Source organism: Mesorhizobium sp. GW821-FHT07A06 (genome assembly GCF_059419085.1).
The window spans coordinates 173,015-228,834 of record NZ_JBWKRC010000009.1 but is presented as its reverse complement, the minus strand read 5'-3'; the positions used below and the strand labels follow the sequence as shown (position 1 = coordinate 228,834).

General features: G+C 63.9%; 54 protein-coding genes (2 of these 54 running past the window's edge). 31 read left to right on the top strand and 23 right to left on the bottom strand.

Features of this window, described 5'->3' with window-relative positions; translation table 11 throughout:
• From AC07SZ_RS25785 to AC07SZ_RS25775, 3 genes are all read left to right on the top strand, one after another.
• A protein-coding gene (locus AC07SZ_RS25785; RefSeq protein WP_494916413.1) for an isopenicillin N synthase family dioxygenase crosses the window boundary here: on the top strand, positions 1-139 show its end. 881 nt of this gene lie to the left of the window's left edge; 139 of the gene's 1,020 nt are visible here — the last part of the coding sequence; its start codon lies off the left edge, out of view; its stop codon occupies positions 137-139.
• Positions 140-448: 309 nt separating this feature from the next.
• On the top strand, positions 449-1,138 hold the full coding sequence (locus AC07SZ_RS25780) for an SDR family NAD(P)-dependent oxidoreductase (protein ID WP_494916412.1): 690 nt from the start codon (positions 449-451) through the stop codon (positions 1,136-1,138).
• Positions 1,139-1,534: 396 nt separating this feature from the next.
• Positions 1,535-1,786, top strand: coding sequence for a DUF768 domain-containing protein (locus AC07SZ_RS25775; RefSeq protein ID WP_056565310.1), 252 nt, complete (start codon positions 1,535-1,537; stop codon positions 1,784-1,786).
• A 54-nt stretch (positions 1,787-1,840) separates the two neighbouring features.
• Here the strand turns inward: AC07SZ_RS25775 and AC07SZ_RS25770 are convergent, their stop codons facing one another.
• From AC07SZ_RS25770 to AC07SZ_RS25760, 3 genes are all read right to left on the bottom strand, one after another.
• Complete coding sequence (locus AC07SZ_RS25770) at positions 1,841-2,959, bottom strand: DmpA family aminopeptidase (RefSeq protein WP_494916443.1); 1,119 nt, start codon at positions 2,957-2,959, stop codon at positions 1,841-1,843.
• A gap of 2 nt (positions 2,960-2,961) precedes the next feature.
• Entirely contained in the window at positions 2,962-4,527 is a 1,566-nt protein-coding gene (gene xseA / locus AC07SZ_RS25765; protein ID WP_494916410.1) for an exodeoxyribonuclease VII large subunit, read from the bottom strand.
• Positions 4,528-4,618: 91 nt separating this feature from the next.
• On the bottom strand, positions 4,619-5,575 hold the full coding sequence (locus AC07SZ_RS25760; protein WP_494916409.1) for a LysR substrate-binding domain-containing protein: 957 nt from the start codon (positions 5,573-5,575) through the stop codon (positions 4,619-4,621).
• A 233-nt stretch (positions 5,576-5,808) separates the two neighbouring features.
• On the opposite strand from AC07SZ_RS25760, the gene AC07SZ_RS25755 reads away from it, so the two are divergent.
• A complete protein-coding gene (locus AC07SZ_RS25755; RefSeq protein WP_056565295.1) occupies positions 5,809-6,099 on the top strand; it encodes a DUF1127 domain-containing protein in 291 nt (96 codons plus the stop codon).
• Positions 6,100-6,272: 173 nt separating this feature from the next.
• Here the strand turns inward: AC07SZ_RS25755 and AC07SZ_RS25750 are convergent, their stop codons facing one another.
• The 4 genes from AC07SZ_RS25750 to AC07SZ_RS25735 all read right to left on the bottom strand — a co-directional run bounded on the left by AC07SZ_RS25750 (position 6,273) and on the right by AC07SZ_RS25735 (position 10,410).
• The gene (locus tag AC07SZ_RS25750; protein ID WP_494916408.1) at positions 6,273-7,286 is read right to left on the bottom strand and encodes a DUF937 domain-containing protein; all 1,014 of its coding nucleotides are present in this window, start codon (positions 7,284-7,286) and stop codon (positions 6,273-6,275) included.
• 89 nt (positions 7,287-7,375) lie between these two features.
• Positions 7,376-8,749: a glutamate--cysteine ligase gene (locus AC07SZ_RS25745; RefSeq protein WP_494916407.1), complete on the bottom strand. Its 1,374-nt coding sequence runs from the start codon at positions 8,747-8,749 to the stop codon at positions 7,376-7,378.
• A 247-nt stretch (positions 8,750-8,996) separates the two neighbouring features.
• Entirely contained in the window at positions 8,997-9,731 is a 735-nt protein-coding gene (locus AC07SZ_RS25740; RefSeq protein ID WP_494916441.1) for a 16S rRNA (uracil(1498)-N(3))-methyltransferase, read from the bottom strand.
• A gap of 31 nt (positions 9,732-9,762) precedes the next feature.
• Positions 9,763-10,410 carry a hypothetical protein gene (locus AC07SZ_RS25735; RefSeq protein ID WP_494916406.1) on the bottom strand — a complete coding sequence of 216 codons (648 nt, stop codon included), beginning with the start codon at positions 10,408-10,410 and terminating at the stop codon, positions 9,763-9,765.
• Between the two features lie 88 nt (positions 10,411-10,498).
• Between AC07SZ_RS25735 and AC07SZ_RS25730 the strand changes: the two genes are divergently transcribed.
• Positions 10,499-11,197 (top strand): type 1 glutamine amidotransferase, encoded by a 699-nt coding sequence (locus AC07SZ_RS25730; RefSeq protein WP_494916404.1) that lies wholly within the window; start codon positions 10,499-10,501, stop codon positions 11,195-11,197.
• A 325-nt stretch (positions 11,198-11,522) separates the two neighbouring features.
• Positions 11,523-11,654 carry a hypothetical protein gene (locus AC07SZ_RS25725; protein WP_013893872.1) on the top strand — a complete coding sequence of 44 codons (132 nt, stop codon included), beginning with the start codon at positions 11,523-11,525 and terminating at the stop codon, positions 11,652-11,654.
• Positions 11,655-11,689: 35 nt separating this feature from the next.
• Here AC07SZ_RS25725 and AC07SZ_RS25720 read toward each other — a convergent pair whose 3' ends face one another.
• From AC07SZ_RS25720 to AC07SZ_RS25710, 3 genes are read right to left on the bottom strand one after another with little or no spacing between them, the layout of a single operon-like run.
• Entirely contained in the window at positions 11,690-12,457 is a 768-nt protein-coding gene (locus AC07SZ_RS25720; protein WP_494916402.1) for a metallophosphoesterase family protein, read from the bottom strand.
• Between the two features lie 37 nt (positions 12,458-12,494).
• The gene (locus AC07SZ_RS25715; RefSeq protein ID WP_494916401.1) at positions 12,495-13,631 is read right to left on the bottom strand and encodes an alpha-hydroxy acid oxidase; all 1,137 of its coding nucleotides are present in this window, start codon (positions 13,629-13,631) and stop codon (positions 12,495-12,497) included.
• 25 nt (positions 13,632-13,656) lie between these two features.
• Entirely contained in the window at positions 13,657-14,460 is an 804-nt protein-coding gene (locus tag AC07SZ_RS25710; RefSeq protein ID WP_494916400.1) for a FadR/GntR family transcriptional regulator, read from the bottom strand.
• 208 nt (positions 14,461-14,668) lie between these two features.
• Here AC07SZ_RS25710 and AC07SZ_RS25705 point away from each other — a divergent pair, with 208 nt between their 5' ends.
• The 4 genes from AC07SZ_RS25705 to glcF all read left to right on the top strand — a co-directional run bounded on the left by AC07SZ_RS25705 (position 14,669) and on the right by glcF (position 20,367).
• The gene (locus AC07SZ_RS25705; RefSeq protein WP_494916399.1) at positions 14,669-15,991 is read left to right on the top strand and encodes a DUF3422 family protein; all 1,323 of its coding nucleotides are present in this window, start codon (positions 14,669-14,671) and stop codon (positions 15,989-15,991) included.
• 273 nt (positions 15,992-16,264) lie between these two features.
• Positions 16,265-17,761: an FAD-linked oxidase C-terminal domain-containing protein gene (locus AC07SZ_RS25700; RefSeq protein ID WP_494916398.1), complete on the top strand. Its 1,497-nt coding sequence runs from the start codon at positions 16,265-16,267 to the stop codon at positions 17,759-17,761.
• A 64-nt stretch (positions 17,762-17,825) separates the two neighbouring features.
• A complete protein-coding gene (locus AC07SZ_RS25695; RefSeq protein ID WP_494916397.1) occupies positions 17,826-19,031 on the top strand; it encodes an FAD-binding protein in 1,206 nt (401 codons plus the stop codon).
• 10 nt (positions 19,032-19,041) lie between these two features.
• Positions 19,042-20,367: a glycolate oxidase subunit GlcF gene (gene glcF / locus AC07SZ_RS25690; RefSeq protein ID WP_494916396.1), complete on the top strand. Its 1,326-nt coding sequence runs from the start codon at positions 19,042-19,044 to the stop codon at positions 20,365-20,367.
• A 10-nt stretch (positions 20,368-20,377) separates the two neighbouring features.
• Here glcF and AC07SZ_RS25685 read toward each other — a convergent pair whose 3' ends face one another.
• Together AC07SZ_RS25685 and AC07SZ_RS25680 are read right to left on the bottom strand one after the other, a co-directional pair.
• Positions 20,378-21,298 (bottom strand): bifunctional 5,10-methylenetetrahydrofolate dehydrogenase/5,10-methenyltetrahydrofolate cyclohydrolase, encoded by a 921-nt coding sequence (locus tag AC07SZ_RS25685; RefSeq protein ID WP_494916395.1) that lies wholly within the window; start codon positions 21,296-21,298, stop codon positions 20,378-20,380.
• Between the two features lie 264 nt (positions 21,299-21,562).
• Positions 21,563-22,303, bottom strand: a complete 741-nt coding sequence (locus AC07SZ_RS25680) for a L,D-transpeptidase (protein ID WP_494916394.1) — start codon at positions 22,301-22,303, stop codon at positions 21,563-21,565.
• A gap of 213 nt (positions 22,304-22,516) precedes the next feature.
• Between AC07SZ_RS25680 and AC07SZ_RS25675 the strand changes: the two genes are divergently transcribed.
• Complete coding sequence (locus AC07SZ_RS25675; protein ID WP_056565261.1) at positions 22,517-23,155, top strand: DNA-3-methyladenine glycosylase I; 639 nt, start codon at positions 22,517-22,519, stop codon at positions 23,153-23,155.
• Positions 23,156-23,158: 3 nt separating this feature from the next.
• On the opposite strand, the gene AC07SZ_RS25670 is transcribed toward AC07SZ_RS25675, so the two are convergent.
• Positions 23,159-23,494, bottom strand: a complete 336-nt coding sequence (locus AC07SZ_RS25670) for a hypothetical protein (protein ID WP_320411993.1) — start codon at positions 23,492-23,494, stop codon at positions 23,159-23,161.
• Between the two features lie 169 nt (positions 23,495-23,663).
• Between AC07SZ_RS25670 and hisS the strand changes: the two genes are divergently transcribed.
• The 4 genes from hisS (at position 23,664) to AC07SZ_RS25650 (ending at position 28,858) form a co-directional block, all read left to right on the top strand.
• Positions 23,664-25,157: a histidine--tRNA ligase gene (gene hisS, locus AC07SZ_RS25665; protein WP_494916393.1), complete on the top strand. Its 1,494-nt coding sequence runs from the start codon at positions 23,664-23,666 to the stop codon at positions 25,155-25,157.
• Positions 25,158-25,168: 11 nt separating this feature from the next.
• A complete protein-coding gene (locus tag AC07SZ_RS25660) occupies positions 25,169-26,290 on the top strand; it encodes an ATP phosphoribosyltransferase regulatory subunit (protein WP_494916392.1) in 1,122 nt (373 codons plus the stop codon).
• Positions 26,287-26,985, top strand: coding sequence for an ATP phosphoribosyltransferase (gene hisG, locus AC07SZ_RS25655; RefSeq protein WP_056565255.1), 699 nt, complete (start codon positions 26,287-26,289; stop codon positions 26,983-26,985). The genes AC07SZ_RS25660 and hisG overlap by 4 nt, the downstream gene beginning before the upstream one ends.
• 100 nt (positions 26,986-27,085) lie before the next feature.
• Entirely contained in the window at positions 27,086-28,858 is a 1,773-nt protein-coding gene (locus AC07SZ_RS25650) for an AMP-binding protein (protein ID WP_494916391.1), read from the top strand.
• 41 nt (positions 28,859-28,899) lie between these two features.
• Here AC07SZ_RS25650 and AC07SZ_RS25645 read toward each other — a convergent pair whose 3' ends face one another.
• Positions 28,900-29,808 (bottom strand): LysR family transcriptional regulator, encoded by a 909-nt coding sequence (locus tag AC07SZ_RS25645; protein ID WP_494916390.1) that lies wholly within the window; start codon positions 29,806-29,808, stop codon positions 28,900-28,902.
• A 79-nt stretch (positions 29,809-29,887) separates the two neighbouring features.
• On the opposite strand from AC07SZ_RS25645, the gene AC07SZ_RS25640 reads away from it, so the two are divergent.
• On the top strand, positions 29,888-30,718 hold the full coding sequence (locus AC07SZ_RS25640; protein WP_056565247.1) for a class I SAM-dependent methyltransferase: 831 nt from the start codon (positions 29,888-29,890) through the stop codon (positions 30,716-30,718).
• Positions 30,719-30,730: 12 nt separating this feature from the next.
• A complete protein-coding gene (locus AC07SZ_RS25635) occupies positions 30,731-31,255 on the top strand; it encodes a DUF8737 domain-containing protein (protein WP_494916389.1) in 525 nt (174 codons plus the stop codon).
• Positions 31,256-31,296: 41 nt separating this feature from the next.
• On the opposite strand, the gene AC07SZ_RS25630 is transcribed toward AC07SZ_RS25635, so the two are convergent.
• Together AC07SZ_RS25630 and AC07SZ_RS25625 are read right to left on the bottom strand one after the other, a co-directional pair.
• Positions 31,297-31,983, bottom strand: a complete 687-nt coding sequence (locus tag AC07SZ_RS25630) for a TetR/AcrR family transcriptional regulator (protein WP_494916388.1) — start codon at positions 31,981-31,983, stop codon at positions 31,297-31,299.
• A gap of 103 nt (positions 31,984-32,086) precedes the next feature.
• Positions 32,087-33,031: a nucleoside hydrolase gene (locus AC07SZ_RS25625; protein WP_172374378.1), complete on the bottom strand. Its 945-nt coding sequence runs from the start codon at positions 33,029-33,031 to the stop codon at positions 32,087-32,089.
• Positions 33,032-33,134: 103 nt separating this feature from the next.
• Here AC07SZ_RS25625 and AC07SZ_RS25620 point away from each other — a divergent pair, with 103 nt between their 5' ends.
• The 4 genes from AC07SZ_RS25620 to AC07SZ_RS25605 all read left to right on the top strand — a co-directional run bounded on the left by AC07SZ_RS25620 (position 33,135) and on the right by AC07SZ_RS25605 (position 36,898).
• Positions 33,135-34,148 carry an isopenicillin N synthase family dioxygenase gene (locus AC07SZ_RS25620; protein ID WP_494916387.1) on the top strand — a complete coding sequence of 338 codons (1,014 nt, stop codon included), beginning with the start codon at positions 33,135-33,137 and terminating at the stop codon, positions 34,146-34,148.
• Between the two features lie 90 nt (positions 34,149-34,238).
• The gene (locus AC07SZ_RS25615) at positions 34,239-35,096 is read left to right on the top strand and encodes an ABC transporter substrate-binding protein (RefSeq protein WP_056565238.1); all 858 of its coding nucleotides are present in this window, start codon (positions 34,239-34,241) and stop codon (positions 35,094-35,096) included.
• A 57-nt stretch (positions 35,097-35,153) separates the two neighbouring features.
• Complete coding sequence (locus AC07SZ_RS25610) at positions 35,154-36,095, top strand: amino acid ABC transporter permease (RefSeq protein WP_056565235.1); 942 nt, start codon at positions 35,154-35,156, stop codon at positions 36,093-36,095.
• The gene (locus AC07SZ_RS25605; protein WP_056565232.1) at positions 36,092-36,898 is read left to right on the top strand and encodes an amino acid ABC transporter ATP-binding protein; all 807 of its coding nucleotides are present in this window, start codon (positions 36,092-36,094) and stop codon (positions 36,896-36,898) included. Before AC07SZ_RS25610 ends, AC07SZ_RS25605 begins: the two co-directional genes overlap by 4 nt.
• 126 nt (positions 36,899-37,024) lie before the next feature.
• Here the strand turns inward: AC07SZ_RS25605 and AC07SZ_RS25600 are convergent, their stop codons facing one another.
• The gene (locus tag AC07SZ_RS25600) at positions 37,025-37,933 is read right to left on the bottom strand and encodes a hydrogen peroxide-inducible genes activator (protein ID WP_494916386.1); all 909 of its coding nucleotides are present in this window, start codon (positions 37,931-37,933) and stop codon (positions 37,025-37,027) included.
• A gap of 161 nt (positions 37,934-38,094) precedes the next feature.
• Here AC07SZ_RS25600 and katG point away from each other — a divergent pair, with 161 nt between their 5' ends.
• Complete coding sequence (gene katG, locus AC07SZ_RS25595) at positions 38,095-40,293, top strand: catalase/peroxidase HPI (protein ID WP_494916384.1); 2,199 nt, start codon at positions 38,095-38,097, stop codon at positions 40,291-40,293.
• Between the two features lie 72 nt (positions 40,294-40,365).
• Here the strand turns inward: katG and AC07SZ_RS25590 are convergent, their stop codons facing one another.
• On the bottom strand, positions 40,366-41,043 hold the full coding sequence (locus AC07SZ_RS25590; protein WP_056565223.1) for an MIP family channel protein: 678 nt from the start codon (positions 41,041-41,043) through the stop codon (positions 40,366-40,368).
• Between the two features lie 302 nt (positions 41,044-41,345).
• Here AC07SZ_RS25590 and AC07SZ_RS25585 point away from each other — a divergent pair, with 302 nt between their 5' ends.
• From AC07SZ_RS25585 to AC07SZ_RS25560, 6 genes are all read left to right on the top strand, one after another.
• Complete coding sequence (locus tag AC07SZ_RS25585) at positions 41,346-42,635, top strand: RsmB/NOP family class I SAM-dependent RNA methyltransferase (protein WP_172374374.1); 1,290 nt, start codon at positions 41,346-41,348, stop codon at positions 42,633-42,635.
• 75 nt (positions 42,636-42,710) lie between these two features.
• A complete protein-coding gene (locus AC07SZ_RS25580; RefSeq protein WP_056565217.1) occupies positions 42,711-43,163 on the top strand; it encodes a TspO/MBR family protein in 453 nt (150 codons plus the stop codon).
• A gap of 98 nt (positions 43,164-43,261) precedes the next feature.
• Entirely contained in the window at positions 43,262-43,720 is a 459-nt protein-coding gene (locus AC07SZ_RS25575) for a PaaI family thioesterase (RefSeq protein WP_013893903.1), read from the top strand.
• Entirely contained in the window at positions 43,720-44,385 is a 666-nt protein-coding gene (locus AC07SZ_RS25570) for a 5'-methylthioadenosine/S-adenosylhomocysteine nucleosidase (RefSeq protein ID WP_056565213.1), read from the top strand. The genes AC07SZ_RS25575 and AC07SZ_RS25570 overlap by 1 nt, the downstream gene beginning before the upstream one ends.
• Before the next feature lie 55 nt (positions 44,386-44,440).
• Positions 44,441-46,003 carry a glutamine-hydrolyzing GMP synthase gene (guaA, locus tag AC07SZ_RS25565; RefSeq protein WP_056565210.1) on the top strand — a complete coding sequence of 521 codons (1,563 nt, stop codon included), beginning with the start codon at positions 44,441-44,443 and terminating at the stop codon, positions 46,001-46,003.
• 105 nt (positions 46,004-46,108) lie between these two features.
• Positions 46,109-46,402 (top strand): enoyl-CoA hydratase-related protein, encoded by a 294-nt coding sequence (locus AC07SZ_RS25560; protein ID WP_494916383.1) that lies wholly within the window; start codon positions 46,109-46,111, stop codon positions 46,400-46,402.
• Positions 46,403-46,888: 486 nt separating this feature from the next.
• On the opposite strand, the gene AC07SZ_RS25555 is transcribed toward AC07SZ_RS25560, so the two are convergent.
• From AC07SZ_RS25555 to AC07SZ_RS25535, 5 genes are all read right to left on the bottom strand, one after another.
• Positions 46,889-47,683 (bottom strand): N-acyl homoserine lactonase family protein, encoded by a 795-nt coding sequence (locus tag AC07SZ_RS25555; protein WP_494916382.1) that lies wholly within the window; start codon positions 47,681-47,683, stop codon positions 46,889-46,891.
• A gap of 2 nt (positions 47,684-47,685) precedes the next feature.
• Positions 47,686-48,609: an NAD(P)-dependent oxidoreductase gene (locus AC07SZ_RS25550; RefSeq protein WP_056565200.1), complete on the bottom strand. Its 924-nt coding sequence runs from the start codon at positions 48,607-48,609 to the stop codon at positions 47,686-47,688.
• A gap of 69 nt (positions 48,610-48,678) precedes the next feature.
• A complete protein-coding gene (locus AC07SZ_RS25545; protein WP_494916381.1) occupies positions 48,679-50,634 on the bottom strand; it encodes a (Fe-S)-binding protein in 1,956 nt (651 codons plus the stop codon).
• Between the two features lies 1 nt (position 50,635).
• On the bottom strand, positions 50,636-51,604 hold the full coding sequence (locus AC07SZ_RS25540) for an electron transfer flavoprotein subunit alpha/FixB family protein (RefSeq protein ID WP_494916380.1): 969 nt from the start codon (positions 51,602-51,604) through the stop codon (positions 50,636-50,638).
• Between the two features lie 3 nt (positions 51,605-51,607).
• Complete coding sequence (locus AC07SZ_RS25535) at positions 51,608-52,372, bottom strand: electron transfer flavoprotein subunit beta/FixA family protein (RefSeq protein ID WP_056565190.1); 765 nt, start codon at positions 52,370-52,372, stop codon at positions 51,608-51,610.
• A gap of 315 nt (positions 52,373-52,687) precedes the next feature.
• Here AC07SZ_RS25535 and AC07SZ_RS25530 point away from each other — a divergent pair, with 315 nt between their 5' ends.
• From AC07SZ_RS25530 to AC07SZ_RS25520, 3 genes are all read left to right on the top strand, one after another.
• Positions 52,688-53,902 carry a substrate-binding domain-containing protein gene (locus AC07SZ_RS25530; RefSeq protein WP_494916379.1) on the top strand — a complete coding sequence of 405 codons (1,215 nt, stop codon included), beginning with the start codon at positions 52,688-52,690 and terminating at the stop codon, positions 53,900-53,902.
• Positions 53,903-53,975: 73 nt separating this feature from the next.
• Positions 53,976-55,517, top strand: a complete 1,542-nt coding sequence (locus AC07SZ_RS25525) for a sugar ABC transporter ATP-binding protein (RefSeq protein ID WP_494916378.1) — start codon at positions 53,976-53,978, stop codon at positions 55,515-55,517.
• Positions 55,514-55,820 carry the beginning of an ABC transporter permease gene (locus AC07SZ_RS25520; protein WP_081294650.1) on the top strand. Its footprint extends 644 nt past the window's final position, so 307 of the gene's 951 nt are visible here — the first part of the coding sequence; its start codon is at positions 55,514-55,516; its stop codon lies beyond the right edge, outside the window. Before AC07SZ_RS25525 ends, AC07SZ_RS25520 begins: the two co-directional genes overlap by 4 nt.

Sequence of the window (55,820 nt, the reverse complement as noted above, 5' to 3'; positions counted from 1 at the left end):
TGGACCGGCCAGCGATCCGGACAATCCGCTGTTTCGCGATGTCGGGACCAATGTGCTGAAAAGCCGGCTGCGCTCGCATCCCGACGTCGCGCGGCGCCATTATGCGGATCTGCTTGAAGGGGAAAGCCGGGTTGGTTGAGCGCCCTGCCGAAGAAGGAATAGAATTTTCGCAATTCTGGCCAATCTTTAGAAAATCGTCCGTCGTATCTGTCCGAGAATCGGTACAAAAGAGAAAAATCCGTTCGGTGTTTTCCTCCCATTTCGCCGAGCGGTGTTCCCCTCTGAAGGTTATGACCTTCTTTTTGGCCGGGCCGTTTTCGCGCCCGGCCATTTTTCTGGAGCAATTCCAGGTGCCTCGGCGTTGCCGCCGCCGCGCTGATCCGGCAAGCTTCACCCCCGTTCATTCGCCAGTCACCGACCGCGATCCGTGCAAGGAAGGAGAGGTCTCATGACATCCAATGTCGCCGTCATCGCCGGTGCGGGTTCCGGCTTGAGCGCCTCGCTGGCGCGCCTCCTCGCCAAGGAAGGGTTCAGCGTCGTTCTGGCCGCCCGCAACATCGAGAAACTCGGCGCATTGCAGGCTGAGACAGGCGCGCAGGCCATGGCAACGGATGTCTCCGACCCCGCTTCGGTGGAGCGTCTGTTCGATGTCGCCGACAAGGCCGGTCCGCTCTCGCTGGTGGTTTTCAACGCCAGCGGACGCGCTCGCGGGCCGATAGCCGAGCTTGATCCCGAGGCGGTCCGGCAGGCTTTGCTGGTTGGGGCCTATGGCGGGTTCCTGGTCGGCCAGCAGGCGGCGCACCGGCTCATCGCCCAAGGGGCTGGCTCGATCTTCTTCACCGGTGCGACGGCAAGCGTGAAGGGGTTCGCCGGGTCCGCCGGTTTTGCGATGCCCAAATTCGGCTTGCGCGGGCTGGCCCAGTCCATGGCTCGTGAGCTGGCGCCGAAGAACATCCACGTCGCGCATTTCATCATCGACGGCGCCATCGCCTCGGTTTCGTCCGGGCAGGAGCCCGGTCCGCCGGATCGCCGACTGTCTCCGGACGCCATCGCCGAAGCCTATCTCTCCATCCATCGCCAGCACCGCAGCGCCTGGACCTGGGAAATGGAGCTGAGGCCCTGGGTTGAGACCTTCTGATGGGGCGCGGGAGTGCGACTTTGGTGCAACCTGTGGGCACGGTTGGCAGGAGTCGACATTGCGGGAGGATATCACTATATAGCGGCGGCCTCGCTGGCTCGCGCCTTGAGGGCGAACGTCAAAAAGCGGCTGTAGCGACAGCCATTGAGATTAAGAAACGGACTGAAAGCCGTAAAAGGTAGAAGCAATTGCTCGGCGCGGGCCAGATCCCGCCAACGGTACAGTCCTTCAGAATCAGAAAATGTTCTTCACCCCTCGATTTCCTTCGGCTCTGTGGACCCTGGACGGCATTGACTTGCCGGCTGGCCGCGACTCGGCTGGAATGGGAAGATGCATCCTTTGCGGGATGCCGACGTTTATGATTACCAACCGGCTTTGCCGCCAGGGAACAGCAGTATGAGTGAACACGCCATCGAGTTCTTGCGGGGATGGATCGGCGAAAAGGTCCATTGCCAGTCCCAGGCCAGGATCGACAAGCAGGCCGAGACATTGGCCAGGGAATGCGCCGCCAAGGCGGCCGAGGTCGGCATCCCGCTGGAGGACATCCAGGAAGAAGTCGGCGATATCCAGGAGCTCATTGCTTCCCGGCTCGAGGAAGCGGCCGAGGCCGACGAGCACCAGCAGGCCTCCAGCAAGGCCGCGGAATAGATTTTAACGGCCATTCTGTCTGAATGCGCGGGCCCGTCGGCCCGCGTTGTCGTCTCAGCCGAACTTTTCTTTCAACCAGGTCTTCGGCAGTGCCGGCACGAAATTGCCGTCGCGCCCGCTCATGTCGTCATTGGCGACGAGGGCGTTGAGGATCGATTCCTCGACCGCCTGGATCACGGCATCGAAGAACGGGTCGATGTCCGTATCGGGAATGAAATCGGCATTGGCGATCCGGCCGGACGGCGCCAGTGCCGCGGCAGGATTGGCCGTCGTGAAGGCGAGAAAAATATCGCCCGAGCTGTGATAGCCGAAGCCGCCGGTCATGGCGACGCCGAGCGGCACACGGCGGGCCAGTCGCTTCATCTGGTGCGGCAGGAATGGCGCATCGGTGGCGACAACGGCGATGATCGAACCCTTTTCGGCGCGGGGCGTGCCTTCGCGGATCGCCGGTTCCGTGAGTTCCGGCCCGGCACGCAGGCCGCGAAGGGTAAAATTGCGCCGCTTGCCGAAATTCGACTGCACGAAGGCGCCGACCGTATAGGAATGTCCCTGCCATCCAACGACGCGCGACGCCGTGCCCGCCCCGGCCTTGAAGCCGAAGGTGATCATGCCTGTGCCGCCGCCGACGCTGCCTTCCTCGACCGGCCCGCTGGTTGCGCCGTCAAGGGCTTCGGTCACGTGCTCAAAGCTCAGATGGTGACCGTTTATGTCGTTGAGAAACCCGTCATAGGTTTCCGCCGCCACCGGTAGGCCCCAGCCGCTGTCGAGCGCGGCCGGCAGCACTTGGTGCATCCAGCGCAGCGTGCCGTCGCGCGAAACGCCGCAGGAGTGCGTGTTGGTGATGGTGATCGGGAAGTTGAAGGCACCGGTTTCCTCGACGATGTGCGAGCCGGTCAACTCGCCATTGCCATTCTGGCTGAAGATACCGGCGAAGACCGGCGTGGCCAGATCGGCGCGTGGCCTGGGCAGGATCGCGGTGACGCCGGTGCGCACTGGCCCCTTGCCGACGACGAGCGCACCTTCCCCGGAAATCAATGTCGCATGGCCGACAGCGACGCCGGACACGTCGGTGATTGCGTTGAACGGCCCGGGCGTACCGTCGAAGCCTATGCCGAAGCTCCGTGCGCGCGGCTTGCCGCCGGGCGTGGCCAGATGGTGCGGATTTCCGGTCATGGTCAAAACAGCGATCCCTGGTTGCCGGGTTCCTTGGCCTTGGCCGCTGGCTTGGCAGCCGGCTTCGGCCGCGCCGCACCACTGGTTGCCACCGCATCCGCCGTGCCGTCGGCGAACTCCAGCGAAAGCGCCATCCCCGATGTTACGTCGGCGGCCTGCTTGATGACCGCGCCGTCGGCGTCCTTCACCAGCGCGAAGCCACGCGCCAGCACGGCCTTGTGCGAGAGCGTGGTCAGCAGGCGCTCTGCCTGGCTCAACTGGCCGCGCAGCCGCTCGAGCCGCAGCGAGATGACGCGATCCTGCCGCCTTGCGAGCGCCGCCAGTGCATCGGTCTGCTGCTTCTGCCTTCGTGCGATCGGTGCCGGCGACAGCCGCGTCGCGGTGCGCGCAAAGCGCGCGCGTCGCTCGCGCACGATGGCGAAGAACGCCGCCTGAGCGCGGGCGAGGTCACGGCCGGTGAGCGTGCGGGCCTCGTTGATGCGCCGCGACAGCGTGGCCGGCGTCAGCCTCTGGCCCTGGAGCCGCGCCCGCTTGCGATCGACGCTGACGGACAGGCCGCGGCCGAGCCTCGATGTCGCCTCATCGAGGCGCCGGCGCGGCAGCGCCAGCAATTGATCGGGCGAGGGCAGTGCGCGCGCCGCCGCACGCGCGGCCTGCCGCTTGCGTTCGAAATTGCGTGAGACGGCCGCCTTGAGCCGCGCGCCAAGGCTGGCAAGCGTCGCTTCGAGGTCGGCCTTCACGGGCACTGCGATTTCGGCCGCGCCCGTTGGTGTCGGCGCCCGCACATCCGCGACGAGGTCGATCAGTGTCCAGTCGGTTTCATGGCCGACCGCCGAGATCACCGGAATTCCGGAGGCGGCAACGGCGCGGGCGAGCGCTTCGTCGTTGAACCCCCACAGATCCTCCAGGCTGCCGCCGCCGCGCGCGACGATCAAGAGATCGGGGCGCTGGATCGGGCTATCCCAGGCCAGTGCATTGAAGCCGGCGACGGCATTGGTCACTTCCACGCCTGACGTCTCGCCCTGCACGCGCACCGGCCAGACCAGCACATGCAGCGGAAAGCGGTCCTTGATGCGATGGATGATGTCGCGGATGACTGACCCGGTCGGCGAGGTAACGACGCCGATGACGCGCGGCATGAACGGCAGCCGGCGCTTGCGTGCGGCATCGAAAAGCCCCTCGGCCTGCAGCCGGCGCTTGCGTTCCTCCAGCAGCGCCATCAGCGCCCCGGCGCCGGCCGGCTCCAGATTGTCGATGACGATCTGATAGTTGGACTTGCCGGGATAGGTGGTGAGCTTGCCGGTGGCGATCACCTCCATCCCTTCCTCGGGACGGAATTTCAGCCGGCTCATCGTGCCTTTCCACACCACGGCGTCGAGCCGGGCTCGGTCGTCCTTCAGCGCGAAATACGCATGGCCGGAGGAGTGCGGGCCCCGATAGCCGGAGATTTCGCCGCGAACCCGCACATTGCCAAAGACGTCCTCGACCGTGCGCTTGAGCGCGCCGGAGATCTCGCTCACCGTGTATTCGGTGGCGTTGGTGCGTGATTCGGATGCCGCTTCGCTCATCGGCCGATTGGGGGCTGGTTGGGGCCCCACGTCAAGGCGCCCGTATCCGGCCACGCGCTCAAGGCGCCTCGATTCTTCCCTCCCAGCCGGTCTACCAGCCGGGCAGAATCTGGTTCGGTCTCGTCCGTTTCATCTTGGCAAAGGCGAGTGCGGCGAAGTCGAATGTTCCCGTCTCCTCGCCAAGCGGCACCGAGATGTTGTCCAGGCTCTCCGAGATGTGGCGGGCAAGCGCATCGACGATCTCCGGCCGCGAAGTCTGGCCGCGCATGATGCCGATGCGGCAGTCGGGCAGGGCGCCGAAACCGTCGGCCTCGCCCAGCACCCGCATGCCGGGCCTGAGCGCGCATTCCGGCAGCACCGAGATCGCCAGGCCCGAAAGCACGGCGGCGGTGATGACGGTCGCCGAGAAACTGGTGAACAGGATGCGATAGTCGCGGTTCTGCTGGTCCAGCATATCGACGGCGGCGCGCCGCCAGATGCAGTTCGGCCGGCCGAAGGCCATTGGCAGTGTTACCTGTTCATGTGTCGCATGGTTGGCCGAGGTGACCCAAAGCAGCGGTTCGCGCCGCACCACCTCCGACTGGCCGCGCACATCGTTGTGCGTCACCAGCGCCAGGTCGAGATTGCCGCGCTTGATATGTTCGACCAGTCCCGGTGTGGGCTCGCAGATGACAGTCAGTTCGACACGCGGATTGGAGCGCGTGAAGCGCGCCATGATCTCAGGCAGGAAACGGTCGGCATAATCGTCCGGCGTGCCGATGCGGATCGTGCCCTCGAGTCGCTGGTCGTCGAAGGCGGCCAGCGTTTCGCGGTTGAGGTAGAGCAACCGCCTTGCGTAGGAGAGCAGCTTGTCGCCTTCCTCCGTCAGCCTGTTGCTGCGCCCCTCCTTTTCGAACAGCGGCTTGCCGATCCGCTCTTCCAGCCGGCGCATCTGCATCGACACCGCCGACTGGGTGCGGTGCACCTCTTCGGCTGCCCGCGTGAAGCTGCCGGTATCGGCGATTGAGATGAAGGTTTGCAACTGATCGAGATCGAGCGGCGCTTTCATCGGTCTAATCCATCATTGATGTTGATGTTAAAGATTAGAAACATTCGTTGGATTAATCAATCGGCCGATGGCAAGTTGGTATCGTCCACATGAAGCCAACGCATGTCGCCCAAAAGTGGACACCGGTTTTGGGACAACGACATGCATCTTTAAAAATGAATCGAAGCCGGAGCGGCCGCTGTCGCCAGCGCCGATCGCTTGGCTTTGTCCGCTCGACTCCGAAGGAGACTGCTGTGACCACGATCGATTTCGCCACCGAGACCTCGCGCATCACCTCGCGTCCGGCTGTTGCGATGCGCGTGGCCAACACCGTCTTCAATTTCTACCGCGCCTGGAAAAACCGCCGCGCCTTCTATCGCCTTGGCGAGATGTCGGACGCCGAGCTCGCCGATATCGGCCTGACGCGCGCCGACCTGCATGTCGCCATCGACGTGCCGTTTGGCCGCGACCCGACGGCGATGCTGCGTGAAATCGCCAGCGATCGCGTGGAGACGATCGAGGATCTTGCCCGCAAGGTGGCCTGATCGGTTGAGTTTCGGCCGCGTTGAACCTTTTCAGGGCTCAGCGCGACCAAAGGTTCTGCAGGCTTCCCACTCCCTGCCGGTTCCCCGCCGGCCTGCCTGCACGCTGCCCGGTCCTCCCAAGGACCGGGCTTTTCTTTTTCCGGCGTGTTCGGAAATGGTTGCCGCCTTGGCGCCTACCTGCGATCCATATCGCGCTTGAACTGATCGAAGATCGTTTCCACGCCCTTCTGATAGTCGTCGCGCTGCTGGGCGCCGGTCTCGAACATCTTGCCGAACAAATCGTCGAACGGGTTCCTCGGCCTGCCGCTCGGGTTGGCCTGCGGTTGCGGCGCCTGGCGCGGCTGCGGTGCCTGAGGCCGAGGCGCCGGCTGCCCGCCGCCCAATCCTCCCCCGCCGCCCTGCCGCAGCATTTCCTCGAAGATCTTTCCCAGCGGATTGTCACCATACGGGCTCTGCGTCTGCTGGGGCTGCGGTCGGGCTTGCGGCTGCGGCGCGCCGCCACCAAACATGTCCTGCAGCACCTTGCCGAGCGGATTGTCACCATAGGGGTTGGGCGCTTGCTGCGGCTGGTTTTGCGGTTGTGGCGTGCCGCCGCCGAACATGTCCTGCAAGACCTTGCCGAACGGGTTGTCCATCGGGTTCTGGGGCGGCGGAGCCTGACGTTGTTGTGGTGCCGGGGCCTGCATGCCGCCTTGCCGCATCATCTGCTCGATGATCTCGCCGAGCGGATTGTTGCCGCCGCCGAAACCTCCCGCGGACTGCATCTGATTTGTCGTCTGCTTGAACAGGCCGCCCATCACCATCGAGGCGATCGCGGGCAGCATCTGCTGCAGCACCTGCTGGCTGACGCCGCTCGCTTGCGCCGCCTGGCTGGCCACGGCGCGTGACAGGTCCTTGGACCCGAACAGATGTCCGAGGATGCCGTTGCCTTCATCGACGCCTTGCGGCGAGAACGCCCGGGTCGCGTCTTCGAAATATTTGGCGTGTTGGCCGCTTGCCATCGCCGTCATGAAGGCGCCGAGACCGTAGGGATCGGCGGTGTTGCGTTGCAACCCCTGCGAAAAGGCCGGCAGCAGTGCTGCGACCGCCGCCTGTGTCTGTTGCATCGAAAGCCCATATTGTTGGGCAAGCGCCTGCATGCCATTGCCGTTCTGGGCCTGGGTCAGCATGTCGAACAAGGTAGGCATCGGCTTCTCCTCGTGAATTCCTCGGAAGAGAGCCTAATTCGTTTCAACACTCGATTGAAGCAGCTTCTGCCGCTCCTCAACGCGCGCGGTTAATAGGCGTACTCCATGAACACCGGCTCGATCGAGCCGCCCCAGCGCGTGTGGTAGGCCGAAAGCATCTCCTCGGCGCTGGTCGTGCCGCGCGCAACCACTTCGTCCAAAGTGTTGAGGAACGAGGTCTCGTCGTAGCCGTCACGGTTCTTCTTGGCGCGGTTCTTCAGCCCTGTGCGCGAGATTGCCAGCACATCGCGCGCCATCTCGCGCAGCGTGGCGTTGCGGAAGGGCGCGGAAATGCCCAGCTCCGGCACCGCGTTTCGCATGGCCAGCACTTCCTTGTAGGTCCAGCTCGAGGTCAACGCCTCGGCCGCGTCGAGCGCCGCCTCGTCATAGAGCAGGCCGACCCAGAAGGCCGGCAGCGCGCAGATGCGCCGCCACGGGCCGCCATCGGCGCCGCGCATTTCGAGGAAACGCTTCAGCCTGACGTCGGGGAACAGCGTCGACAGGTGGTTCGCCCAGTCACCCATCGTCGGCAGCCCGTCCGGCACTTCGTTGCGCGCGGCGCCGGCCATGAACTGGCGGAAGGTGATATGGGTCATGTCGTGATAATGGCCGTCACGGATGACGAAATACATCGGCACGTCGAGCGCCCATTCGACATAGTCGGCGAAACCGAACTCGGGCGAGAAGCAGAATTCGAGCAGGCCGGAGCGCTGGTTATCGGTGTCGCGCCAGATGTCGCCGCGCCAGCTCTGCAGGCCGTTCGGCCGGCTCTCGGTGAAGGGCGAGTTGGCGAACAGCGCCGTCGACAGCGGCTGCAGCTTCAGCGAGACCTGCATCTTGCGGCGCATGTCGGCTTCGCTCTCGAAGTCGAGGTTAACCTGGATGGTACAGGTGCGGTACATCATGTCGAGGCCCTTGGTACCGACCTTGGGCATGTAGCGCGTCATGATCTCGTAGCGCGATTTCGGCATTTTCGGCGTCTCGGCCAGCGACCATTTCGGGCTGCCGCCGAGGCCGAGGAAGCGGATGCCCATCGGTTCGGCGATCTCGCGCACCTGCGCCAGATGAGCATTGCCCTCGCGACAGGTCTGATGGATGGTCTCCAGCGGCGCGCCGGAAAGCTCGAACTGGCCACCGGGCTCGAGCGAGATCGCGCCCTGGCCCGTCGGCTCGACCAGGCCGATGATGCGGCCGTCATCGATGATCGGGTCCCAGCCCAGCTTTTCCTGCATGCCTTCGAGGATGGCGCGGATGCCGCGCTCGCCGCCATAGGGCACGGGCGCGTTGCCATCGACATAGAAGGGGAATTTCTCGTGCTCGGTACCGATGCGCCATTTGTCGCGCGGCTTGTTGCCTTCGGCCAGGTGCTCGACGAGTTCGTCGACACCTTCGATCGGCCGGAAATCGGTTGTGTCGCGCGCCATGATCAAGCCCTCCGCACATGACCCCGGAAATCGATCTTCGATTTTCGGAAAGGATCATGGGCCAAATGAAAATGCTACAGCGTCCTTTGCGCGTCCGAAAGGACGCGCGGCACTGTAGAGCGGCCAGTGGAGCCGCCGGCGGTAAATGGACGAAATGTCAGTAGCCGATCAAGCGAAAAATCCTGAGCCACAGGTCAAGAGGAATTGAAGGCCACGATCCGCCCTGCCTCTTGCAAGACATGACATCCTACCAGTCTCCGACAGTTGCCTGCATCACCGCAAGTGCCGCCACGGCCGCCGTGTCGGCGCGCAGGATGCGCGGTCCGAGCGGAATGGCGGTGACGAAGGGCAGGGCGCGCAGCATCTTGCGCTCGTCATCGGAAAAGCCGCCCTCGGGTCCGACCAGCAGCGCAAGCTTCTTCTCCTTCACCTGCTGCAGGGCAGGCAGCGGATTGTTGGTCGAGGCGTCCTCGTCGCAGAAGACCAGCCGCCTTTCCTTGTCCCAGCCGGCCAGCAGGCGTTCGAACTTTTCCGCCTCGCGAACCTCCGGCACCGCCAGGATACCGCATTGCTCGGCGGCCTCGACGACGTTGGCGCGCAGCCGATCGATGGACGGCTTGGCGACTTGCGTATGCTGGGTGATGACCGGCTGCAGGATGCCCGCACCCATCTCGACCGCCTTCTGCACGAGATAGTCGAGGCGGCCCTGCTTCAGCGGCGCGAAACAGTAGATGAGGTCGGGCAGTGGCGGCTGCGGCCGCTGCAATGCCAGCACCCTCAGTCTGACCGCCTTCTTCGACTTCGCCGCGATGGCCGCCGACCACTCGCCATCGCGGCCATTGAAGACCAGGATCTCGGCGCCTTCGCCAAGCCGCAGCACATGCATCAGATAATGGCTTTGCTGCTGGCCGGCGTCGAATTCGGCATCCGCTCCGAGGTCGTCGGGCACAAACAGGCGTTGCATCTTGTAATTGGCGCGCATCGCCGAGGAATGAGCGAGCCGGCCGCCTGCGTCAAGCCTCGGCCGATGCATGCCACACCGGCCGAAAGCCATGCCGCAGGACATTGAGCGTCGTCGCTGGAGTGAGCAGCAAAAGCGTCTTTTCGCCGAGTGAGCCGAAATCAGCGGGCGGGCCGTAACCGGGGAACGACCAGCGCAGTGCCTTGCCGCCGCGCAAGGCATAGGCTGAACCGCCATCCGCAACCATGGCGCCGTCCGGCAGGCCGCCAAGGTCTTCAACGGCAACCACAGGCGGCTTGCCCCCCGAGGCCAGCCGCTCCTGGTGCAGCAGCTTGTCGACCTGCGGGGCGCGCGGCTCGGCAATGTCGAAGGCTTCGCCGAAGCGCTGGACAAACTCCCTGGCCCGTTCGCGCTGGCAGAAAAAGCAGGGGCGGTGTCCCGCCGCCAAGGCCGTAACCTCGTCGAGGAAGAAAAGCTCGGTCCAGCCGGCCTTGCCGCCGGGCCTGTTGCGGCCCATCGGCTCGCGCCGCACATTGCGGAATCGGCACACGCAGACGATCCAGGCCTGAAGCGCCCAGCGTTTCTTCAAGAGCGTCCTGGTTTCGGGATCATGGATGATGCCGCGATTGCCGGTGAACAGGCCGCGCTCGGGCACGGCGTGGATGGCGCCGAACGGATCGACCCGGTTCTGCAGTGGCATAGTTCTCTCCTGGGATACGCATCTTGGCTGCTATACGGGCGGCATGATATCGCTCGTCGCATCATTTTCATGTCAGCAGGGTTTTGCGATGCGGGTGCTGGTGGTCCAGAACTACGACAATACCGGCCTCGGCCAGGTTGGTGCCGCACTCGCGGAAGCGGGTGCCGATCTCGATGTGCGCCTCCCTTACAAGGGCGATCCGCTGCCGCGGGATGCGGCCGGGCACGATGCCATGGTGGTGCTCGGCGGCGGCCAGAATGCGTTGGCCGACGATGAATATCCCTATTTCCCGGCCTTGCTCGAACTGACCCGCGATTTTGCTGGCAAGGACCGCGCCGTGCTCGGCATCTGCCTTGGCAGCCAACTCGTCGCCCGCGCCTTTGGGGGTGAGAACCGCATCGGCGCCGCCAACGAATTCGGCTGGCGCGGCGTGTCGCTGACGCGGGATGCCAAGGCCGATCCGGTGCTGGCTGAACTGCCGGAAGAATTCCCGATCTTCCAGTGGCACGACGACACATTCGAACTGCCGCAAAACGCCGTACGGCTCGCCGGCAACGATGTCGCCGAAAACCAGGCGTTTCGTGTCGGCCGCGCCGTCTATGGCTTCCAGTTCCATTTCGAGGCCGATCGGCCGATGGTGAAGAACTGGAGCACCTCCTTCGCCCCCACCATTGCCGCGCGCCATCCCGACTGGGCCGGCAAGCTCGATGGCGAAATGGCCCGCAACGGACCCGACGCCGATGCCGTCGGGCTGGCCATTGCCCGCGCTTGGGTGGCGACCATCTGAGACACTCACTCACCAGAGCGAATTTCGAAACAGCCTCTGAGCGTCCATCTCTGCCACGTGACATAATTGGCACGCGGCCGTGAAACCGGCTGGGGAAAACCTCTTTCCTTCTTGGCTTGTGTCCGCCCGCCATTCTAGAAGGCGCGCGCTCTGCATCTGAAGTGCAACCGCGATGAACCTTTTGTGTGACCCGTGCGACACACCCTCGATACAGAACGCGCCTAGAAGCGCGAAATCGTCGAAACTTTGAAGCGAATTCTCCGTTTCAACGCATTGGTAACCGCCTGGTGCACAGATGCAGAAAGCTCAACAAGAGATGACCTCCGTGAAAGCAGCGCTTCTGTCCTTTGCCATGTTGTCCGCCATCGTGCTTTGCGGTCTCGGCATCTATGCCGCCGATGCCGCCAACAACCACAACGCCGTCGACGGCTACGGCGTTACCGCTTCGCTTCGCTAAAGCCGGCTCGCTGGCGACGCTTCCCGCGGCGCGGCTCAAGCTTCTTTTATTGTCATTTCCAGGATGCGTTTGTCCGCTCCGTCGACGACGAGCGCGGTAAGCATGCCTGATTGCCAGGCAAGCGTGTCGACATTGACGCGGTTGGCCATCACTTCGGCCTCGGGGACCGGGGTGTGGCCATGCACCACGATCTTCGGAAACAGGCCGGTGTGATCATGGAAAATGTCGCGGATCCAGATCAGGTCCTGCGGGCTCTGCTTGTCCAGCGCAATGCCCGGCCTGATGCCGGCATGGCAGAAGAAGAAGTCGCCTGATGTCACCGAGAACGGCAGCGACCGCAGGAAATCGACATGGCTTTGCGGCACGGCTTCGAGCAAGGCCTGATGTCCGCGTCTCATCGTCTCCGTCTTGCCGAACCAGCTGGCGTCCGGGGTGAGGGAGACCCCGTAGGACAGCGCCGTCTGGACGCCGCCATAGCGCATGAAGAGCCCTTCCGGTTCAGGGTTTCCCAGAAAATCGAGAAAGCCGATGTCGTGGTTGCCGGCCAGCATCAGGTTGCGCGGATCGCGTTCTCGGGCTTCGATCAGAAAATCGATGACGCCCTTGGAATCAGGCCCGCGGTCGACATAGTCGCCGAGATGGATCACCCGCCAATCGCGAACCGGTTTCCATTCCAGCTCGCTCTCGATCCGCTGGTGCATGGCGGCCAGCAGGTCAAGCCGGCCATGCACGTCGCCGATCGCGTAAAGGCGCACATCCTCTGGCCCATGCGCGTCGAGAAAATGGATGCCGGGTTCCGCCAACGCCTCGTGGTCTCCGTGGTCAGGCTGTCACCGGGCCCTAGCGCCGGAGCTGGTCCTTGCCCATGTCGGTGACCAGACGCTTTCCGCACAGCGCCAGCGTGATGTCCATCTCCTTGCGGATGATTTCCAACGCTTTGGTAACCCCTTCCTTGCCGAGCGCGCCCAGGCCGTAAAGGAATGGCCGGCCGATATAGGTGCCCTTGGCGCCGAGGCAGAGCGCCTTCAACACGTCCTGGCCGGAGCGGATGCCGCCATCCATGTGCACTTCTATTCTGTCGCCGACCGCGTCCGCGATCTCTTCCAGCGCCATGATCGACGACGACGCGCCGTCGAGCTGGCGCCCGCCATGGTTGGAAACCACGATCGCGTCGGCGCCGGTCTTGGCCGCCATCAGTGCATCCTCCTTGTCGAGGATGCCCTTCAGGATCAGCTTGCCACCCCAGCGTTCCTTGATCCAGGCGACATCCTTCCACGACAGCTGCGGATCGAACTGCTCCGTCGTCCAGGATGACAGCGAAGAGACGTCACCGACACCTTTGGCGTGGCCGACGATGTTGCGGAAGGTGCGGCGCTTGGTGCCGGCTATGCCCAGGCACCAGCGCGGTTTGCTGGCCAGGTCGATGATGTTGGCCAGCGTCATCTTGGGCGGCGCCGAAAGCCCGTTGCGGACATCCTTGTGGCGCTGGCCGAGGATCTGCAGGTCGAGCGTCAGCACCAGGGCCGAGCACTTTGCCGCCTTCGCCCGGTCGATCAGGTCGAGCACGAAATCCTTGTCGCGCAGCACATAGAGCTGGAACCAGAACGGTTTCTTCGTCACCGAGGCGACATCCTCGATCGAGCAGATACTCATCGTCGACAGGGTGAAGGGCACGCCGAATTCCTCGGCCGCCCGCGCCGCCAGCATCTCGCCGTCGGCGTGCTGCATGCCGGTCATGCCGGTTGGCGCCAGCGCCACGGGCATCGACACTTTCTCGCCGATCATGGTCGATTCCAGCGAGCGGTTGCTCATGTCGACCAGGACGCGCTGGCGGAACTTGATCTTCTGGAAGTCTTCTTCGTTGGCCCGATAGGTGCTCTCGGTCCAGGCGCCGGAATCTGCATAGTCGAAGAACATCTTGGGCACGCGCCGGCGGGCGAGATCCTTGAGGTCTGCGATGGTGAGAATGTCGCTCATGATGGTCCCCGCTTGATCGAAATGACTAGGAGCGTCTGCGTGCTGGTTCGCTATCGCCGGCTTCCGAACGCTGCCGCAGCCTCAGCCGCGACACCCGTTGCCAGTCGCCGCTGCGCTCGGCCTCGGCCATGGACCGCTCGACATAAATCATGTGGTCCATCGCCGCCTGCCGGGCCGCCGTGGGATCGCCGGCCTTTACAGCGGCATGGATTGCCTTGTGCTGCGCAAGCAGCGCCTCGCGCGCGCCGGGCACGCTGAACACCAGCAGCCGGTTCTGGAACACGCCTTCCGACAGCAGCCGATAGCAGGAGCGCAGCGTGTGCAGGAGCAGTATATTGTGCGCGCATTCGCAGATTGCTTGATGAAACTCGACGTCGATTTCAGCCTCGTCGTCGAAATCGCCGGTGCGGTGCGCCTCGTCCATGCGCGCCATGATGTGGTCGAGCAGCGCAAGGTCCTCCGGGGTGGCGCGCCGCGCCGCATATTCGGCGGCGATGCCCTCGATCTCGCGGCGGTATTCCAGATAATCGGTCACCGCCTTGCGATGCATCGAGATCAGGTCGGCCACCGGCTTGGTGAACAACTGGCCGATAATGTCGGCGACATGCGTGCCGCCGCCGGCCTTGGTCGTCAGCAGCCCGCGCCCTTCGAGGGCCTTCAGGGCATCTCGCAGGATCGGCCGCGACACGTCGAACTGGCGTGCCAGCTCGCGCTCGCCGGGCAGGCGATCGCCCGTGCGCAGCACCCCTTCGAGGATGAGGCTCTCGATTTGCTGCACGACCTCGTCGGCGGTGCGCGAATGCTCAATCCTGGAAAAAATGTCGCTCAACGGAATGCCTGGACGGTGAACCGGTGTCGCATAGGATAAAGCCTGCGTCGCCAACTGGTCAAATTATTTATCCAATTGGTCGAAGCGCGTCGGTTTCACCGCTCGGCGCTCTGTGATCTTCGGCTAAACTTGCTGTTTGCGTCGTCAGGCGATTGGCCCTAGAGGGACGCGAACGCAAGAGGGTTCAGAGAAACCCGGGGGACAAGCCGTGTCAGACGACCCGTCCAATCTCGAGTTCCAGCCACGCGCCAAGGGCAGCGTCATGGGTTTTCCCGCGCATGAGGGCCGGCCCGGCGCACTCGGCGAGGTCCACGCCCGGCCGCATCCGCTCATTGAAAAGCCGCGCGTCCTCGTGCAACTCGCCTTCATGACGGAGGGCGGCTCCGGCGTCGACCACGCCGTGCTTTCCGAACTGTCGCGGCGCCTCGGCATTGCCGCGCCCGATCGCCAGGCCCGCCACCATGCGATGAAGTGGGGCAAGGGCTCGCTGCGCTGGGAGCGGCATACGGAATTCTCGACCTATCTGTGGGAAGGGCCGCTTTCTGAGAATGGCAGGACCCAGGAGGATTCGCCCTTCGGCAACGGCTTTTCGCCGCCGGGAACCGTCATCTCGGGCATCCGGCTCGAAATCCGCAGATGGACGCAAGTCAGCGAGCGGCTGATCGCGGCTTTCGACCCGACCAGCCTGTGCTACTCGCTGGTCGAGCGCGGCAACGCGGCAATCGTCACCGATTTTCGCCAGGATGGCGACGGCATGACCCGTATATTGGTGCTTGATCGCGGGCTGACGCCGGCCCGCACCGGGGCGCTGTCGCAGCGGCTGATCGACATCGAGACCTACCGCACGCTGGCCATGCTCGGGTTGCCGCTGGCCCTGACCCTGTCGGGCCGCGCCCGCCGCATCGAGGACAGGCTGGCTCAGACCACGCTGGAAATGAAGGTCGCCGAGACCCGCGACAGCCAGACGTTGCTGGCGGACCTGACCGAACTCGCCGCAGAACTGGAGGCGGACGCCGCGTCGAGCCTCTACCGTTTCGGCGCCAGCCGCGCCTATGACGGCATCGTCGTCGAGCGGCTGGAAGCGCTCGAGGAAGAGGCCGTGCCGGGCTACGACACCTGGGGTGGGTTCCTGCAGCGCCGCGTTGCGCCAGCAATGCGCACCTGCCGTTCGGTCGAGGAGCGCCAGGCCAATCTGTCACGAAAGCTGACCCGTGCCACGACGCTGCTGCGCACCTGGGTCGATGTCGAGGTCGAAAAGCAGAACCGCGACCTGCTCGCCTCGATGAACAACCGCGCCCGCCTGCAACTGCGCCTGCAGCAGACCGTCGAAGGTCTTTCGGTCGCCGCCGTCTCTTATTACGTCGTCGGCCTCATCGGCTATGTCGCCAAGGGCGCCTCGGTCTTCGGCCACGCCTTCGCGCCGGAGGTCGTCACCGCCGCTTCGGTGCCGGTGGCCATCCTGCTGGTCTGGTGGGGCGTGCGCCGCGTGCGCCGGATGCATTCCGAGCCGTCGAAGCACCCAGGCGAGTAGCGGCTGCCTCACTCTCCCCCTTGTGGAAGGGTCGGCTCATGGTCGTAGCGAAGCGAAGATCGCGAGCCGGGGAGATGCTTCATGAAACGCCGCGCTGACCCCCAGCCCGCTCGCTAGGTTCGCGACCCCGCCACAAGGAGGGGGAAACAGCGGCAGATTGCCGCTACGGAAGCTTCTCACGCGCCTTGCACGAGTGTCTTCACGCCGCGGCATTTGCAACCGGCTCGCTTAACTGGTAAAAGATATTGACCAGTAAAGCGAATGGGGCTGCTGATGTCCGGCCTGGCCATGCCGAAACCAGACGACGCCACGATGCGCCGGCGCGACGAGATTGTCGCGGATATGCGCATCATCGTGCCGGGCGAGGGCGTCGTTGACGCGACCAATCAAATGCGCGCCTTCGAGAGCGATGGCCTGACCGCCTATCGGCAATTGCCGCTGGTCGTCGTGCTGCCCGAAACGGTGGCGCAGGTCTCCCGCGTGCTGAAATACTGCAACGACCGCAACATCCGCGTCGTGCCGCGCGGTTCGGGCACCTCGCTGTCCGGCGGCGCGCTGCCGCTGGAAGACGCGGTCCTGCTGGTCATGAGCCGCTTCAACCGCATCCTTGCCATTGACTATCCCAACCGCACCGTCGTCGCCCAGCCGGGCGTCACCAATCTCGGCATCACCATCGCCGTCGAGCAGGAGGGTTTTTATTACGCACCCGATCCGTCCTCCCAGGTCGCCTGCTCGATCGGCGGCAACGTCGCGGAGAATTCCGGCGGCGTGCATTGCCTGAAATACGGCCTCACCGCCAACAATGTGCTCGGCATCGAGATGGTGCTGATGAATGGCGAGGTGGTGCGGCTGGGCGGCAGCCATCTCGACGCCGAGGGTTACGACCTGCTTGGAGTCATGACGGGTTCGGAAGGCCTGCTTGGCGTCGTCACCGAGGTCACGGTCCGCATCCTCAAGCGGCCGGAGACAGCGCGCGCGCTGTTGATCGGTTTCCCCACCAGCGAGCAGGGCGGCCAGTGCGTTGCCGACATCATCGGCGCCGGTATCATTCCGGGTGGCATGGAAATGATGGATCGGCCAGCGATCCATGCGGCGGAGGATTTCGTCCATGCCGGCTACCCCCTGGATGTCGAGGCGTTGCTGATCGTAGAACTCGATGGGCCGGCCGTCGAGGTCGATCATCTCATCACCGAGGTCGAGGCTATCGCCATCCGCAATGGTTCCACCACCTGTCGCATCTCGCAATCCGAGCAGGAGCGGCTGACTTTCTGGGCTGGGCGCAAGGCGGCTTTCCCCGCCGTTGGCCGCATTTCGCCCGACTACTACTGCATGGACGGCACCATCCCGCGCAAGGAGTTGCCGCGCGTGCTGGCCGGCATGCGCGAGCTGTCGGAAAAATACGGGCTTGGCGTTGCCAACGTATTCCATGCCGGCGACGGCAATCTGCATCCGCTGATCCTTTACGATGCCAATGTGCCCGGTGAACTCGACAAGGCCGAAAGCTTTGGCGCCGATATCTTGCGTCTCTGTGTCAAGGTCGGCGGCGTGCTCACCGGCGAGCATGGGGTGGGGGTCGAGAAGCGCGACCTGATGCCGGAAATGTTCAACCAGGCCGATCTCGACCAGCAGATGCGCGTCAAATGCGCCTTCGATCCCAACCATCTGCTAAATCCGGGAAAAGTGTTCCCGCAACTGCGCCGCTGCGTGGAGCTGGGGCGCATGCATGTGCATCGGGGACAGGTGGCGTTCCCGGATATTCCGAGGTTTTGAGGATGGCCTATCAGAACGGGGGTTCCTCGCCCCGCAATGCGGGGGCGAGGAGCCAGGGACGGCCATGACCACCTTCACCCCGACCACGTCAGAAGAAGTCCTGTCCTCCGTTACCTCAGCGGTGGTGGAAGAGACGCCGATCGAAATTCTTGGTCACGGCTCCAAGCGCGGCATCGGCCGTCCGCTGCAGACGGAGCACACGCTTGACCTGTCGAAACTCACCGGTGTCACGCTTTACGAACCCGCAGACCTGGTGCTGTCGGCAAAGGCCGGCACGTCGCTGGCCGAGATCGAGAAGCTGCTGGCCGAAAACGGCCAGCAGCTGGCCTTCGAGCCCATGGATTACGGCCCGCTGCTCGGCGGCGAGCCGGGCAAAGGCACGATCGGCGGCGTGCTGGCCGCGAACCTGTCCGGGCCGCGCCGGCTGAAGGCGGGGGCGGCGCGCGATCATATCCTCGGCATCAACGTCGTCTCCGGCCGGGGTCAGGCCTTCAAGTCCGGCGGGCGCGTGGTCAAGAATGTCACTGGCTATGACATGTCGAAGCTGATGGCCAACAGCTGGGGCACGTTGGCCGTGTTCACCGACGTTACCTTCAAGGTGCTGCCGGCTGCCGAAACCGAGGTGACGCTCGCCGTGCGTGGCCTGCTTGACGATGCCGCGGCAAGCGCCATGGCCTTGGCGCTTGGCTCCAGCGCGGAAGTGTCGAGTGCCGCCCATCTGCCCGAGAGGATCGCCGCGCGCGTCGCGGGAGGCACGCTCGGCAGTGAAGCCGCCACCTTGCTTCGGGTCGAAGGTTTTGGCCCGTCCGTCGCCTATCGCGTCGCCGCGCTGAAGACGCTGCTCGGCAAGGCCGGGCCGCTGGAGGAGATTTCGGGCGAGGCTTCCCGGCTGATCTGGCAAGATGTGCGCGATATCAGGCCCTTCGCCGACGGCAGCGAGAAACCGGTCTGGCGGGTCTCGATGACACCTACCCAAGGTCACCAGATGGTCCTGACACTGCGCATGCAGGCCGCCGTCAGCGCCTTCTACGACTGGCAGGGCGGACTGGTGTGGTTGCGCATGGAAGAGGGCGACCCGGAAGCCGCTCTGCTGCGTGGACTGTTGCGCAAACATGGCGGCGGCCATGCGACGCTGGTGCGCGCCGCTCCCGCTCATCGCGCCGCCCTGCCGGTATTCGAGCCGCAGGCGCCAGCACTGGCCGCGCTCAGCCAACGGCTGAAGCAGGAGTTCGATCCGAGGAACCTCCTCAATCCCGGCCGCATGGCCTAGGAAATCAGCGATGCAGACCAATTTTTCACTTGCCCAGCTTGCCGATCCGCATGTCGCGGAATCGGAGAAGATACTGCGCAAATGCGTGCATTGCGGCTTCTGCACCGCCACTTGCCCGACCTATGTGACGCTGGGCAACGAGCTCGATTCACCGCGCGGGCGCATCTACCTGATCAAGGACATGCTGGAGAACGGCCGCCCAGCCGACAAGGAGATCGTCACCCATATCGACCGCTGCCTGTCGTGCTTGGCCTGCATGACCACCTGTCCGTCGGGCGTCAACTACATGCACCTGGTCGACCATGCGCGCGCTCACATCCAGGAAACCTACAAGCGGCCGCTGCTCGACCGCCTGACCCGCGCCATGCTGGCCTTCGTTCTGCCCTATCCCACGCGCTTTCGCGCCGCGCTCAGACTGGCGAAACTGGGAAGGCCTTTCATTGGTCTGTTCGAGACAATCCCGGCGCTGAAGCCATTTGGAGCGATGCTCAAGCTCGCGCCGATATCGATCCCGGCGGCTTCGCCGACGGCCACGCCGGGCATCCATGCCGGACAGGGGGCAAAAAAGGGTCGCGTCGCCATCCTCACCGGCTGCGCGCAATCGGTGCTCGATCCAGCCATCAACGATACGACGATTTCGCTGCTCACGCGCCTCGGCGTCGAGGTCGTGGTGCCGCCGGGCGAGGGCTGCTGCGGCGCGCTGGTCCACCATATGGGGCGGGAAGAAGCAGCCCTTGCCTCGGCAAGGCGGAATGTCGACGCCTGGACGTGCGCCATCGACCAGGGCGGGCTCGACGCCATCATCATAACAGCATCCGGCTGCGGCACGACGATCAAGGACTACGGCTTCATGCTGCGCCTTGATCCGGCCTATGCCGACAAGGCCGCGCGTGTGTCGGCGCTGGCCAAGGATATCACCGAATATCTGGCCGGTCTCGACCTGCCCGAGCCGGTGCGCAAGCCGGGCACTGTCGTCGCCTATCACTCGGCCTGCTCCATGCAGCACGGCCAGAAGATCGTCCGCCAGCCGAAGGAACTGCTGGCCAAGGCCGGCTTCATCGTGCGCGAGCCACGCGAGGGCCATCTGTGCTGCGGCTCGGCCGGCACCTACAACATCCTGCAATCCGAGATTTCGGCCAAGCTGCGCGACCGCAAGGTGAAAAACATCGAGGCGACGGGAGCTTCCATCGTCGCCACCGGCAACATCGGCTGCATCACGCAAATTGCCTCCGCCGCCAGGATGCCGGTGGTGCACACGGTAAAACTGCTCGATTGGGCCTATGGCGGGCCAAAGCCGGACGGCGTTCTGGACGAGAGCCCGATCGCCGCCGAGTAGGGGCCGGCGCTTATTCCGCCGCGAGCCTGTCCGCGGTGCCGTAGGTCGCCTCGTAGAGCGCGCGCTGGCGGCTGAGCGCCACCATCGTGTTGCGCAGCAGGATCGCGACCGTGATCGGACCGACGCCGCCCGGCACCGGCGTGATCCAGGAGGCGACTTCACGCACGCTTTCGGTGTCGACGTCGCCGACGATGCGGCTCATCCCATCCGGTCCGACCTCGGAATTGATGCCGATATCGATGACGGCCGCACCTGGCTTCACCATGTCGGCCTTGATCAGCCGGGGTTTGCCCACCGCGACGAACAGCGCGTCGGCACGGCGCGCATGTGCGGCGACCGACCGCGTCATGTGATGGCAGACCGTGACCGTCGCGCCTTCGCTCATCAGCAGGAACGCGATTGGCTTGCCCACGATTTCCGAATGGCCGACGATGACGACTTCCAGCCCCTTGAGGTCGAGGCCGGTTTCCTTGAGCAGTTCGACCGAGGCCGCCGCCGTGCAGGGCGCCAGATCGAGCTGGTTGTAGACGATGTTGCCGATCGAGGCCGGATGCATGCCCTCGACGTCCTTCAGCGGATGCACCGCCGCCTGCAGCGTCTTGATCGGGATATGGGCGGGCACCGGCCGTTGGATGATGATGCCGGTGACGCGTGGATCCGCGTTCAGGCCGTGGATGGCGGCTTCGAGTTCACCCGCGGTGATGGTGGCGGGAAAACGCCGTTCCTCGAAATCGATGCCGGCGAGCTGAGCCTTGGCGCGCTGGTTGCGCACATAGACGTCAACCGCGTCGGTATCGCCGACGGTGATCGAGATCAGCTTGGGCGGAAAACCCTCGGCTTTGGCGATTGCCGCATCCTCGCGCACGGCGGCGATGATGCGCTGGGCAACCGGGCCGCCCTTGAGGTAGCGGCTGTCATCGGACAGGGACATGGATGAACTCTTTCTTTCGTTGGCGCCGACATAGCAAAAGAACATCGAAGATGGCAGCACGAAAGCGAACCGCCATGCCTTTTGCGCGACGCAACGACGCGGGCCGTGTCGCGGGCACCCGACGCCGATCAAAAAAGATAAGGGCAGCGCGGTCTCCCGCACTGCCCTTCTCGACCGACCGCATCCCCATACGGCCCGTCCCCCGTTATTCCTTCCAAATTCCGGAAACGACGTATTTCCCGGTCAGGTGATTCGCTGGAGCTATTATATCACCTCGACCGTTGTTCCGACATTGACCCGTTCGTAGAGATCGACAACGTCCTCGTTGCGCATGCGGATGCAGCCCGACGACACCGCTCCGCCGATCGTCCACGGCTGGTTGGTGCCGTGGATACGGTATTCGGTCGTGCCGAGATAGAGCGCACGGGCGCCGAGCGGATTTTCGATGCCGCCGGCCAGGTAGGTCGGCAGATAGCGGCCCTTGGCGGCCTCGCGCTTGATCATTGCCGCCGGCGGACGCCAGTCCGGCCACTCGCGCTTGTTGGTGATCTTGTGTGTGCCCGACCATTCGAAGCCGGGCTTGCCGGTGCCGACGCCATAGCGCCGTGCCTTGCCGTTCTTCTCGACCAGGAAGAGGAAATTCTGCGTCGTATCGATGACGATCGTGCCCGGCTTCTGCGGGCCGTCATAGGCGACTTCCTGCGGCAGGTAGACCGGGTTGATCTGTGGGCGCATCACTATGCGCTTGGCCGGCGGCTGCACGGCGGCCGTCTGCACCCGGTCGGGCTGTGCCGGTTGCGCGGTGCGCAGGCGCGGCTGCTGCACGATTTGGCGGCTCTGCCGCACGATGCCGGGCGCGCGGCCAAGCTGCAGCACCCAGGGGGCGGAAAGATCGGGGCTCACCATGACCGGCGGCCTGTCGGCATAGCGGTCGCCAGCGGCCGAGGGGGTGACGCCGGCAAATACAGCCACGGCGCCGAGCACGGAAAACAAAACTCTCTTCATCGGGAACGCACCTTGATCGTCTGATACAACCGGGTGGAAACGCTCCCGGTTCAGCGATCATTGGCGCGCAAGCAGCAACCGAAACATGAATCGGAATGCGTAAAATGCGGTTCTGCCAGTAAACCCTTTGGTGTGGTTACCGCCCGGTTCAGGAATCTGGTAAAGCCACGGTAAAAGCGGCGCGGAAGCGCGTTAACGGATGGATTTTTCGCAATGAGCAATGAAAACACCGGCCTGCTTGCCGGTCCCGACGGTGTCGCGCGCTGCTTCTGGCATGGCAACCTGCCCGATTATCTCCATTACCATGACCATGAATGGGGCCGGCCGGTGGCCGATGACCGCAGGCTGTTTGAAAAAATCTGCCTCGAAGGCTTCCAGTCGGGCCTCTCGTGGCTGACCATATTGCGCAAGCGCGAGAATTTTCGCGAGGCCTTCGCCGGCTTCGACTTCGACAAGGTCGCCGCTTTCACCGACAAGGATGTCGAGCGCCTGCTCGGCAATGCCGGCATCATCCGCCATCGCGGCAAGATCGTCTCGACCATCAACAACGCCAAGCGCGCCCGCGAGATGGTGGACGAGTTCGGCTCGCTCGCCGCCTGGTTCTGGAAATTCGAACCCGGCAAGGAGGAGCGGCCCAGAATTGTCGATCTCGCCCATTTGCGTGCCAATCCGACCACGGCGGTGTCGGTGCGGATTTCGAAGGAATTGAAGAAGCGCGGCTGGAGCTTTGTCGGCCCGACCACGGTCTATGCCTTCATGCAAGCCATGGGCCTGGTCAACGACCATCTCGAAGGTTGCGTCTGCCGCAAGCAGGTCGAGAAGGAACGGAAGGCTTTCAAGCGGCCGAAGTGACGTTCAGGTGCCGTTGGCGCTGGCCAGGAAAAGTCCGGCAATGATTGCCACCACCGTCGCCACCGTCGGATAGATGACCAGCAGTCCGGTCACCAGCGCTTCGCGCAGGGAAGTCCCGTTGTCGGTGGCGGCCGGCACATCGAACGGGCCCGCAGCCTGGCCAAGCACTTTCGGTGCATGGATGCCCGCCGGGCGCAGCCGCGCCGGCAGCGCGCCAGCGTCGCCATCGGCATGGAATTTCACTGCGCTGGTCATATTCCCGAACCCCTTCATGTCGATGCGCTGTATCGGCTCCGATTGTGTCGGTACGATGCCGCGCTCATGGCGCGATTGTTTCATTTTCCGTGCGTTTTTGTTTCACGGAAGTTCGCTTCTGTCTTCTCTTGATCCGGGCTGGTCCGAGGCGGCGACCCTTGCCGCTCTGGGCTTCATCGGTTAGGACACGCGCGTTGCGAAAATCGCAACATTGTTGACCTGCAAGCATCACGAAACTCCGGGCAAGCATCTCATGGCCGATAAATCGGAAAAGACGAAAGCGCGGCTGCCGCGCGGTTTTGCCGACCGCAGCGCCGAGGACATTCGCGCCGTCGAGAAGATGATGGCGACGATCCGCTCGGTGTACGAGCTCTACGGCTTCGAGCCCGCCGACCAGCCATTGATCGAATACACCGATGCGCTCGGAAAATTCCTGCCCGACCAGGACAGGCCCAATGAAGGCGTGTTCTCGTTCCAGGATGATGACGACCAGTGGCTGTCGCTGCGTTACGACCTGACCGCGCCGACGGCGCGTTTCGTCGCCGAGAATTACGAACGCCTGCCAAAACCCTATCGCAGCTACCGCTCCGGCTGGGTGTTCCGCAACGAAAAGCCCGGCCCCGGCCGCTTCCGCCAGTTCATGCAGTTCGACGCCGACACGATCGGCACGCCGGGTGTCGCCGCCGACGCCGAAATGGCGATGATGATGGCCGACGTGATGGAAGCGCTCGGCATCAAGCGCGGCGACTATGTGATCCGGGTCAACAACCGCAAGGTGCTCGATGGCGTGCTGGAGGCAATCGGCCTCGGCGGTGATGAAAATGCCGGACGCCGCCTGACCGTGCTGCGCGCGATCGACAAGCTGGACAAGCTCGGCCCGGAAGGCGTGAAGCTTCTGCTTGGGCCGGGGCGCTGGGATGGCGGCAAGGAAGGCGAGGGCGATTTCGCCAAGGGTGCCGGCCTGGATGACAAGCAGGCCGAGGCGGTTCTTCTGGCGACAGCGCGCAATGCACAGGGCCAGGATGCCAGCGTCAACGCCAACGCGACTTACCAGGAAGGCGTTGGCGAACTCGCGACGATCGAAGCCCTGGTCCGGGCCGCCGGATACGGCGAAGATCGCATCGCCATGGACCGCTCCGTCGTGCGCGGCCTCGAATATTACACGGGCCCGGTCTTCGAGGCCGAGCTTCTGGCCGAAATCCCCAACGAGGACGGCCAGATCGTGCGCTTCGGCTCGGTTGGTGGTGGCGGCCGCTATGATGGCCTCGTCTCGCGCTTCCGTGGCGAACCGGTGCCGGCGACGGGCTTCTCCATTGGCGTTTCCCGGTTGATGACGGCGCTGAAGAATCTCGGCAAGCTCGACAGCGCTGATGTGATCGCGCCCGTCGTCGTGCTGGTCATGGACAAGGATACCGAGAGCCTCGGCCGCTACCAGAAGATGGTGGGCGAATTGCGCGCGGCCGGCATCCGCTCCGAAATGTATCTCGGCGGCGCCGGGATGAAGGCGCAGCTCAAATATGCCGATAGGCGCGGCTGCCCGGTCGCAATCATCCAGGGTGGCGACGAGCGCGCCAAGGGCGAGCTGCAGATCAAGGATTTGATCGAAGGTGCGCGCATGTCCGCCGAAATCACCGACAACGCCGAATGGCGCGCCGCCCGCCCGGCGCAAGTCACGGTGGCGGAAAGTGAACTGGTCGCCGAGGTGAAGAAGATCCTGGTGGCGCAGGCTGCCGATCGCGCGAAATAAGAGCGCGGCCAGTGACCTCGCGCTATCCCGCCATTGCAGCCGACATCACCAGCCTCTTCGCCGCGCGCGACACGCACGCGGTCGAGGTTGCCGTCCTGCAGCCGGCGGACCCGTTCCTTGACATGGCCGGAGAGGATCTGCGGCGCCGCATCTTCCTCACCGAAAGCGAGACCGGGCAAACATTGTGCCTGCGGCCTGAATTCACCATTCCGGTCTGTCTCGACCACATAAGCTCGCAGGCCGGCACGCCGCGCCGCTATTCCTATCTGGGCGAAGTGTTCCGCCAGCGTCGCGAAGGCGGCAATGAATTCTTCCAGGCCGGCATCGAGGATCTTGGCGACCGCGACACGGCGCAAGCCGATGCCCGCTCGGTGGCCGATGCGCATGCGCTGCTGTCGCTGGTGCTGCCCGGCCAGCCGCTGACGGTCACGCTCGGCGACCAGGGCATCTTCGAAGCGGTGCTGGCCGCACTCGGTCTGCCGCGCGGCTGGCGCATGCGGCTGGCCCGTGCCTTCGGCTCGGCGCCGATGCTGCAGGCGGCACTTGCCGATCTCGCCAACCCGCCGCGCAACGGCCAGCTCTCAGGCGATGTCGCCGCCCTTGTCCTCGATGGCGATCTCGAAGGTCTCTCGATCCACATCGCAGGCGGCATGGAAGAGGCTGGGCTTTCGGCAACGGCCGGGCGCTCACCCTCCGACATTGCGCGGCGATTGATCGAGAAGGCCGAATTGCGCAGCGTGAGGCTGTCGAATGAGGCCTTCGCGGCATTGAAAAGCTTTCTGGCGATCGACGTGCCACTCGATGGCGCGGCTGAGGCGCTGGAGACCTTCGCCGCTGGTGCCGGGCTTTCACTGGGTGCCGCGCTGGAAAAATTCGCCGCCCGTGCCCGGGCGATCGAGGCGCATGGCTTGCCGGCAGGAAACATCCGCTATGACGCCGCCTTCGGCCGTCCGCTCGATTACTACACTGGTGTGGTCTTCGAAATCGCGGCGCAGGATAGCGAGCGCCCCTTGGCTGGCGGCGGCCGCTACGACCGGTTGCTGACATTGCTTGGCGCCAAGACGGCCATCCCCGGCGTCGGCTTTTCGGTTTGGCTCGACCGCATCGAGGCGTTGCGGGAGACGGCACCATGATCACCTTGGCCATTCCGTCGAAGGGCCGGCTGAAAGAGCAGGCGCTGGACGTGCTGGCCAGGGCCGGCCTCGCCATCAGCCTGCCCGGCGACGAGCGCAAATATCACGCCCGCGTCGAGGGTCTGGACAATGTCGAGGTCGCCTTCCTGTCGGCGTCCGAAATAGCGGGCGAAATCGGCCAGGGTGCGGTCGATCTCGGCATCACCGGCGAGGATTTGGTGCGGGAAAACCTGGCCGACTGGGAAGCGCGCGCGGAAATCGTCGCCCGTCTAGGCTTCGGCCATGCCGACGTCGTGGTGGCCGTGCCCGAGATCTGGCTCGATGTCGACACCATGGCCGACCTCGACGACGTTGCCGCCGATTTCCGCCAGCGTCATGGCAGGCGGCTGAGGATTGCCACCAAATACTGGCGGCTGACGCAGCAATTCTTCTCGCAGAAGCACGGCATCCAGGTCTATCGCATCGTCGAAAGCCTGGGGGCCACCGAAGGCGCGCCGGCGGCCGGACTTGCCGATGTCATCGTCGACATCACCACGACCGGTTCGACGCTGCGGGCCAACCACCTCAAGGTGCTGGGCGACGGCGTCGTGTTGAAGTCGCAAGCCTGTCTGGTCGCATCGAAGAAGGCGCGTGCCACAGGCGACGAAGCCATCTTGCGCGACATCGTCACGAAGATGGCGGCGGCGGTCGGGTAACGATCGCTCCCCTCCACGGAACAAAACTCCAGTACCATCGACGGGATTTCCACCGTCCCGGCAGGCTGATAGGCTGGATGCGGCCTGTGAGGAGACAGCGATGCCGGTCAATCTCGACGAGCTGAAGAACGCCACCAATCTGCGCGGCCGCGGCGCGCGCGCCGGCAGCGTCTTTATCGCACCCGTCGATGGCAGGGCGCATGTCTCGGGCGAGCGCAAGGTACCGCTGCTCGACAAGACCATTCCGGCACTTTTTTCCGACACCGCCAGCAGATACGCCACGCAGGATGCCGCCGTTTTCGTCGGCCAGGACAAGCGCTTCACCTGGAGCGAACTGTCGGACACGGTGGATGCGCTGGCCGCCGGCTTCCTGGCGCTCGGTCTCGAAAAGGGTGACCGCGTCGGCATCTGGTCGCCCAACAGGTGGGAATGGCTGGTGACGCAGTTCGCCACCGCCCGCATCGGCCTGATCCTGGTCAACATCAACCCGGCCTACCGGCTGACCGAACTCGAATATGCGCTGAACAAGGTCGGCTGCAAGGCGCTGGTGACGGCCGCCAGTTTCAAGACCTCGGACTATCTCGGCATGATCGAGACGCTGGCGCCGGAGATTGCCAAGGCGACACCGGGCAAGCTCAAGGCAAGCAAATTGCCGTCGCTCAGGATCGTCATCCGCATGGGCGACGAGAATTCGCCAGGCATGTTCAATTTCGCCGACGTGCTGGCCATGGCCGGCCGCGACGAGCATGACAGTCTCGACCGCATTTCAGAGGGACTGAAGCCGAACGATGCGATCAACATCCAGTTCACCTCGGGCACGACGGGCGCGCCCAAGGGTGCGACGCTGACCCATTTGAACATTGTCAACAACGGCAATTTCGTCACCTCGGCGATCAAGCTCACCGTCGACGACCGGCTCTGCATCCCGGTGCCGCTCTATCACTGCTTCGGCATGTCGATGGGCACGATGGGCTGCGTGTCGAAGGGCGCGACCATGGTTTTCCCGGGCGAGGGTTTCGATCCCGGCGCGACGCTGAAGGCCGTGGCGCAGGAGCGCTGCACCGGCCTTTATGGCGTGCCGACCATGTTCGTCGGCATGCTCGATCATGCCGATTTCAGCGCCTTCGATCTCTCCAGCCTGCGCACCGGCATCATGGCCGGCTCGCCATGCCCGATCGAGGTGATGAAAAAGGTGGTGTCGCTGATGCATATGTCTGAGGTGACCATCGCCTACGGCATGACCGAGACCAGCCCGGTCTCCTTCCAGAGCGGCGTCGACGATCCGCTGGAAAAACGCGTCTCGACGGTTGGGCGCATCCACCCTCATGTCGAGGTCAAGGCCGTCGATTCCGACGGCGCCACCGTTGCCGTCGGCGCGCCGGGCGAACTGTGCACGCGCGGCTATTCGGTGATGAAAGGCTATTGGGACGACGAGGACAAGACCCGCGAGGCGATAGACAGCGACGGCTGGATGCACACCGGAGACCTCGCCACCATCGATGCCGAGGGCTATTGCAACATCGTCGGACGGGTCAAGGACATGGTCATCCGCGGCGGCGAGAATGTCTATCCGCGCGAGGTCGAGGAGTTCCTCTATCGCCATCCCAAGGTCAGGGAAGTGCAGGTGTTCGGCATTCCCGACCAAAAATATGGCGAGGAACTGTGCGCCTGGATCGTGCTCAAGCCCAGCCAGATCGCCACCGAACAAGAGATCAAGAACTTCTGCGCCGGCCAGATCGCGCACTACAAGATCCCCCGCCACATCCGCTTCCGCACCGAATTGCCGATGACGGTGACCGGCAAGCCGCAGAAGTTTCTGATGCGCCAGGCGATGGTGGAAGAGCTGGGGCTGGTGGCGCAGAAGACGGCGTGAGCAGGGGGGAAGCGCCGAGGGCTTCGGCATCGTTCCTTACCTCACATTTCGGATTTGAGGTGATCGATGAAGGCGCGCAGCTTGGGCAGGATCTGGCGTTTGCCCGGGTGATAGAGGAAGACGCCGGGCGTCGTGGCGGAGATGCCTTCCAGCACCGGCTTGAGTTTTCCCGCGGCGATCGGATTTTCGGCGACCGGTCGAGGGATCTGCGCCAGCCCTACGCCTTGCATCGCGGCCCCCAGCAATGTCGGATAGTCATGCGCGATCAGCGGGCCTGAGACCGCCGCCTCGATCGTTCCATTGCCGTCGACGAAGGACCAGGGCGCGATGGCGCCGTTCGAGCGGCGCAAGCGCAGGCAGGCGTGGTGGCGAAGGTCGTCGACGCGCTCGGGGCGGCCGCGGCGCTTGAGATAGTTGGGGCTGCCGACAACCACGAACGAGAATGCCGGAGTGAGCCGTACCGCGATCATGTCCGGTGCGATGAACTGGCCGAGGCGGATGCCGGCATCGAACCCGCCGGTCGCCAGGTCGACCATCTCGTCGCTCGCGGCGATCTCCAGTTCGATCTCGGGATAGGCTCGGCAGAACGAGGCGATCATCGGCTCCAGGATCAACGGCACGACGGCGCGCGGGACGGACAGGCGCAGCAGGCCGGTCGGGCGCTGGCCGAGATCACGCGCGGCCCCGCCGGCCGCAACGATCTCCTCGAAGGCGGGGCCGGCACGGTCGAGGAACCGCTGACCGGCCTCGGTCAGGCCGACGCTGCGTGTCGTGCGGACAAACAGCGCCGCACCGAGCCGCGCTTCCAGCGCGCGCACCGCCTGGCTCACGGCCGACGGTGTCACGCCGAGATCGGCGGCGGCGCGGCGGAAGTTGCGGCGCCTGGCGACAGCCAGGAACACCTCGACGCCGTCAAGCGCACCGTGCCGGATTGTGTAGTTCTGCTTCATGGGTTGTTGTGATTACAGCGGATAGTCGAACGATGGAAGCGGGTTTAGGTAAGAGCCCGAGAGACAGGAGCATCTTGCCATGACCAATGAACTTGATGGAGTGCGCGACCACTATCGCGCGACTGGCCTGACCGAGCGGCTGAGGGCGGTGCTGGCTGACCTCGGCCCGGAGGATCAGCTTCTCACGCCGCAGCAGCTGGGCGCCCTCGACCAGTTTCACACCCGCGGGCTTGCCGCGACGGCTGAGCTTGCCCAATTGGCTGATATCACCGCCGGCATGTCGGTTCTCGACGTCGGTTCGGGCGTCGGCGGGCCGGCGCGCTTCCTGGCTGCGACCTATGGCTGCCGGGTTACCGGCGTGGACCTCAGCGAGCCTTTCGTGGATGCCGCGCGCTATCTGACCGGGCGCACGGGGCAGGGTGGGCAGTTGTCGTTCCAGACCGCCAGTGCGCTGGAGCTTCCGTTCGATGACGGCTGCTTCGACATCGTGCTGCTGCAGCATGTGGCGATGAACATCTCCGACCGGGCGCGGCTGTACCGCGAGATTCGGCGCGTGCTGAAGTCAGGCGGCAGGTTTGCAACTTTCGATGTCGTGTTGGGCAGCGGCCAGCCGCACTATCCGCTTCCCTGGGCGCGAACACCGGCGACGAGCTTCCTCCTGACAAGCGACGCGACGCGCAAGGCGATCGAACCGGCCGGCTTCCATATGCTGGCATGGCAAGACGACACGGAGGCCGCCAAGGCCTGGTTCGCGCAGTTGCGTGCGTCTGGTCCGCCGCCGTCGCCAAATCTCGGCGTGGTGATGGGATCGGACTTTGCCGAGCTTGCAGCCAATCTGGGACGAAATCTCATGGAAAGCCGGCTCGGAGTCCTGACAGCGGTGTTCGAGGCCGCATCGACCAACAGTTGACAGGAGACCGCAATGTCGACGGAAATCCTTTTCCAGACCCATCTCGTTCTGGGTTATGTCGCGTGGCTGCTTTGCTTCGCTGCGTATATCTGGCCGTGGCTGAGCTCGATCGACCGCGTCGCGGCGCAACGCGCGATCGCCACGCTGCACAGCTTTCGCTTCTTCGGGCTCGTCTTTATCCTTCCGGGCGTCGTCAGCCCAGACCTGCCCGCCAGCTTTGCCACCTTCGCCGCTTATGGCGACTTCGCAACGGGGGTGCTGGCCATGCTGGCGCTGCTCACGGTGCGGATACGCCAGCTCTTCCGGCCGTTCGTCGTCGCCTTCAATGTCGTCGGGGTGGTCGACCTCATCGTGGATTATTATCAAGCCATTCAGGCCGACCTCCCGGCCCATGCAGGATTGTTTGGCGCCACCTACGCCATCCCCGTCATCTACGTGCCGCTGCTGATGATCACGCACGTCACCGCATTCTATTTTCTGCTGCGCCCGCACCGGAACGCGACACGCACCGTCGCCAACGAGGCGACGGCTTCGTAGATTGTTTGGAGATCGGCTGGGCGTCCCGCAACCCGCCGCCGCTACGCCCCTTGCTGGCGACGGCCGGTCCGCATTTCGCTCGGTCGCGGCGCCGAACCCGGCTCCTGCACGAGCGGTCCAAGCAGCACCTTTCCGAACAGCGGCTGGTAGCTTCTGCGCACCGCCGGATCCTCCTTGAAGGACAGCGCGTACTGGCCGATCTGGTGGAAATAGGTGATGCGCGCCCTGACCAGGCTTTCATCCTCGGGATAGCCCATGGCGCGGAAGGAGCGGATCAGGAGCGCGATGCGCAGGTCGTCCATGTCCTTGACCTCCTGCGTCAGTTTCTTCGACGTGCGCGACCAGTCGCGTACCGCCAGGTCAAGCAGAGGGCTGAACGGCGCTTCGTCCACCCAGACATGCACGATGTCGGTGAAGAACTGCAGGCCGTCTATGTCGTGCATGTCGCGCATCGCCCAGAACGGCGCGCAATTGATGTCGCGCCATTCCTGCAGCAGGCTGTCGCGAAGGTCGGCCAGGCTGGCGAAGTGGAAGTAGAAGGAGCCGCGCGTCACCTTGAACTGTTGGGCGAGGCGGTCGATCTTGACCTCGCCGATGCCGCGCTTTTCCAGCACCTTGCGTGCCGCCGCGATCCAGGCCTCGCGACTCAGCGTCTGCCGCGCCGCCTTCGCAGGCGGGGCGGCTTTGGACGGTCTCTTGCCTCTGGCAGGGGTGCTGTCCGCTTTCATCTGATCAAGACCTTCATCGCCATGCCCAACGCCTGCAATCTGTTTGCCGGCTCCGATGCGCTTCGCGACTCTTCGAGTGTCCATCTATCGCGGAACGCCGGGCTCAGGGCAATGCGCTGATCCGCTCCAGCATGAGTTCGAAGAACGGCGCCGGGTCGATGCGCCGCAGCACGTTGCAGTTCTTGCGCCGGCCGGTCACGTGCCACCAGTCGACGACGGTCATGCCGATCGTCTCCGGCGAGACGATGTCGACCGTCACCGCGCACTGGCGCTGCTCATAGATCTGCGGCGCCAGCAGATAGCCGGTGACGCAGGCATCGTGGATGGGGCGCGCCGGCGTTTCGAATTTGTGCGTGCCGTACTGGCGGAAGAAGTCGGCCAGATTGGCCGCCTCGATCGCGGCGCGGCTGCCGGTGGCGCGCAGGCGGTCGAGCCACTCGGGCGTCATCAGCGCGGTGTAGGTGCAGTCTATGCCCGCCATGGTCACCGGCACGCCGCTGTCGAACACCTTGTGCGCCGCATGCGGGTCGACGAAGATGTTGAACTCGGCCGCGGGCGTGGCGTTGCCGCCCTGGAAGAAGCCGCCGCCCATCAGCACCACTTCGCGCAGCCGGGGCACGATCCTCGGCTCCATGGTCATCGCCATGGCGAGATTGGTCATCGGCCCGAGCGTGCAGACGGTCAGCTCGCCCTCCGGTGCATCCATGATGGTCCGCACCATGTAGTTGACGGCGTGTTCGTCCTGCAGCCGCGTCACCGGCTCGGGAAGGTCGGCGCCGTCAAGACCGGTTTCGCCATGGACATACTCGGCCGTGATCAGCTTGCGTACCATCGGCGCTGGGCATCCGGCATGGACCGGCACATCGGGCCGCCCTGCAAGCTCGACGACCTTGAGTGCATTCTTCGACGTCAGGGCCAGCGGCACATTGCCACCGACCGTGGTGATGCCAACCACGTCGAGCTCGGCCGGAGAGCCCAGTGCGAAAAGGATGGCGAACGCGTCGTCCTGGCCCGGATCGGTGTCGATGATGATCTTGCGTGGTGCCATGATGCCGCGACTCTCCTTTTGCCATCGAAAGCCTATTGATGAGGCCGTTCGGATGTGTAGAAATACAGTACTGTATCTTATGTTCAAGACAGGGTGTTCGAAAATGGATGCACAAGAGCGCGGCGATTTTTCCGAAATTCCGATCCTCGACGTTTCGGCGCTCTATGGCGACGACGAAGCCGCGATCCGGGCAACGGCGGCGACGCTGCGCCGCTATCTCGAGACGATCGGCTTCCTCTACGTGACCGGCCATCCCATTCCGCGCGCCGACGTCGAAGCCGTTCGCGAAGCCTCCAAGCGCTTCTTTGCCTTGCCCGACGAGGAAAAGGCGAAGCTCAAGATCGACAAGAATTTCCGCGGCTTCCTGCCCTTTGCCGGCTCGACCATCGTGACCTCGTCGGTGGCGACCGTCAGCAAGCCGAACCAGAGCGAATCGATCTTCTTCATGCACGAGGTCGGCGCCGACGATCCTAGGGCCCTGGCCGAAAAGCCGCTGCAAGGTCCCAACCAGTGGCCGGACGAGGCCACGGTGGCGGGCTTCAGGCAGACGATCGAGCGTTATGTCGATGAGATGGGCACGCTTGCCCGCAAGATGGTCCGCGCCATCGCGCTCTCGCTGGGACTGCCTTCCGACAGCCTCGACCGCTATTTCGAGCAGCCGACGACCTTTCTGCGGCTGCTGCACTATCCGACCCAGCCTCAGGAAGAAGGGCTCTTCGGTTCTGCGCCGCATACCGACTATGGCTTCATCACCTTGCTGGCTCAGGACAATGTCGGCGGCCTCGAGGTCAAGAACAAGGCGGGAGATTGGGTTCCAGCGCCCCCGGTCCCGGATTCCTTCGTGATGAATGTCGGCGACATCCTGGCGCGCTGGTCCAATGACCAGTTTGTCTCGACGCCGCACCGCGTCATCAACCGGTCGGGACTCGAGCGCTATTCGCAGCCCTTCTTCTTCGATCCCTCCATGGACGAGATCATCGAGGCGCTGCCGGTCTGCGTGCCGGCCGGCACGCAGCCGAAATACGCACCGGTGCTCTATGGCGACTATCTGATGGAGCGCATCGACAAGAACTACCACTATCGCAAGAAGAAGGCGGCCGAAGCGGCAGGCGCTTAAGCGAATGTCGAGCCCGAGCAGGTCCCTGAACGGAGGCCGGCTCGGGCTTTGCCTGGTGAAGACTGCAAACAAGCAAGAAAGGGGAACAGCATGAATGCATATCTGCGAACGGCCAGCCTTGCGCTGGCGATATCCACCATGGCCTGGGGCGGGGTTTCCCGGGCCGCCGAGGTTGCGAAATCCACCGACGTCAAGCAGAGCGGAACGCTCGCTGTCGCCAACACGCTGGACTATGCGCCGTTCGAATATCTGGATGCCGACGGCAAGCAGACCGGCATCATCATCGAACTCGCGGGCGAGGTGGCCAAGCTGGTCGACGCCAAGCTTGATGTTCAGCGCACGCCATTCCCCTCGATGATCCCCGGCCTGGCCGCTGGTCGCTTCAAGATCGCCTGGGAGACGTTCTCGGCCACGCCCGAACGGCTGAAGCAGGTCGATTTCGTCATGTTCCTGAAGGCCGGTCTCGCCGTCTCGACCTCGCCCGACAAGAAGGCGAGCTTCAGCGGCGACATGCCGCTTTGCGGCAAGCGCATCGGCGTTTCGGCCGGCAGCGCCTCCGACTTCCTGGTCGACAAGCTCGGCAAGGAGTGCACCGACAAGGGCCAGGCAGCCATCGAGAAGTCGGTCTTCAACTCTTCGACCGATATCGTCCAGGCCGTGCTGTCCGACCGTGTCGACGCGCGCATGGACGATGCGACCGCGTCGAGCTATTTCGAGGTGACGAGCAAGGGCCAGCTGGTGGTGTTGCCGACGCTTTACGAGGTCGCGCCGCTCGGCATGGCGATCGCCAAGGACGACAAGGAAACCGCCGACATGATGGTGGGCGCGCTCGCCGAGCTGTTCAAGAACGGCACCTACAAGGCTATTCTCGACAAGTACGGCATGGGCGCTTACGCCATCAAGGAACCCTACTTCGTCGGGACCATGGACGCGCTGCGCGCCGAATAGAAACGACCCGGCGCCTGATCATCGGTCAGGCGCCGGCCAGCAATCAGGAGACGATTGATGGGCGTGGCCCACCCGACCGAGATCGGCGTCGAGCCGGGCGTTGCCGCTGCCGTGTCGCGACTGACCGTCGTGCCGCAGCGCCGCTATGGCATCTGGATCGGCACGGCGTTCGCGTTGCTGCTGGCGTTCCTCATCATTCGCGCCTTCGCCAGCAATCCGGCCTTCGCCTGGAGCACGGCCGCCGGCTACCTGTTCCACCCCTCGATCATGCGCGGCCTTGGCAACACGCTGGTGCTCACCGTCATCATCATGGTGTTGGCGATCGTGGTCGGCACTGTCATCGCCATCATGCGGGTATCGCCAAGTCAGGTGCTGCGCGCCTTCGCGGGCGTCTATGTCTGGTTCTTCCGGGGTGTCCCGGCGCTGATCCAGCTGATCTTTTGGTTCAACCTGTCGCTGCTGGTGCGCGAAATCTCGCTCACTGTGCCTTTCCTGGGCACGCTTTTTTCCGTACGAACAAATGATTTCATGACCCCGTTCTTCTCCGCTGTCGTTGCGCTTTCGCTGTGCGAGGCCGGCTACATGGCCGAGATCATCCGCGCTGGCATCAAGTCCGTGCCGTCGGGCCAGTCGGAAGCGGCGAGCGCGCTCGGCATGCCCTACCGCATGATCCTGAAGCGCATCACCCTGCCGCAAGCCATGCGCTTCGTGCTGCCGCCCACCGGCAACGAGGCGATCAACCTCCTGAAGATGACCTCGCTGGTGACCTTCATCGCCGTTGATGACCTGTTCTATACGGCGCAGAGCATCTATGCCCGTACCTTCGAGACGATCCCGCTCCTGATCGTGGTCGCCTTCTGGTACCTGGCCGTGGTCAGCATCATGTCGGTCGGGCAGCATTTCCTGGAGCGCCATTTCGGCCGCAGCGACACGCGCCGTGATCCCCTGGCGATGCGCGCCTTGCGCAACTTGATCAGCCTGCGCGGCGTTGCCCGATGAGCGACGTGAAGTCCGAAAATCGCGCCCGCTTCGGCGTCCCGGCCGATTCCATGGTGTTCGCGCGCGGCGTGCGCAAAACCTATGGCCAGCTTGAAGTGCTCAAGGGCGTCGACTTTGACGTGGCCGAGGGGACGGTGGCCTGCATCATCGGTCCATCGGGATCCGGCAAGAGCACGTTCCTGCGCTGCATCAACCATCTGGAAAAACTCAGCGGCGGCATCCTGTTGGTGGACAGCCAGTTCGTCGGCTACGACCTCCAGGGCGACAAGCTCTACGAGGTCAAGGACGATCTCCTGTGTCAGCGCCGGGCCGAGATCGGCATGCTGTTCCAGTCGTTCAACCTGTTCTCGCACATGACGGTGATGGAGAACCTGATCGAGGCGCCGACACAGGTGCGGCGCATCCCCGTCGACCAGGCCAAGGCCGAGGCGGAAGTCCTGCTTCGCCGCGTCGGCCTTGCCGACAAGGTCGACCGCTATCCGCGCGAACTGTCCGGTGGCCAGCAGCAGCGCGTGGCCATCGCGCGTGCCATGGCGATGAAGCCGAAGGTGCTTCTGTTCGATGAGCCGACATCGGCGCTCGACCCTGAACTGGTCGGCGAGGTGCTGCAGGTGATGCATGATCTGGCCGAGAGCGGCATGACGATGGTCGTCGTCACCCACGAGATCGGCTTTGCCCGCGAGATCGGCGATCAGCTCGTTTTCATGGACGGCGGCGTGATCGTCGAACGCGGCGTGCCGCGCGAGATGATCGCCAGCCCGAAATCGCCGCGCACCCGCGAGTTCTTGTCTCGGGTTCTCTAGGCAATTCCAGGAAAAGTGTGAAACGGTTTTCCGTCCGGAATTACGTCAAAACAAAGGAAAAGGAATAGAGTGGTTCGGTGTCTCCGCGAGACGATGAAACCGCTCCATCGTCCGGCTGGTCGCTTCTCACGCCGCCAGCATCGCCGAGCCGAGGCTGCGGATGATCTTGGCGAGTTCGACGCATTCACCATGCCTTGCATTGTTGCGCCGCCAGGCAAGGCAGATCATGCGTTGCGGCATCGGCTCCTGGAACGGCACGATCTTGAGGTCGGGGATGGTGCCGGCGGGTCCGGCCGCCATTTCGGGGATGAGCGTGACGCCGAGGCCATGCGCCACCATCTGCAAGAGCGTGGTCAGGCTGGTGGCGCCGTAGCTTGCCATCGCCACCGGACGGACATTGCCGCAGACCGCCAGCGCCTGTTCGCGCAGGCAATGTCCTTCCTCCAGCAGCATCAGCCGCTCCAGTGCCGGGCTCTCAGGCGGAACCGGTGGCGAGGCGAAGGCCGGATCGCCGGCTGGCACGGCGAGGAAGAACCGGTCCGGAAACAGTGCCTCGGTGGTCAGGCCCGGATGATCGAGCGGAAGTGCCGCGATGAAAGCGTCGAGCTTGCGTGATGCGGTGTCCTCGACCAGGGAGGTCGTGACCGCCTCGCGCAATTCCAGCAGCAAGGCCGGAAAATGCTTCTTCAGTTCGGGCAGGGCGCGCGGCAGAAGATAGGGCGCGACGGTCGGGATGATGCCCAACCGGAAGCGCCCCTCCATGGCCGTGCGGCCGCGCCGGGCTGTCGTTTCGACGTCGCGTATGTCGGCCAGGATGCGTTCGATACGCGGCAGAAGGGCAACCGCCTCGTCGGTCATTCGGACCGATTTGCCGCCGCGCTCGAACAGCCGGCAGTTCAGCCGTTGCTCCATCTCGGCGATCTGCGAGGACAGCGCCGGCTGGCTGACACCGGCGAGTTTTGCCGCGCGTCCGAAATGCAGCGTCTGCGCCAGCGCGTCGAAATAGTGCATCTGTCGGACAGTCAAGCCTATCATAAGAAAATCCTATCGAAATGAACAGGAAAGGCAATTTGTTTTTATCAGCAATGCGGCCTAGTCTGGAATCATTCCAGATTGGTGCGGTCGCTGGCTGGCCCCAAGATCTCGGCAAAATCAACCTCGGCAAAAACAAACCTCGGCAAAATCGGAGCACTAAGATGGACGCGAAAACCGACGACAACAGCGCGGGCAAATGCCCTGTGGCGCATGGATCCGCCGGCCGGGCCAACCGTGACTGGTGGCCGAACCAGCTGAATGTCCAGATCCTGCATCAGCAATCGTCTCTGTCCGACCCGATGGGCGAAGCGTTCGACTATGCCGAGGAATTCAAGAGCCTCGACCTCGACGCCGTCATCAAGGATCTGCATGCGTTGATGACCGATTCGCAGGAATGGTGGCCGGCCGACTTCGGCCATTACGGGCCGCTGTTCATCCGCATGGCGTGGCACAGCGCCGGCACCTACCGCATCGCTGACGGCCGTGGCGGCGCCGGAGCCGGCCAGCAGCGTTTCGCGCCGCTGAACAGCTGGCCGGATAACGTCAACCTCGACAAGGCCCGCCGGCTGCTATGGCCGATCAAGCAGAAATATGGCCGCAAGATCTCCTGGGCCGACCTTCTGATCCTGACAGGCAACGTCGCGCTGGAATCTATGGGCTTCAAGACCTTTGGCTTTGCCGGCGGCCGCGCCGATGTGTGGGAGCCCGAGCAGGACGTCTACTGGGGCCCCGAAGGCAAGTGGCTGGCCGACGAGCGCTACAGCGGCGACCGTGACCTGCAGAACCCGCTCGCCGCCGTGCAGATGGGCCTGATCTACGTCAACCCGGAAGGGCCGAACGGCAAGCCTGATCCGCTGGCTTCGGCGCGCGATATCAGGGACACCTTCGCCCGCATGGCCATGAACGACGAGGAAACCGTCGCGCTCATCGCCGGTGGCCACACATTCGGCAAGACCCATGGCGCTGGCGATGCGGCACTTGTCGGCGTAGAGCCGGAAGGCGCCGACATCGAGCAGCAGGGTCTTGGCTGGGCGAGCAAATTCGGCACCGGCAAGGGCGGTGACGCCATCGGCAGCGGTCTGGAAGTCATCTGGACGACGACGCCGACCAAATGGAGCAACAACTTCTTCGACAATCTGTTCGGCTTCGAATGGGAGCTGACCAAGAGCCCGGCCGGCGCGCATCAGTGGACGCCGAAGGGTGGCGCGGGCGCCGGCACGGTGCCGGACGCGCACAATTCGGCCAAGCGCCACGCCCCCTCCATGCTGACCACCGATCTCGCCTTGCGCTTCGATCCGTCTTACGAGACGATCTCGCGGCGTTTCCACGAGAACCCGGATCAGTTCGCCGACGCATTCGCCCGCGCCTGGTACAAGCTGACCCACCGCGACATGGGCCCGGTCGCGCGCTATCTCGGCCCGCTCGTTCCCAAGGAAGAGCTGCCCTGGCAGGACATCATCCCGGCGGTCGATCATGTGCTGATCGACGAGCAGGATGCCGAAGCGCTCAAGGCCAGAATCCTGGCCTCCGGCCTGTCGGTGTCGCAGCTGGTCTCGACGGCATGGGCGTCGGCCTCGACCTTCCGTGGTTCCGACAAGCGCGGCGGCGCCAATGGCGCGCGCATTCGCCTCAGCCCGCAGAAGGACTGGGCCGTTAACCAGCCGGCCGAGCTCGCCAAGGTGCTCGACAAGCTCGACGCGATCGCCAAGGACTTCAACGCCGCGCAGGCCGGCGGCAAGAAGGTCTCGCTTGCCGACCTTATCGTTCTCGGCGGCAACGCGGCCATCGAGAAGGCCGCGAAGGCCGCCGGCCACAGCGTGGACGTTCCCTTCTGGCCGGGCCGCATGGACGCCTCGCAGGAGCAGACAGACATCCACTCCTTCGCGCCGCTGGAACCGACCGTTGACGGTTTCCGCAATTATGTCAGCGGCAAGCAGCGGCTGACCGTCGAGGAGGCTCTGATCGACCGTGCGCAGTTGCTGACGCTCACGGCGCCGGAGTTGACCGTCCTCGTCGGTGGACTGCGTGTTCTCGGCGCCAATGCCGGGCAGTCCAAGCATGGCGTCTTCACCAAACAGCCGGAAACGCTGAGCAACGACTTCTTCGTCAACCTCCTCGACATGGGCACGGAGTGGAAGGCGACGTCCGATTCCAAGGACGTGTTCGAAGGCCGCGACCGCACGACCGGTGAAGTCAAGTGGACCGGCACCCGTGCCGACCTCATCTTCGGCTCACACTCGCAGCTGCGCGCTCTTGCCGAAGTCTATGCGGCCACGGACGCCAAGGCGAAGTTCGCGAAAGACTTCGTTGTGGCATGGACCAAGGTGATGAACGCCGACCGCTTCGACATCGCCGGCTGATCCGGACACAGCTCTGTCCGACAAAAAAGGCGCGGGCCACGGCCCGCGCCTTTTGCATTCAGGCTCTTGAAATCAATCCTTCTCGAAGACGCGCGCCTTGGCGACGACGCCGGCGATGGCGCCGCCGATCAGCGGTGCGACGATGAACAGCCAGAGCTGGCTGAGCGCGGCGCCGCCGGTGAACAGCGCCGGGCCGATGGAGCGGGCCGGATTGACCGAGGTGCCGGTGACCGGGATCATGGCGAAGTGGATGCCTGCAAGCGTCAGGCCGATGACCAGCCCGGCAAATGCCGTCGAGTGCTTTTCAGCAGTGACGCCAAGGATCACCGTGACGAAGGTGAAGGTGCCGATCAGTTCCCACAGGAACGCCGAGCTCACGCCCCATTTCGTCTCATCCCAGCCATTGGCGCCGAAGCCGGTGGTGTGGCCGCCGGCCTGGCCGGAAACGATGATCCACAATGCCAGCGAAGCCAGGATGGCACCGATGATCTGCGCGATCCAATAGGGGATGACGTCCTTGGCCGGCAACCGCCCGGCAAGAAAGACACCGAGCGTCACCGCCGGATTGAGATGCGCGCCCGAAATCGGGCCGATCGCGTAGGCAGCGGCGATGAGGCCTATGCCGAACGCCAGACCGATGCCTTCCTGGCCGAGTGGCAGCGCGCCTCCGAAGCCGCCCGTCACCACCGACGCCGTGCCGATGAACACCAACAGAAATGTGCCCAGAACTTCCGCCAAATAAGTTTTCATTGCCCTCTCCTCGTAGCGATCCGCCGGTCCGCGTTTTCCACGCCGCGAATCATGGTGTGAAGAGTATTACCAACCGAAAAACTTGGAAAGCAGAGCGGTTGTCCCACAGGTCGTGCTTGCGGTCGGCAGTTGCGAACATTAGACACCTTGCATTTATTGATCGATCTGCTGTTGCCGGCGCGCGAGATTTATTGATCGGACGGATTTCGGACGGCCTCTTCGTCGCGAGACGGAGCGGGGTTCAATCCGGACGCGAAAGGCTCTAAGAGCAGGCGATAGATCACGATTTGATGGAATGACCGATGCGACTGGGCGGACGGCTGGCTGCGGCCATCGAAGTGCTGGAGGACATTGGCCGGCGTCACCGGCCGGTGGCCGATGCGCTGAAGGATTGGGGCCTGTCACATCGCTTCGCTGGCGGCGGTGATCGCGCGGCCATCGGCAACATCGTCTACGACGCGCTGCGCCACAAACGCTCCGCCGGCTGGCTGCTTGGCGAAGACACGCCGCGCGCCATCGGCTTCGGCGCATTGCTGCTGGAATGGAGCCAGACGGCGCAGTCGCTCAACGACACGCTCGACGGTGACAAGTTCGCACCGCCGCTGCTCAGCACCACCGAGTTGCAGACGATCGCCGGTCGCCGGCTTGCCGATGCCCCATCTGCGGTGCGGGCCGACATACCCGATTGGTGCCAGCCGCTTTTCGAACGGGCCTTTGGCGAGGCATGGGTCGGGGAGGGCGCGGCGCTGGCGACCCGCCCGCCGCTCGACATCAGGGTCAACACGCTGCAGGCCGATCGTGCCAAGGTCCTCAAGGAACTGGCCGATACCGGGGCGCAGGCCGCGCGGATCGCGCCGCTCGGTATCCGCATTCCGCCGATCGATGGCGACGGCAGGCATCCGAACGTTCAGTCCGAGCCGGCCTTCCAGAAAGGCTGGTTCGAGGTGCAGGACGAGGGCTCGCAAATAGCGGCGACGCTTGCCGGCGCCGAGGCCGGCATGCAGGTGCTGGACTTCTGCGCCGGCGCCGGCGGCAAGACACTGGCGCTGTCGGCATCGATGGACAATCGGGGCCAGATCTTTGCCCATGATGCCGAAAAGGCGCGGCTGGCGCCGATTTTCGACCGCATCCGACGCTCGGAAAACCGCAATGTGCAGGTCGTCACCAAGCCGGCCGAACTCGCTCCGCTCTCTGGCCATATGGATATCGTGCTGGTAGACGCGCCCTGCACCGGCAGCGGCACCTGGCGGCGCCGTCCCGATGCGAAATGGCGGCTGACGCAAAGGCAGCTCGATGCCCGCAAGGGTGAGCAATCCGCGATCCTCGATGCCGCCAAGGCGTATGTGAAGCCCGGCGGCCTGCTGGTCTACATCACCTGCTCTGTGTTCGACGAGGAGAACGGCGAACAGGTCGCCGCGTTTCGCGAGCGCGACAGTGGCTTTGCCCCGCTCGATCACCGCGCGCTCTGGGATAGCTGTTTTCCGGGCCACGAGGCGGCCGCGAGAATTGGCGCTGGCGTGGATATTTCGCTGTCTCCGGCGCTGAGCGGCACTGACGGGTTTTACTTCTGCGCCATGCGCAAGGTGAGTTGAACGCTGCCGTTGACAAGGAGCGCCGGTGCCCCAGTTGCAGATGCGCGGCGCCGTGTCGCTGTGGGGGTGGGATTCTTGAAAAAATATCTGTCGTTGCTGCTTTTCCTTGTCCTGGTGCTCGGTGGAGGCTTGCTGATCGGCTATGCGACGTTGCCGGGCGCCTGGTATGCATCGCTGGTGAAGCCGCCCTTCAATCCGCCCAACTGGGTCTTCGCGCCCGCCTGGACACTGCTCTACGTGCTGATCGCGGTGGCCGGCTGGAGAACGTGGGAGCGAGCACCGGCAGGAGCGGCGATGAAGATCTGGGGCCTCCAGCTCGCCCTGAATTTCCTATGGTCACCGACCTTCTTCGGCGCAAGGATGATGGGACCCGCCTTGGTCGTCATCGTGCTCCTTCTCGCCAGCATCGTGCTGTTCATCGTGAGAGCCTGGAACCGCGACCGGCTTTCGGGCTGGCTGTTCGTGCCTTACGCGGCATGGGTGGCCTTCGCCGCCACCCTCAACGCTTCGCTCCTGTGGTTGAACTAGGTCCCTCCAATGTCGTTTTGTTGCAGTGCAGCAAAAGCATTTGCCTGCCGCCCATGCCTCTGCGATAAGCTTCTCCGGCAAAACTGAAGGCAATTGCGATGGCAGCAAAGATCGTACCGGCTCCGGACTATGAGGATCGTGTCAGGGCGTCCTTCGCGCGCCAGCAGGCGATGGCCACGATCGGCGCCGAACTGACACTGGTGACGCCCGGCATCATCGAAATCGAGATGCCCTATTCCGCGGCACTGACCCAGCAGCACGGCTTCCTGCATGCCGGTGTCATCTCGACGGCGCTGGATTCGGCTTGCGGCTATGCGGCCTTTTCCCTGATGCCGGAAAATTCCGGCGTGCTCACTATCGAGTTCAAGGTCAACCTTTTGGCGCCGGGCAGGGGCGAGCGCTTCCTGTTTCGCGGCTCGGTGACCAAGCCTGGCCGCACCATCATCGTCGCCGATGGCCAGGCCTATGCTTTTGCCGTCGACGGCGAAGCCAAGTTGATCGCGACCATGACGGGGACGATGATGACGGTGGTGGGCCGCGATGGGATTGCGGGCTGATGGCTAATGTTACGCGAATTGGCGGCAAGGATGTCCTCTTCGTCATGGCGGCGCAGGCAGAATATGGTCCACATCTCCAGCGGCTGTTCACGCCCTTGATGACGGGCGTCGGCCCTGTCGAAGCCGCTGTTCGGCTTGGCGCCGAACTCTCCTGGTTGAAGTCGGAAAAGGCGTTGCCGGATCTCGTCGTGTCGCTCGGCTCGGCCGGCAGCCGGACCCTGGAACAAACGGAAATCTATCAGGCCGTCTCGGTCGGTTATCGCGACATCGATGCTTCGCCGCTTGGTTTCGAAAAAGGCGCGACGCCGTTCCTCGACCTGCCGGCCATCGTGCCGTTGCCGCTGCGGATACCCGAAATCAGGGAGGCCACGCTGTCGACCGGCGGCGCGATCGTCACCGGCGGGGCCTACGACACGATCGCGGCCGACATGGTCGACATGGAAACCTTCGCCTGCCTGCGCGCCTGCCAGCTGTTCGATGTGCCCCTGATCGGGCTGCGCGGCATTTCCGACGGCGCGGCTGATCTCAGGCATGTCGGCGACTGGACGGAATATCTGCACGTCATCGACGAGAAGCTGGCCGAGGCCGTCATGCGCCTCGAACAGGCGATCGGGTCGGGTCTGCTGCGGACTGCTCCATCCAATGGCCAGGCAAGACCCGTCTGAAAGTCAGGCTACGCAACCCATTGCGCAGACTCATTTCTTTCTCTAAACGCTCGCCATGACAACAGCCAATCACCCCGACACCGTCCTGATTGTCGATTTCGGCAGCCAGTTTACGCAGCTCATCGCCCGCCGCATCCGCGAGGCCGGCGTGTTTTCCGAGATCGTGCCGTTCCAGTCGGCCGAAGCCGCGTTCAAGCGCATCAATCCCAAGGCCGTGATCCTGTCCGGCGGTCCGGCCTCGACATCTGATATCGGCAGCCCGCGAGCGCCGCAGATCGTCTTCGATGCCGGCGTGCCGGTGCTTGGCATCTGTTACGGCCAGATGGCGATGTGCGTGCAGATGGGCGGTGTCGCCGAAAGCTCCAACCATCGCGAATTCGGCCGCGCCTTCGTCGAGATCGAGAAGGACAGCCCGCTGTTCGAGGGTCTGTGGGCGACGGGCCAGCGGCATCAGGTCTGGATGAGCCATGGCGACCGCGTCATCGCCCTGCCGCCGGGGTTTCAGGTCTTCGGCAAGTCGGAAAGTTCGCCCTTCGCCATCTTCGGCAATGTCGAGCGCCGCATGTACGGCATCATGTTCCATCCCGAGGTGGTGCATACGCCCGATGGCGCGAGGCTGCTCAGGAACTTCGTCCACAACATCGCCGGCATCGAGGGCGACTGGACGATGCGCGCCTACCGTGAACACGCGGTCGAGGCGATCCGCAAGCAGGTTGGCAAGGGCAAGGTCATCTGCGCGCTGTCAGGCGGCGTGGACTCCTCGGTCGCGGCGCTGCTGATCCACGAGGCGGTCGGCGACCAGCTCACCTGCATTCTCGTCGACCATGGCCTGATGCGCAAGGACGAGGCGGCGGGCGTGGTGGCGATGTTCCGCCAACACTACAATCTGCCGCTGATCCTGGTCGATGCCTCGGAAAAATTCATCTCGGCGCTGGAAGGCGAGGTCGACCCCGAGAAGAAGCGCAAGACCATCGGCCGGCTGTTCATCGAAGTGTTCGAGGAAGAGGCCAAGAAACTCGGCGGCGCCGACTTCCTGGCGCAAGGCACGCTCTATCCCGACGTCATCGAAAGCGTCTCCTTCACCGGCGGTCCGTCGGTGACCATCAAGTCGCACCACAATGTCGGCGGCCTGCCCGAGCGCATGAACATGAAGCTGGTCGAGCCGCTGCGCGAACTGTTCAAGGACGAGGTGAGGGCGCTCGGCAAGGAACTCGGCCTGCCCGAGAGCTTCATCGGCCGCCATCCGTTCCCAGGTCCTGGCCTGGCCATCCGCTGCCCGGGCGGCATCACGCGCGAAAAGTTGGAGATCCTGCGCGAAGCCGACGCCATCTATCTCGACGAGATCCGCAAGGCTGGCCTCTACGACGCCATCTGGCAGGCCTTTGCCGTGCTCTTGCCGGTGCAGACCGTCGGCGTGATGGGCGACGGCCGCACCTACGAATTCGTCTGCGCGCTGCGCGCCGTCACCTCGGTCGACGGCATGACGGCGGACTTCTATCACTATGACATGGCCTTCCTGGGCGCCGCCGCCACGCGCATCATCAACGAGGTCCGAGGCATCAACCGCGTCGTCTACGACGTGACGTCGAAGCCGCCTGGTACGATCGAGTGGGAATGACGGGATACAAACGGCGGAGCGCCACTTCAATCCTCTCATCGAGACCATGCGGGCATCGCGTTTGCCCATCGTGGCAGCCGTGAACGGCCCCGCGCCGGCGCTGCCGTGGGTATCGCGCTCGCCGCCGACATCGTCATCGCCGCCCGCTCGGCCTGTTTCTATGAGCCTTTCGTCGGCATCGCGCTCGTGGCCGATGCCGGCAACCCGCTTTTTCTTTCACGCACCCTTGGCCGCGTACGCGCGTCCGGCATGATGTTGTTGGGCGACCGGATCACAGCGGAACGCTCGGCCCTGTCTGGGAGATCGCAGAGGACGACGGTATGCATGCCGCCGCTCTGGCGATTTGCGCGCGGCTCGCGGCTCTCGACGCGCAGGCGGTCGCGGCTGCCAAGCGACTGATGGCGGGCGTGGCTGATTTCGGTGCGAGCGAACAGCTTCAATTTGAGCAGGATCTGCAAGGCGAGGCGGCCGTTCCCCGGCTATCAAGGCGCGCATCGCGGAGTTTTTCGCTCGGCGGAAAGAGTAGGATCCGGCAATGGAGACCGCGCTTCCTCAGGATGCCAGAAGGAACGGTGACGGCATATGACCATCCAGACGACCTACATCCTTTCGGGTGTACGTACCGGCATCGGTACTTTAGGTGGAAACGCTTAGCGGCGAGGAGCCGGCCGCGCTTGGCGCCAGGGTAGCCGCCGAAGCGATCAAGCGCGCCGGCATCGAGCCTTCCGAGGTCGGCCATGTGGTCTTCGGCAATGAAGCCGGTCGTCGCCTTGATCCGGGCGAGGCCGCGCGTGTCCGAATGCCCGGTGCGCTCCTGGCGAAGGCCGTGACCCGCCCGTTGCCCGAACGTGTCGCTGGATCCCAGCCGTCCCGTCATCGACGTGATCAGTCCAACGGGTGGGCAAGGCTTACAATGTCCTCGACGTCCTGGCGGCTGCGCGCGAAGCGTTTGAGCACCAGCGGATCGTGCCCCGGTACGATGTGAGCGGGTGAACTGGCAAGCTGCTTCATCCGTTCCACTCCGAAGATCACGTCGCTCAGTCGGTCGAAGACCGGAAAGGGCTTTTCGCGCTCCATATTGGCGTAGAAATGGGCTGCGTCGGACGCGATCACGACCGCGCCGTTGTCGGTTTCCACCCGCACCACCTGCAATCCGCGCGAGTGGCCGCCAACCTTGTGGAGCGTGATGCCGGGCGCGATCTTCGACTCCGCGTCGTGGAAGCAAACCTTTCCCGCAAAGACGCGCCGCACCATGGTGGTGACGTCTTCGGCCTCGAACGGGTGCCGCATTGCATGGTGGCACATGCAACGGCCGGTCGCGAATTCCATCTCCGCATCCTGCAGGTGAAAGGTCGCGTTCGGAAACAGATGATGGTTCCCGCAATGGTCGTAATGCATGTGTGAGACGATGACGTCGCTGACATCGGCGTGGTTGATGCCGATTGCCGCCAGGCCGTCATCGACGGGCCTCACGACACTGCGTCCGCGTTTGTCACCGGTCGGTTTGTCGAAACCGGTGTCGACGATGAAAGTGCGCTTCTCGCCGACGATCGCCCAGACGAAGTAGTCGAGCGGCATGGGAACATCATGTGTGTCCCCGCCCAGGAAATTCTCGCCCGAGCGGCGTTCGAAATGGCCGTAGCGAACGGCATGGATCTCATAGCGTTCGGAGCTACCCATGATCAGCTCGCTTTGGCGACATCTGGGGTCTGGGCCGAGCCGACCTCCACATGCGCCCATGTCTCAACCGTCTTGACCATACAGGTAAAATCGGAATCCGGCCCGTAGAGCTGGTTCGTCACGCTCAGCAACTGGCGCACGGCACTGCCCACCACCATTGGCACGCCCATGGCCTCCGCCTCATCCACGCACAGCCGCACATCCTTGAAGGACAGGCCCGTGGCGAAACCGAAATCGAAGGTCCGCGGCAGCACGGATTTCGGGAACTTGTCCTCGGTGGCACTGTTGCGGCCGCTCGACGCGTTGATGACGTCGATCATGACCTTCGGATCGAGGCCCGCCTTCACGCCCATCACCACCGCCTCGGAGGAGACCGCAAGGGCCGCCGCCGCAAGCAGGTTGTTGGCTAGCTTCATGGTCTGGGCGGCGCCCTGAACCTCGCCCATGAAGAATATTCGGCCGAAATTCTCGATGACCGGCCTCGCCGTCTCGAAGGCGGCCTTGGGACCCGAGACCATGACGGCGAGGGTGCCGTTGCGTGCTCCCTTCAATCCGCCGCTGACCGGCGCATCGATCATGGCGATGTTCTTGGCTGCAAGGCCTTCGGCAACCCTGGCGGCCGTTCGCGGGCCGGTGGTGGAAATGTCGACGAAGATGCGGACCGCCTTGCCGTCGGCGATGCCGCCATCGCCGAGCACGATCTTTTCCAGGATCTGCGGGCTGGGCAAGCTGGCAAAGACGATCTCCGCGGCATCGGCAACCTCGCCTGCGCTGCCTGCGGCCCTTGCGCCCGAATTGGTCAGTTCCAGCACGGCGTTGGCGTCGATATCGTGGACTATCACCTCATAGCCGGCCTTGATGAGACGGGTCGCCATCGGCGTGCCCATTTTTCCAATGCCAACAAAGCCGATTTTCAGGGTCGACATGATCGCTCTCTCCTCCTTCGGGGCCTATCGCCCATGGTGCTTGGTCTCGATTTCCTGGATCGCATTCCGTCAGGTCGTTTCCACCGTGGGCATTTCGAGCGCCTGGCTTGTACGCGGCACGAGAAGTTCCGCTATGTCCACGACCTTCAATCTGTCGGCCACGCCGAGTGCATCGATCGCGGCTGTGTACATCACCTTGTCCTTGGGACAGGCGACGACGAAATAAGCGACGTCGCCCAGGCTCAGTGCCTCACGGATGCGGTTCTCGCTCGGCCGCTCGGTCACGCCGTCGTCACCTTGCCAGATGCGGCCGCCGCCGGCGCCGCAACAAAAGGAATTCTCCCGGCAGCGCGGCATGTCATGAAGCGTATAGCCGGCGGCCCGGATGAGTTCGCGCGGCGCATCGAAGCCGCCATTGTAGCGTCCAAGATAGCAGGGATCGTGATAGGTGACCCTGGCGCCGTCGGCGACATGCAGGTCGAGTTTTCCCGCCGTGATGAGCTCCGCCAGCAGCGCCGTATAATGCAGCACCTCGAACGCCGCGCCGAAATGCTGATAGTCGTTCTTCAGCGCATTCAGGCTATGCGGATCGGTGGTCATGATACGCTTGAAGCTGCACGCCTTGATCTCATCGATGTTGGACTGAGCGAGCGTCTCGAACAGACCTTCTTCGCCGGCACGCCGCACATCGTTGCCGCTGTTGCGCTCGGCATCGAAGAGAATGCCGAAGTCGACACCGGCTGCAGTCAGAAGTTCGGCAACCTTGCGGGTGATTTCCTGAACACGCGGATCGTAGGACGCGTAGTCTCCGACGAACCACAGAACGTCGACGGGTTCCTCGCGTGCGTCCTTGACCGGAAAGCCTAGTTCCCTGGTCCAGCGAGCCCGCATCTTGGAAGGCTTGCCCATGGAGTTGCCGAGACGGGTCAGGTTCGACAGCGCCTCCTGCAGACCGGGGCTGACACGGCCTTCGTCGACCAGATGACGGCGCATGTCGATGATCTTGGGCAGATGCTCGATCTCGACCGGGCATGCTTCCATGCAGGCACGACAGGTGGTGCAGGCCCACAGCGTCTCCTCGGAAATCACGCCGCCGACGAGCGGGGCCGCCGATGGTCCCGCGGCAAGCGCATCGCGCATGTCGGTGATCAGCAACTTCGGGCTGAGCGGCAGACCGGCGGCATAGGCTGGGCAGACCGCCTGGCAACGGCCGCATTCGGTGCAGGACAGAAGGTCGAGCTGCTGTTTCCAGTCGAGCTGTCCCAGACTGTCGATGCCTGGAGCCTCGCGCGCTTCCGGGACCGCGGGCGCCAGGCCGCGGGGCTCGAGGCTGCGGAAGTAGATATTGGGCGCGGCAAGGAACATGTGCCGGTGTTTCGAACCGGGGATATAGACGAGGAACGCCAAGATGGCGCCGACGTGAACCCAGTAGAACAGCTCTTCGCCCGCATGTCCCGGTATGCCGGCACGCTCGAGCAGTCCTGCCAGCGCCGACGCGACGGGCCGCCACGAGCCGTCGGCGCCGCCGGCTATGCGCGCCGCCGCCTCGAGCAGCAGAGACGCCACGATCAGAACGATCAACACATAGATGATTGCCGCATCGCTGCCGCTCGAGCCATCGAAGCGGGCAGGCCTCAGCACATAGCGCTGATAGAGCGCGAGTGCGACGCCGGCCAGCATCAGCACCGAAAAGATATCCTGCAGAGCGGCAATCCAGGTTTCGCCTCCGATGGGCGCAAGCGAGAACCCGGGAAACAGCCGCGAGCCGAAGGCATCGATCGTGGCGGTGAACAGCACGAAGAATGAAATGAAGATGATTGCGTGGAGCACGCCGGAAAGCGGCTTGCGGAGCATTTTCCGGTGCATGCCGATGGCGACCATCACGCCCTGGAGACGCAGCATCGGGCGGTCGAAGCGGGCCGCTGCGGGTGCATTGGCGAGAGCAGCCGCGTAACGGCGAGAGCGCCAGGCCGTCAAGGCGAGTGCTGTGACGACCAGGATCCAGAGTGGCAGGGTCGATGCCATCTCAACGGCCAGAGCCGGCCCGCAGCCTGTCGCTCAGATTGGCGACGAGATCGAACAGGTCACAGGTCGCGCCGTAATGCGCGACATTGAAGATGGGGGCCTTCGGATCGGTGTTGACGGCAATGATGAGGTCGGCTTGCGACATGCCCTCGAGATGTTCGGGCGCGCCGGACACGCCGAGCGCCAGGTAAAGCTTCGGCTTCACCTTCTGGCCGGATTTGCCGACCTGGCGCAGCTTCGGCAACCAGCCATTGTCGACCACAGGACGGCTGCCGGCGATCTCCGCCCCCAGCATTGTCGCCAGATTGCGAGCAAGGTCGATGCTCGCCTCGTCGCCGATGCCGCGGCCCACGCACACGATCCTGTCGGCTGCCGTCAGATCGACGTCGGCATAATCCGGCATGTCGATGGCCACCATCTTCACCTTGCCGCTGATGAGTACGGGTTCGGCATCGATCGTTTGCACGTTCACGGCCGCTATCGAATCCGGCGCTGCTGCTGCGAAGGCCCCTGGGTTGATCATCAGAACCGCGGGCAGCCGCACTTCGCATTCGGCGAGTATCTTGCCACCATACATCTGCGCGACGATCGTCAGGCTTTCGCCATGCCGCTTGATCTCATTGACATAGGAGATAAGCGGCCAGCCGGTTCGCGCCGCGATGTCCGCTGCCACGTCCAGTCCGTTTGCCGAATAGGGGACCAGGACCAGGCCGGGGTCTTCGGCGGTGACGACGTCGCGCAGAAGCAGCGCGTAGGCCTCGGCGGGAATGACATCCGATCTTGTGGAGCGGGCCACTATCAGGCGATCGGCGGCACCAAGGCAAGCGGATGCGCCTTCCGCGTCACGGCCGGCGAAAAAGGCAACGACCTCGTCGTCGGCCTGGGCCAGCGACCGCGCCGCGGCGATCATTTCAAGTGAGAAGGCTTCGATCTTGCCGGAATGGCCTTCGGTACAGGCAATCAACTTCATGGCTTAGTTCCTCGCCAGGCCTTTGGCTGCCAGGATGGTGATCAAGCGATCCGCGACTGTCTCGGCATTGCCGCCGAGGTTCTCGCCGGAGCCGCCCTGGACTGGCAGGCGCAATGTGATGATCTCGGCGGAACGCTCGAAACCCGACAATTCGGGCGTGGCGCGGCCGATGGGCGTCTTGGACGCCTCGCGAAGCTTGCTGCCCGAGACATAACGGGGCGCCTTCGACGCGGTCTGAACGCCGAGCACCGCCGGCGTGGCCAACTCATAGGTGACGGCGACACCCGCGCCGCGCTCTTGCGTGACCCGAAGCACGGCGCCGTTCGCAACGATACGGTTGGTTCCCGACACATGCGGCCAGTCGAGCAGCGCGCCGACATAGGGCGCGAGCTGGCCAAAGACATCCTCGGTCGATTGGACGCCGCACAGAACCAAGTCTGCCGACTTTGCCCTCGCCATCGCCGCGATGGAAGCCGCGATCTCTCGTGAGGAGATCATGGCGTCCTCCTCTGATTGAAGTGCCACGACTTCCTCGGCGCCGCGCGCTGCGGCCATCTGCAGGACCCGGTTGGCGCCTTCGCCAACGGCCACCGCCGTCACCTTGGCACCGCAGGCCTCCTTGAGCAGGATTGCTTCCTCGAGAGCATGATCGTCAAAATCGTTGAGCTGGAAATCCAGCCATTCCCGATCGATGCTGCGGCCGTCCTCGGCGAGTTGCAGCTCGCCCGCGGAATCCGGGATCATGCGCAAGACGACAAGAATATTCACGGCCTCTCCTCCGACGGAACGCACCTCGAGCGCCCAGCACCGACTGCTAGATAAGTCGTATTCCTCGCTCCTCCCAATGGCCAAAAAGGTAATAGCAGCTATTACAAGACGGCAGATTGACGATCGTGGGTAATCGACTGCTAATTTGCGTCAAATCGCGTCCAATCGAATTTTCCTGAGTTGGAGGTTGTCAGGAGAATGCTCGTGCGATTTGCCCGAGATATAAACATCTATTCTTTGTTTATACTTTCTCGTGTGCGAGAATTCCTGAGGAGAATTTTAAACGCTCTGTCGAGCGTTAAGGAGGAGGAACCAATGTCAATAAAGAGCATCCTAGACCACAAGATTTCCCGCAAGGGCTTTATCCGGGGCATGCCGGCCGTGGCGGCAGCCATGGCCGCCGCGCCGGCCATCCAACTCGCCCAGACCAGCGCGGCCGTCGCTTCGGAGACGGCGGAAAAGAAGCCTGGCTACTACGGCGCGCCGCGCACCTGGATGTGGAACCCCAATGCCAATACCATGGTCGACACCTCGAAATGGAAGAAGGCGGGTCCGTACACGATCGGGTTCTCCAATGCTTCGATTTCCAATGCCTGGCGCGTCGCCTTTCAGCATGGCGTTCTGTGGTCCGCCGGCCAGCATCGCGACGAGATCGCCCATCTTCTCGTCACCGACGCCAATGACGATCCTTCCAAGCAGATCGCGGATATCCAGGATCTGATCAGCCAGGGCGTCGATATCCTGCTCATTGCGGCCTCGACCGAGGACGCGCTCGATTCCGTCGTCGGCCGCGCAACCGAACAGGGCATTCCCGTCGTCATGGTCGATCGCAAGGTGAAGACGCCGGCCAACTACATCACCTACGTCACGGCATCCGACTGGGCGTTGGGCCGTCTCGAGGCGCAGTGGTTGTGCGAGACGCTGGGCGGCAAGGGCAACATCGTGATGCTGCCAGGCATCGCCGGATCGAGCGTCGCGGAAATCCGCATCAAGGCGAACGAGGAAGTGTTCTCGAAATTCCCCGGCATCAAGGTGCTGGAGAAGCAGTATTGCGACTGGAATCCGGCAACCGGCAAATCGGTGATGGCCGCGCTGATCCAGAAGCACGGCAAGGCCATCGACGGTGTCTTGGCCGACAGCGCCCTACAGGGCTATGGCGCGATCGAAGCGTTTCTTGACGCCGGCTACAAGGACGGCGAATTCCCGCCGATGACCGGTGGCGACGTTGCCCGGATGTATCAGCTGGCCAACCAGCACAACATCAAGATGGTCGGCATCGACTATCCGACGTCGATGGGCATCACCGGCATCGAGACCGCGCTCGACGTGCTCAAGGGCGTCTCGGTCCCGGACAAGGTCGAGGTGAGCTTCCAGGTCGTCACGTCGCCCGGCGCGGATACGGTCTCTGTCAAGGGCGACAGGCATCTGCTCGACCATGTCAGCATGAGCGACCCGGGTGATCTGTCGCCAAGCAACGGGCTGCCTGCCGGCTACAATCCGAGCACATTCAATCCCGACTATCCGAAGTAAGCCTCCCAAGCGACCCGGTGTGCGCCCTCCTGGGCGCGCACCGGACGTGCATTGAACAGTTCGAGCACCGGATATGTCAGCGTCTGTTATTGAACTCAGTCAGATCGAGAAGGACTATCCTGGAGTCAAACCCCTGGACAAGGTTGATTTCGCCGTGCAACCCGGCGAGATTCATGCCCTTCTCGGCGAAAATGGCGCGGGCAAGTCGACGCTGATCCGCGTCATGGGCGGCGTGACCAAACCGAATTCCGGGACCATGACCTATCTCGGCAAGCCGGTTTCCTGGCAGTCGCCGAAGGAAGCACGCGCTGCCGGCATCCACGTGATCCATCAAGAGCTTGCTCTTTTTCCGGAGCTTTCTGTTGCCGAGAACATCCTGGTCGATACGCAGCCTCGCGGCATGCTGGGTCTCATTTCGAACCGCGCCCGCCACGTCCGCGCCGCTGAAATCCTCTCACAGCTCGGCGTCGACATCCCAACCCACGCCAGGATCGACGAATTGCCGCTTGCCGACCAGCAAATGGTCGAGATCGCGAAAGCCCTGGTCGGCAAGGTGCGGCTGCTCATCCTGGACGAGCCGACGGCGGTCATCGCCGGACGCGAGGTCGATCTTTTGTTCGAGAACATGCGCAGGCTGCGCAACGAAGGCGTCGGCATCGTCTACGTCTCCCATAGGCTGGAGGAAATCTTCGAGATCGCCGACACGGTCACGATCCTCAAGGACGGCCAGCTCGTCGGCACGAGCCCGGTAAGCGCGCTCACGCGCGAGGAAATGATCACCCGGATGGTCGGTCGCCGGCTCAGCCAGATCTATCCGCCTCGGCGTACCGCACGGGCGAGCGGCCCGGATGTGCTCACCGTTCGCAATCTCAAGGCTGGTCCGCGTGTCCGTGACGTCAGCCTCAACGTCAAGGTTGGCGAAATCGTCGGCGTGGCCGGCATGGTCGGTTCAGGGCGCACTGAGGTCGCCGAGGCGATCTTCGGCACGCGCACCGTGGAGAATGGTGTGATCGAATTCGATGGCAAGCCATTTGCGGCGAAGCTTCCGAAGGGCTCGATACGCCATGGACTCGGTTTTCTGACCGAGAGCCGAAAGGACGACGGCCTGTTTCTCGGCCTGCCGATTTCCGCCAATATCGTAGCGCCCGACCTCGGCGGCATAACGAAACATGGCCTGATCGACCGCAAGCGGGAACGTGCGGTGGCCATGCGGCAGATCCAGGACTTTTCGGTCGCGACGCCGTCGCCTGACGTGAAGATCGGCAATCTCTCCGGTGGGAACCAGCAGAAGGTGTTGTTCAGCCGCTGGTCGCGCATCGCCAGCAGGCTGCTTATCCTCGACGAGCCGACGCGCGGGGTGGATATCGGGGCCAAGGTGGAGATCTATCGCATCGTGCGCCGGCTGGCGGATTCTGGCGTCGGCGTACTGATGATCAGTTCGGAACTGCCCGAAATCGTCGGCCTTTCCGACAGGGTCTTCGTGATGGCTCAAGGCTATGTCGTCGGCGAAATCAACGGCGATGCGCTCGGCGAAGAGGCGATCATGGATCTCGCGGTGCGATCTGTCGGGCACCGCAATGCGGAAATCGATCAGCGTGCGGAGCCGGTAGGATGAGTGCCATCACGATGGATCTTCGCCGCAACCGGCTGATGCTTTCCTATCTGATCGTGGCGGTGCTGCTGGTCCTGCTTGCGGTCGCCGGCGGCTTCCTGTCCGATCGATTCCTGACCTGGCGCAACATCGGCAACCTGTTCCAGCAGCTCATCGTGCTGGGCATGGTCAGCCTAGGCCAGACGTTTGTCGTGCTGATGGGCGGCATCGATCTGGCGGTCGGTTCGCTGGTTGGTGCGCTCACCGTCTTTCTGGCGAACTTCCTCGAATGGCGCCCCGATCTGGTGTGGCTTGCACTGCCGCTCG

Coding starts and splice junctions, on each gene's coding strand:
- AC07SZ_RS25530 (WP_494916379.1), top strand. CDS start 52,688: ATGTCAATAAAGAGCATCCTAGACCACAAGATTTCCCGCAAGGGCTTT.
- AC07SZ_RS25525 (WP_494916378.1), top strand. CDS start 53,976: ATGTCAGCGTCTGTTATTGAACTCAGTCAGATCGAGAAGGACTATCCT.
- AC07SZ_RS25730 (WP_494916404.1), top strand. CDS start 10,499: ATGCGGGTGCTGGTGGTCCAGAACTACGACAATACCGGCCTCGGCCAG.
- AC07SZ_RS25540 (WP_494916380.1), bottom strand. CDS start 51,604: ATGAAGTTGATTGCCTGTACCGAAGGCCATTCCGGCAAGATCGAAGCC.
- hisS (WP_494916393.1), top strand. CDS start 23,664: ATGGCCGATAAATCGGAAAAGACGAAAGCGCGGCTGCCGCGCGGTTTT.
- guaA (WP_056565210.1), top strand. CDS start 44,441: ATGACAACAGCCAATCACCCCGACACCGTCCTGATTGTCGATTTCGGC.
- AC07SZ_RS25550 (WP_056565200.1), bottom strand. CDS start 48,609: ATGTCGACCCTGAAAATCGGCTTTGTTGGCATTGGAAAAATGGGCACG.
- AC07SZ_RS25680 (WP_494916394.1), bottom strand. CDS start 22,303: ATGAAGAGAGTTTTGTTTTCCGTGCTCGGCGCCGTGGCTGTATTTGCC.
- AC07SZ_RS25630 (WP_494916388.1), bottom strand. CDS start 31,983: ATGAAAGCGGACAGCACCCCTGCCAGAGGCAAGAGACCGTCCAAAGCC.
- AC07SZ_RS25615 (WP_056565238.1), top strand. CDS start 34,239: ATGAATGCATATCTGCGAACGGCCAGCCTTGCGCTGGCGATATCCACC.
- AC07SZ_RS25735 (WP_494916406.1), bottom strand. CDS start 10,410: ATGCCACTGCAGAACCGGGTCGATCCGTTCGGCGCCATCCACGCCGTG.
- AC07SZ_RS25545 (WP_494916381.1), bottom strand. CDS start 50,634: ATGGCATCGACCCTGCCACTCTGGATCCTGGTCGTCACAGCACTCGCC.
- AC07SZ_RS25715 (WP_494916401.1), bottom strand. CDS start 13,631: ATGAGCGACATTCTCACCATCGCAGACCTCAAGGATCTCGCCCGCCGG.
- AC07SZ_RS25645 (WP_494916390.1), bottom strand. CDS start 29,808: ATGAAGCAGAACTACACAATCCGGCACGGTGCGCTTGACGGCGTCGAG.
- xseA (WP_494916410.1), bottom strand. CDS start 4,527: ATGAGCGAAGCGGCATCCGAATCACGCACCAACGCCACCGAATACACG.
- AC07SZ_RS25600 (WP_494916386.1), bottom strand. CDS start 37,933: ATGATAGGCTTGACTGTCCGACAGATGCACTATTTCGACGCGCTGGCG.
- AC07SZ_RS25555 (WP_494916382.1), bottom strand. CDS start 47,683: ATGGGTAGCTCCGAACGCTATGAGATCCATGCCGTTCGCTACGGCCAT.
- AC07SZ_RS25700 (WP_494916398.1), top strand. CDS start 16,265: ATGTCCGGCCTGGCCATGCCGAAACCAGACGACGCCACGATGCGCCGG.
- AC07SZ_RS25585 (WP_172374374.1), top strand. CDS start 41,346: ATGCGACTGGGCGGACGGCTGGCTGCGGCCATCGAAGTGCTGGAGGAC.
- katG (WP_494916384.1), top strand. CDS start 38,095: ATGGACGCGAAAACCGACGACAACAGCGCGGGCAAATGCCCTGTGGCG.
- AC07SZ_RS25775 (WP_056565310.1), top strand. CDS start 1,535: ATGAGTGAACACGCCATCGAGTTCTTGCGGGGATGGATCGGCGAAAAG.
- AC07SZ_RS25740 (WP_494916441.1), bottom strand. CDS start 9,731: ATGCGCGCCAATTACAAGATGCAACGCCTGTTTGTGCCCGACGACCTC.
- AC07SZ_RS25745 (WP_494916407.1), bottom strand. CDS start 8,749: ATGGCGCGCGACACAACCGATTTCCGGCCGATCGAAGGTGTCGACGAA.
- AC07SZ_RS25695 (WP_494916397.1), top strand. CDS start 17,826: ATGACCACCTTCACCCCGACCACGTCAGAAGAAGTCCTGTCCTCCGTT.
- AC07SZ_RS25685 (WP_494916395.1), bottom strand. CDS start 21,298: ATGTCCCTGTCCGATGACAGCCGCTACCTCAAGGGCGGCCCGGTTGCC.
- AC07SZ_RS25770 (WP_494916443.1), bottom strand. CDS start 2,959: ATGACCGGAAATCCGCACCATCTGGCCACGCCCGGCGGCAAGCCGCGC.
- AC07SZ_RS25650 (WP_494916391.1), top strand. CDS start 27,086: ATGCCGGTCAATCTCGACGAGCTGAAGAACGCCACCAATCTGCGCGGC.
- AC07SZ_RS25610 (WP_056565235.1), top strand. CDS start 35,154: ATGGGCGTGGCCCACCCGACCGAGATCGGCGTCGAGCCGGGCGTTGCC.
- AC07SZ_RS25620 (WP_494916387.1), top strand. CDS start 33,135: ATGGATGCACAAGAGCGCGGCGATTTTTCCGAAATTCCGATCCTCGAC.
- AC07SZ_RS25625 (WP_172374378.1), bottom strand. CDS start 33,031: ATGGCACCACGCAAGATCATCATCGACACCGATCCGGGCCAGGACGAC.
- AC07SZ_RS25590 (WP_056565223.1), bottom strand. CDS start 41,043: ATGAAAACTTATTTGGCGGAAGTTCTGGGCACATTTCTGTTGGTGTTC.
- AC07SZ_RS25640 (WP_056565247.1), top strand. CDS start 29,888: ATGACCAATGAACTTGATGGAGTGCGCGACCACTATCGCGCGACTGGC.
- AC07SZ_RS25605 (WP_056565232.1), top strand. CDS start 36,092: ATGAGCGACGTGAAGTCCGAAAATCGCGCCCGCTTCGGCGTCCCGGCC.
- AC07SZ_RS25570 (WP_056565213.1), top strand. CDS start 43,720: ATGGCTAATGTTACGCGAATTGGCGGCAAGGATGTCCTCTTCGTCATG.
- AC07SZ_RS25675 (WP_056565261.1), top strand. CDS start 22,517: ATGAGCAATGAAAACACCGGCCTGCTTGCCGGTCCCGACGGTGTCGCG.
- AC07SZ_RS25750 (WP_494916408.1), bottom strand. CDS start 7,286: ATGCCTACCTTGTTCGACATGCTGACCCAGGCCCAGAACGGCAATGGC.
- hisG (WP_056565255.1), top strand. CDS start 26,287: ATGATCACCTTGGCCATTCCGTCGAAGGGCCGGCTGAAAGAGCAGGCG.
- AC07SZ_RS25670 (WP_320411993.1), bottom strand. CDS start 23,494: ATGAAACAATCGCGCCATGAGCGCGGCATCGTACCGACACAATCGGAG.
- AC07SZ_RS25760 (WP_494916409.1), bottom strand. CDS start 5,575: ATGAAAGCGCCGCTCGATCTCGATCAGTTGCAAACCTTCATCTCAATC.
- AC07SZ_RS25575 (WP_013893903.1), top strand. CDS start 43,262: ATGGCAGCAAAGATCGTACCGGCTCCGGACTATGAGGATCGTGTCAGG.
- AC07SZ_RS25635 (WP_494916389.1), top strand. CDS start 30,731: ATGTCGACGGAAATCCTTTTCCAGACCCATCTCGTTCTGGGTTATGTC.
- AC07SZ_RS25780 (WP_494916412.1), top strand. CDS start 449: ATGACATCCAATGTCGCCGTCATCGCCGGTGCGGGTTCCGGCTTGAGC.
- glcF (WP_494916396.1), top strand. CDS start 19,042: ATGCAGACCAATTTTTCACTTGCCCAGCTTGCCGATCCGCATGTCGCG.